This window comes from Bacillus sp. FSL R7-0685 (genome assembly GCF_038002425.1).
Classification (GTDB): Bacteria; Bacillota; Bacilli; order Bacillales; family Bacillaceae; genus Bacillus; species Bacillus subtilis.
Genome location: NZ_JBBOCN010000001.1, coordinates 2,752,471 through 2,810,141, shown reverse-complemented (window position 1 = coordinate 2,810,141; position 57,671 = coordinate 2,752,471). Strand labels below are relative to the sequence as shown.

General features: G+C 45.5%; 57 protein-coding genes, 1 pseudogene, 1 riboswitch and 1 other annotated feature (1 of these 60 running past the window's edge). Of the genes and pseudogenes, 48 read left to right on the top strand and 10 right to left on the bottom strand.

Annotation, left to right across the window (positions count from 1 at the left end; all coding sequences use genetic code 11):
* Nucleotides 1–102: 102 nt before the first annotated feature.
* Complete coding sequence (gene thrS / locus MKY50_RS14725) at nucleotides 103–2,034, top strand: threonine--tRNA ligase (protein ID WP_014480529.1); 1,932 nt, start codon at nucleotides 103–105, stop codon at nucleotides 2,032–2,034.
* 39 nt (nucleotides 2,035–2,073) lie between these two features.
* On the opposite strand, the gene MKY50_RS14720 is transcribed toward thrS, so the two are convergent.
* Nucleotides 2,074–2,856, bottom strand: coding sequence for an HAD family hydrolase (locus MKY50_RS14720; RefSeq protein ID WP_015251491.1), 783 nt, complete (start codon nucleotides 2,854–2,856; stop codon nucleotides 2,074–2,076).
* A gap of 166 nt (nucleotides 2,857–3,022) precedes the next feature.
* Between MKY50_RS14720 and lytS the strand changes: the two genes are divergently transcribed.
* The 4 genes from lytS (at nucleotide 3,023) to lrgB (ending at nucleotide 6,798) form a co-directional block, all read left to right on the top strand.
* Nucleotides 3,023–4,804, top strand: coding sequence for a two-component system sensor histidine kinase LytS (lytS, locus tag MKY50_RS14715; RefSeq protein ID WP_341116874.1), 1,782 nt, complete (start codon nucleotides 3,023–3,025; stop codon nucleotides 4,802–4,804).
* Nucleotides 4,782–5,507: a two-component system response regulator LytT gene (gene lytT, locus MKY50_RS14710; RefSeq protein WP_326132397.1), complete on the top strand. Its 726-nt coding sequence runs from the start codon at nucleotides 4,782–4,784 to the stop codon at nucleotides 5,505–5,507. The genes lytS and lytT overlap by 23 nt, the downstream gene beginning before the upstream one ends.
* A 133-nt stretch (nucleotides 5,508–5,640) precedes the next feature.
* Nucleotides 5,641–6,081 (top strand): antiholin-like murein hydrolase modulator LrgA, encoded by a 441-nt coding sequence (gene lrgA / locus MKY50_RS14705; protein ID WP_014477620.1) that lies wholly within the window; start codon nucleotides 5,641–5,643, stop codon nucleotides 6,079–6,081.
* Nucleotides 6,082–6,102: 21 nt separating this feature from the next.
* Entirely contained in the window at nucleotides 6,103–6,798 is a 696-nt protein-coding gene (gene lrgB, locus MKY50_RS14700) for an antiholin-like protein LrgB (RefSeq protein ID WP_003229482.1), read from the top strand.
* A 31-nt stretch (nucleotides 6,799–6,829) separates the two neighbouring features.
* Here the strand turns inward: lrgB and MKY50_RS14695 are convergent, their stop codons facing one another.
* Complete coding sequence (locus MKY50_RS14695) at nucleotides 6,830–7,492, bottom strand: hypothetical protein (protein WP_048654953.1); 663 nt, start codon at nucleotides 7,490–7,492, stop codon at nucleotides 6,830–6,832.
* Nucleotides 7,493–7,748: 256 nt separating this feature from the next.
* Nucleotides 7,749–7,879, top strand: a sequence feature (ribosomal protein L20 leader region).
* A 58-nt stretch (nucleotides 7,880–7,937) separates the two neighbouring features.
* Between MKY50_RS14695 and infC the strand changes: the two genes are divergently transcribed.
* Genes infC through MKY50_RS14675 form a run of 4 tightly spaced genes read left to right on the top strand, consistent with a single transcriptional unit; the run spans nucleotide 7,938 to nucleotide 9,389 of the window.
* Nucleotides 7,938–8,459: a translation initiation factor IF-3 gene (gene infC / locus MKY50_RS14690; RefSeq protein WP_010886591.1), complete on the top strand. Its 522-nt coding sequence runs from the start codon at nucleotides 7,938–7,940 to the stop codon at nucleotides 8,457–8,459.
* Between the two features lie 12 nt (nucleotides 8,460–8,471).
* On the top strand, nucleotides 8,472–8,672 hold the full coding sequence (rpmI, locus tag MKY50_RS14685; protein WP_003222418.1) for a 50S ribosomal protein L35: 201 nt from the start codon (nucleotides 8,472–8,474) through the stop codon (nucleotides 8,670–8,672).
* Between the two features lie 31 nt (nucleotides 8,673–8,703).
* Nucleotides 8,704–9,063 carry a 50S ribosomal protein L20 gene (rplT, locus tag MKY50_RS14680; RefSeq protein ID WP_003222420.1) on the top strand — a complete coding sequence of 120 codons (360 nt, stop codon included), beginning with the start codon at nucleotides 8,704–8,706 and terminating at the stop codon, nucleotides 9,061–9,063.
* Nucleotides 9,064–9,119: 56 nt separating this feature from the next.
* A complete protein-coding gene (locus MKY50_RS14675) occupies nucleotides 9,120–9,389 on the top strand; it encodes a DUF1294 domain-containing protein (protein ID WP_003229490.1) in 270 nt (89 codons plus the stop codon).
* Between the two features lie 15 nt (nucleotides 9,390–9,404).
* On the opposite strand, the gene ysdB is transcribed toward MKY50_RS14675, so the two are convergent.
* Nucleotides 9,405–9,797: a sigma W pathway protein YsdB gene (gene ysdB, locus MKY50_RS14670; protein ID WP_003229493.1), complete on the bottom strand. Its 393-nt coding sequence runs from the start codon at nucleotides 9,795–9,797 to the stop codon at nucleotides 9,405–9,407.
* A gap of 183 nt (nucleotides 9,798–9,980) precedes the next feature.
* Between ysdB and MKY50_RS14665 the strand changes: the two genes are divergently transcribed.
* The 14 genes and pseudogenes from MKY50_RS14665 to MKY50_RS14600 all read left to right on the top strand — a co-directional run bounded on the left by MKY50_RS14665 (nucleotide 9,981) and on the right by MKY50_RS14600 (nucleotide 25,320).
* A complete protein-coding gene (locus MKY50_RS14665; protein ID WP_003229495.1) occupies nucleotides 9,981–11,066 on the top strand; it encodes a M42 family metallopeptidase in 1,086 nt (361 codons plus the stop codon).
* A 197-nt stretch (nucleotides 11,067–11,263) separates the two neighbouring features.
* The gene (gene abnA / locus MKY50_RS14660) at nucleotides 11,264–12,235 is read left to right on the top strand and encodes an arabinan endo-1,5-alpha-L-arabinosidase AbnA (RefSeq protein WP_015251497.1); all 972 of its coding nucleotides are present in this window, start codon (nucleotides 11,264–11,266) and stop codon (nucleotides 12,233–12,235) included.
* A gap of 177 nt (nucleotides 12,236–12,412) precedes the next feature.
* Nucleotides 12,413–13,903, top strand: coding sequence for an L-arabinose isomerase (gene araA, locus MKY50_RS14655; RefSeq protein WP_113712820.1), 1,491 nt, complete (start codon nucleotides 12,413–12,415; stop codon nucleotides 13,901–13,903).
* 13 nt (nucleotides 13,904–13,916) lie between these two features.
* On the top strand, nucleotides 13,917–15,599 hold the full coding sequence (gene araB / locus MKY50_RS14650) for a ribulokinase (RefSeq protein ID WP_160216248.1): 1,683 nt from the start codon (nucleotides 13,917–13,919) through the stop codon (nucleotides 15,597–15,599).
* A gap of 16 nt (nucleotides 15,600–15,615) precedes the next feature.
* Nucleotides 15,616–16,305, top strand: a complete 690-nt coding sequence (gene araD / locus MKY50_RS14645; RefSeq protein ID WP_003229501.1) for an L-ribulose-5-phosphate 4-epimerase — start codon at nucleotides 15,616–15,618, stop codon at nucleotides 16,303–16,305.
* Nucleotides 16,283–17,101, top strand: coding sequence for a sugar-phosphatase AraL (araL, locus tag MKY50_RS14640; protein ID WP_015251501.1), 819 nt, complete (start codon nucleotides 16,283–16,285; stop codon nucleotides 17,099–17,101). The genes araD and araL overlap by 23 nt, the downstream gene beginning before the upstream one ends.
* Nucleotides 17,098–18,282, top strand: a complete 1,185-nt coding sequence (gene egsA / locus MKY50_RS14635; protein WP_160221731.1) for a sn-glycerol-1-phosphate dehydrogenase — start codon at nucleotides 17,098–17,100, stop codon at nucleotides 18,280–18,282. The genes araL and egsA overlap by 4 nt, the downstream gene beginning before the upstream one ends.
* A gap of 30 nt (nucleotides 18,283–18,312) precedes the next feature.
* Nucleotides 18,313–19,614, top strand: coding sequence for an ABC transporter substrate-binding protein (locus tag MKY50_RS14630; protein WP_015714490.1), 1,302 nt, complete (start codon nucleotides 18,313–18,315; stop codon nucleotides 19,612–19,614).
* Nucleotides 19,615–19,649: 35 nt separating this feature from the next.
* Entirely contained in the window at nucleotides 19,650–20,591 is a 942-nt protein-coding gene (locus MKY50_RS14625; protein ID WP_003229507.1) for a carbohydrate ABC transporter permease, read from the top strand.
* The gene (araQ, locus tag MKY50_RS14620) at nucleotides 20,592–21,437 is read left to right on the top strand and encodes an arabinose ABC transporter permease AraQ (RefSeq protein ID WP_041520483.1); all 846 of its coding nucleotides are present in this window, start codon (nucleotides 20,592–20,594) and stop codon (nucleotides 21,435–21,437) included.
* A gap of 18 nt (nucleotides 21,438–21,455) precedes the next feature.
* Nucleotides 21,456–22,958: an alpha-L-arabinofuranosidase AbfA gene (abfA, locus tag MKY50_RS14615; protein ID WP_153256344.1), complete on the top strand. Its 1,503-nt coding sequence runs from the start codon at nucleotides 21,456–21,458 to the stop codon at nucleotides 22,956–22,958.
* A gap of 150 nt (nucleotides 22,959–23,108) precedes the next feature.
* Nucleotides 23,109–24,905 carry a carbon starvation protein CstA gene (gene cstA, locus MKY50_RS14610; RefSeq protein WP_088326698.1) on the top strand — a complete coding sequence of 599 codons (1,797 nt, stop codon included), beginning with the start codon at nucleotides 23,109–23,111 and terminating at the stop codon, nucleotides 24,903–24,905.
* Nucleotides 24,848–25,034 (top strand): annotated as a pseudogene (locus MKY50_RS14605) (hypothetical protein). The gene cstA and the pseudogene MKY50_RS14605 overlap by 58 nt, the downstream one beginning before the upstream one ends.
* A complete protein-coding gene (locus MKY50_RS14600) occupies nucleotides 24,952–25,320 on the top strand; it encodes a VOC family protein (RefSeq protein WP_341116873.1) in 369 nt (122 codons plus the stop codon). Before MKY50_RS14605 ends, MKY50_RS14600 begins: the two are co-directional and overlap by 83 nt.
* Before the next feature lie 38 nt (nucleotides 25,321–25,358).
* Here MKY50_RS14600 and MKY50_RS14595 read toward each other — a convergent pair whose 3' ends face one another.
* The 4 genes from MKY50_RS14595 to sspI form a co-directional block, all read right to left on the bottom strand.
* The gene (locus MKY50_RS14595) at nucleotides 25,359–26,693 is read right to left on the bottom strand and encodes a (Fe-S)-binding protein (RefSeq protein WP_167408344.1); all 1,335 of its coding nucleotides are present in this window, start codon (nucleotides 26,691–26,693) and stop codon (nucleotides 25,359–25,361) included.
* Nucleotides 26,690–28,102 (bottom strand): glycolate oxidase subunit GlcD, encoded by a 1,413-nt coding sequence (glcD, locus tag MKY50_RS14590; RefSeq protein WP_144531090.1) that lies wholly within the window; start codon nucleotides 28,100–28,102, stop codon nucleotides 26,690–26,692. The genes MKY50_RS14595 and glcD overlap by 4 nt, the downstream gene beginning before the upstream one ends.
* 102 nt (nucleotides 28,103–28,204) lie before the next feature.
* Entirely contained in the window at nucleotides 28,205–29,311 is a 1,107-nt protein-coding gene (locus tag MKY50_RS14585) for a CdaR family transcriptional regulator (RefSeq protein ID WP_004398908.1), read from the bottom strand.
* Between the two features lie 68 nt (nucleotides 29,312–29,379).
* The gene (gene sspI / locus MKY50_RS14580) at nucleotides 29,380–29,595 is read right to left on the bottom strand and encodes a small acid-soluble spore protein SspI (RefSeq protein ID WP_003229525.1); all 216 of its coding nucleotides are present in this window, start codon (nucleotides 29,593–29,595) and stop codon (nucleotides 29,380–29,382) included.
* A gap of 118 nt (nucleotides 29,596–29,713) precedes the next feature.
* On the opposite strand from sspI, the gene MKY50_RS14575 reads away from it, so the two are divergent.
* Nucleotides 29,714–30,460 carry a TrmH family RNA methyltransferase gene (locus MKY50_RS14575; protein WP_003246182.1) on the top strand — a complete coding sequence of 249 codons (747 nt, stop codon included), beginning with the start codon at nucleotides 29,714–29,716 and terminating at the stop codon, nucleotides 30,458–30,460.
* A gap of 66 nt (nucleotides 30,461–30,526) precedes the next feature.
* Here the strand turns inward: MKY50_RS14575 and MKY50_RS14570 are convergent, their stop codons facing one another.
* Nucleotides 30,527–30,733 (bottom strand): hypothetical protein, encoded by a 207-nt coding sequence (locus MKY50_RS14570; protein ID WP_004398812.1) that lies wholly within the window; start codon nucleotides 30,731–30,733, stop codon nucleotides 30,527–30,529.
* An 81-nt stretch (nucleotides 30,734–30,814) separates the two neighbouring features.
* On the opposite strand from MKY50_RS14570, the gene pheS reads away from it, so the two are divergent.
* Together pheS and pheT are read left to right on the top strand one after the other, a co-directional pair.
* The gene (pheS, locus tag MKY50_RS14565; RefSeq protein ID WP_003229529.1) at nucleotides 30,815–31,849 is read left to right on the top strand and encodes a phenylalanine--tRNA ligase subunit alpha; all 1,035 of its coding nucleotides are present in this window, start codon (nucleotides 30,815–30,817) and stop codon (nucleotides 31,847–31,849) included.
* 15 nt (nucleotides 31,850–31,864) lie between these two features.
* The gene (gene pheT / locus MKY50_RS14560) at nucleotides 31,865–34,279 is read left to right on the top strand and encodes a phenylalanine--tRNA ligase subunit beta (RefSeq protein WP_033882916.1); all 2,415 of its coding nucleotides are present in this window, start codon (nucleotides 31,865–31,867) and stop codon (nucleotides 34,277–34,279) included.
* A gap of 35 nt (nucleotides 34,280–34,314) precedes the next feature.
* Here pheT and rnhC read toward each other — a convergent pair whose 3' ends face one another.
* Nucleotides 34,315–35,253 (bottom strand): ribonuclease HIII, encoded by a 939-nt coding sequence (gene rnhC, locus MKY50_RS14555; protein ID WP_015251512.1) that lies wholly within the window; start codon nucleotides 35,251–35,253, stop codon nucleotides 34,315–34,317.
* Nucleotides 35,254–35,386: 133 nt separating this feature from the next.
* Between rnhC and zapA the strand changes: the two genes are divergently transcribed.
* From zapA to MKY50_RS14480, 15 genes are all read left to right on the top strand, one after another.
* Nucleotides 35,387–35,644, top strand: a complete 258-nt coding sequence (gene zapA, locus MKY50_RS14550; RefSeq protein WP_003229534.1) for a cell division protein ZapA — start codon at nucleotides 35,387–35,389, stop codon at nucleotides 35,642–35,644.
* Nucleotides 35,645–35,650: 6 nt separating this feature from the next.
* The gene (locus MKY50_RS14545; protein WP_003229537.1) at nucleotides 35,651–36,184 is read left to right on the top strand and encodes a CvpA family protein; all 534 of its coding nucleotides are present in this window, start codon (nucleotides 35,651–35,653) and stop codon (nucleotides 36,182–36,184) included.
* A gap of 73 nt (nucleotides 36,185–36,257) precedes the next feature.
* On the top strand, nucleotides 36,258–37,970 hold the full coding sequence (gene polX, locus MKY50_RS14540) for a DNA polymerase/3'-5' exonuclease PolX (RefSeq protein ID WP_015384310.1): 1,713 nt from the start codon (nucleotides 36,258–36,260) through the stop codon (nucleotides 37,968–37,970).
* 20 nt (nucleotides 37,971–37,990) lie between these two features.
* Nucleotides 37,991–40,348 (top strand): endonuclease MutS2, encoded by a 2,358-nt coding sequence (locus MKY50_RS14535; RefSeq protein ID WP_021480271.1) that lies wholly within the window; start codon nucleotides 37,991–37,993, stop codon nucleotides 40,346–40,348.
* 14 nt (nucleotides 40,349–40,362) lie between these two features.
* Complete coding sequence (locus MKY50_RS14530; protein WP_003237674.1) at nucleotides 40,363–40,767, top strand: DUF350 domain-containing protein; 405 nt, start codon at nucleotides 40,363–40,365, stop codon at nucleotides 40,765–40,767.
* Nucleotides 40,768–40,956: 189 nt separating this feature from the next.
* The gene (gene lcfA / locus MKY50_RS14525) at nucleotides 40,957–42,639 is read left to right on the top strand and encodes a long-chain-fatty-acid--CoA ligase LcfA (RefSeq protein ID WP_080529640.1); all 1,683 of its coding nucleotides are present in this window, start codon (nucleotides 40,957–40,959) and stop codon (nucleotides 42,637–42,639) included.
* Between the two features lie 104 nt (nucleotides 42,640–42,743).
* Entirely contained in the window at nucleotides 42,744–43,328 is a 585-nt protein-coding gene (fadR, locus tag MKY50_RS14520; protein ID WP_014477593.1) for a fatty acid metabolism transcriptional regulator FadR, read from the top strand.
* A 14-nt stretch (nucleotides 43,329–43,342) separates the two neighbouring features.
* The gene (locus MKY50_RS14515) at nucleotides 43,343–44,119 is read left to right on the top strand and encodes an enoyl-CoA hydratase (RefSeq protein WP_128993259.1); all 777 of its coding nucleotides are present in this window, start codon (nucleotides 43,343–43,345) and stop codon (nucleotides 44,117–44,119) included.
* A 14-nt stretch (nucleotides 44,120–44,133) separates the two neighbouring features.
* Nucleotides 44,134–44,907, top strand: coding sequence for an electron transfer flavoprotein subunit beta (etfB, locus tag MKY50_RS14510; RefSeq protein WP_014480500.1), 774 nt, complete (start codon nucleotides 44,134–44,136; stop codon nucleotides 44,905–44,907).
* 35 nt (nucleotides 44,908–44,942) lie between these two features.
* A complete protein-coding gene (gene etfA / locus MKY50_RS14505; RefSeq protein ID WP_341116872.1) occupies nucleotides 44,943–45,920 on the top strand; it encodes an electron transfer flavoprotein subunit alpha in 978 nt (325 codons plus the stop codon).
* Nucleotides 45,921–46,134: 214 nt separating this feature from the next.
* The gene (gene abfB / locus MKY50_RS14500) at nucleotides 46,135–47,622 is read left to right on the top strand and encodes an alpha-L-arabinofuranosidase AbfB (protein ID WP_015251517.1); all 1,488 of its coding nucleotides are present in this window, start codon (nucleotides 46,135–46,137) and stop codon (nucleotides 47,620–47,622) included.
* Nucleotides 47,609–47,800, top strand: coding sequence for a hypothetical protein (locus tag MKY50_RS14495; RefSeq protein WP_003229558.1), 192 nt, complete (start codon nucleotides 47,609–47,611; stop codon nucleotides 47,798–47,800). The genes abfB and MKY50_RS14495 overlap by 14 nt, the downstream gene beginning before the upstream one ends.
* A gap of 144 nt (nucleotides 47,801–47,944) precedes the next feature.
* Nucleotides 47,945–48,259, top strand: a complete 315-nt coding sequence (trxA, locus tag MKY50_RS14490; protein WP_003222500.1) for a thioredoxin — start codon at nucleotides 47,945–47,947, stop codon at nucleotides 48,257–48,259.
* Nucleotides 48,260–48,394: 135 nt separating this feature from the next.
* Nucleotides 48,395–50,167, top strand: coding sequence for an excinuclease ABC subunit UvrC (uvrC, locus tag MKY50_RS14485; protein WP_003229562.1), 1,773 nt, complete (start codon nucleotides 48,395–48,397; stop codon nucleotides 50,165–50,167).
* Nucleotides 50,168–50,231: 64 nt separating this feature from the next.
* A riboswitch (Lysine riboswitch) is annotated at nucleotides 50,232–50,411 on the top strand.
* A 125-nt stretch (nucleotides 50,412–50,536) separates the two neighbouring features.
* The gene (locus MKY50_RS14480) at nucleotides 50,537–51,763 is read left to right on the top strand and encodes an aspartate kinase (RefSeq protein ID WP_341116870.1); all 1,227 of its coding nucleotides are present in this window, start codon (nucleotides 50,537–50,539) and stop codon (nucleotides 51,761–51,763) included.
* A gap of 43 nt (nucleotides 51,764–51,806) precedes the next feature.
* Here MKY50_RS14480 and MKY50_RS14475 read toward each other — a convergent pair whose 3' ends face one another.
* On the bottom strand, nucleotides 51,807–52,253 hold the full coding sequence (locus MKY50_RS14475) for a YslB family protein (protein WP_029318203.1): 447 nt from the start codon (nucleotides 52,251–52,253) through the stop codon (nucleotides 51,807–51,809).
* Between the two features lie 292 nt (nucleotides 52,254–52,545).
* Here MKY50_RS14475 and sdhC point away from each other — a divergent pair, with 292 nt between their 5' ends.
* The 7 genes from sdhC to racE form a co-directional block, all read left to right on the top strand.
* Nucleotides 52,546–53,154, top strand: a complete 609-nt coding sequence (gene sdhC / locus MKY50_RS14470) for a succinate dehydrogenase cytochrome B558 (RefSeq protein ID WP_003222512.1) — start codon at nucleotides 52,546–52,548, stop codon at nucleotides 53,152–53,154.
* 33 nt (nucleotides 53,155–53,187) lie between these two features.
* Nucleotides 53,188–54,948: a succinate dehydrogenase flavoprotein subunit gene (sdhA, locus tag MKY50_RS14465; protein WP_003229567.1), complete on the top strand. Its 1,761-nt coding sequence runs from the start codon at nucleotides 53,188–53,190 to the stop codon at nucleotides 54,946–54,948.
* Nucleotides 54,949–54,950: 2 nt separating this feature from the next.
* On the top strand, nucleotides 54,951–55,712 hold the full coding sequence (sdhB, locus tag MKY50_RS14460; RefSeq protein WP_003229569.1) for a succinate dehydrogenase iron-sulfur subunit: 762 nt from the start codon (nucleotides 54,951–54,953) through the stop codon (nucleotides 55,710–55,712).
* Between the two features lie 60 nt (nucleotides 55,713–55,772).
* Nucleotides 55,773–56,216, top strand: a complete 444-nt coding sequence (locus MKY50_RS14455) for an acyl-CoA thioesterase (RefSeq protein WP_004398491.1) — start codon at nucleotides 55,773–55,775, stop codon at nucleotides 56,214–56,216.
* Nucleotides 56,217–56,331: 115 nt separating this feature from the next.
* The gene (gene gerE / locus MKY50_RS14450; RefSeq protein WP_003184172.1) at nucleotides 56,332–56,556 is read left to right on the top strand and encodes a spore germination transcription factor GerE; all 225 of its coding nucleotides are present in this window, start codon (nucleotides 56,332–56,334) and stop codon (nucleotides 56,554–56,556) included.
* Nucleotides 56,557–56,798: 242 nt separating this feature from the next.
* The gene (locus MKY50_RS14445) at nucleotides 56,799–57,239 is read left to right on the top strand and encodes a MarR family winged helix-turn-helix transcriptional regulator (RefSeq protein WP_003229573.1); all 441 of its coding nucleotides are present in this window, start codon (nucleotides 56,799–56,801) and stop codon (nucleotides 57,237–57,239) included.
* A gap of 7 nt (nucleotides 57,240–57,246) precedes the next feature.
* Nucleotides 57,247–57,671: the 5' portion of a glutamate racemase gene (gene racE, locus MKY50_RS14440; RefSeq protein ID WP_015251521.1), read on the top strand. 394 nt of this gene lie beyond the right edge of the window; only the first 425 of its 819 coding nucleotides appear in the window; it begins with the start codon at nucleotides 57,247–57,249; the stop codon falls past the right edge of the window.

The following is a 57,671-nucleotide window of genomic DNA, read 5'->3' as shown; positions in this document are numbered from 1 at the left end:
TTGGCTTTGCGGAAAAAAGGGTGGAACCACGATTCCGTTTATTCAACCTCGTCCCTTTCATAGGGGGCGGGGTTTTTATATGCAAAAAAAGGAGTGACAAAGATGTCAGATATGGTAAAAATCACATTTCCTGATGGAGCAGTCAAGGAGTTTGCGAAAGGAACAACAACAGAAGATATCGCGGCATCCATCAGTCCGGGATTAAAGAAAAAATCATTAGCCGGAAAACTGAACGGAAAAGAAATTGATTTGAGAACGCCGATCAATGAAGACGGTACAGTGGAAATCATTACAGAAGGCTCAGAAGAAGGTCTTCAAATTATGCGCCACAGTACGGCTCACTTGCTGGCTCAAGCGATTAAACGCATCTACAAGGATGTTAAATTCGGCGTCGGTCCGGTTATCGAAAACGGTTTTTACTACGATGTAGAAATGGACGAAGCGATTACACCGGAGGATCTGCCGAAAATCGAGAAAGAAATGAAAAAAATCGTTAATGCGAACCTTCCGATCGTTCGAAAAGAAGTCAGCCGTGAAGAAGCGAAAGCCCGTTTTGCGGAAATCGGCGACGACCTGAAGCTTGAACTATTGGATGCGATTCCTGAAGGAGAAACCGTTTCGATCTATGAGCAAGGCGAATTCTTTGACCTGTGCCGCGGCGTCCATGTTCCTTCAACCGGAAAAATCAAAGAGTTTAAGCTGTTAAGCCTTGCAGGCGCATACTGGCGCGGCGACAGCAAAAACCAAATGCTTCAGCGCGTATATGGTACAGCTTTCTTCAAAAAAGCTGATCTTGAAGAGCATCTTCGTATGCTAGAAGAAGCGAAAGAACGCGATCACAGAAAGCTCGGCAAAGAATTAAAGCTGTTCGCGAACTCTCAAAAAGTCGGACAAGGCCTGCCGCTTTGGCTGCCAAAAGGCGCGACAATCCGCCGCGTCATCGAGCGCTACATTGTTGATAAAGAAATCAGCCTCGGCTATGAGCACGTATACACACCTGTGCTAGGCAGCAAAGAGCTGTATGAAACATCAGGGCATTGGGATCATTATCAGGAAGGCATGTTCCCTCCGATGGAAATGGACAATGAAACACTTGTATTGCGTCCGATGAACTGCCCGCACCATATGATGATTTACAAACAAGACATTCACAGTTACCGCGAGCTTCCGATTCGTATTGCAGAGCTTGGAACGATGCACCGCTATGAAATGTCAGGTGCGCTGTCAGGGCTTCAACGGGTACGCGGAATGACGTTAAATGATGCACACATCTTTGTGCGCCCGGATCAAATTAAGGATGAGTTTATCCGCACAGTCCGTTTAATCCAGGATGTATATGAAGACTTCGGTTTAAGTGATTACACATTCCGTTTGTCTTACCGCGATCCGGAAGATACAGAGAAATATTTTGATGACGATGAAATGTGGAACAAAGCGCAATCCATGCTGAAAGAGGCAATGGACGAAATCGGCCACGACTATTACGAAGCAGAAGGTGAAGCGGCATTCTACGGCCCTAAACTTGATGTTCAGGTGAAAACTGCGATCGGAAAAGAAGAAACACTGTCTACGGTACAGCTTGATTTCTTATTGCCGGAACGTTTCGACCTGACATACATCGGTGAGGACGGCAAGCAGCACCGTCCGGTTGTCATTCACAGAGGTGTCGTTTCAACAATGGAACGCTTTGTTGCCTTCTTAATCGAAGAACACAAAGGCGCGCTGCCGACATGGCTTGCACCGGTTCAGTTCCAAGTCATCCCGGTTTCTCCGGCTGTGCATTTAGACTACGCGAAAAAAGTGCAGGAACGCCTGCAGCGTGAAGGCCTGCGTGTTGAAGTCGACAGCCGCGATGAAAAAATCGGCTACAAAATCCGTGAAGCGCAAATGCAAAAAATCCCGTACATGCTGGTGGTCGGTGACCAAGAAGCAGAAAACGGAGCGGTAAACGTGCGTAAATACGGAGAACAGAACTCTGAAACCATTTCACTTGATGAGTTTGTGAAAAAGGCAGTAGCTGAGGCGAAAAAATAAAATAAAAAAGCATGATCTCATTGAAGAGATCATGCTTTTTTATTTCTCTAATATAGGAAACAAATCATGAAGGCTGCTGATGATGTAATCAGGCGTTACGTCAGTTTCGTTTTTCTTATCCGTCCGGTTGATCCAAACGGTTTTGATTCCGGCTCTTGAAGCGCCTAAAATATCAGTATTCAAATTATCGCCGACCATGATGGCATCGTCTTTTTCAATATTCATCAGCTTAAGGCAGTGTTCAAAAATTGAAACATCCGGCTTGCCCTTGCCGAATGCGCCCGAGATGACGATTTCATTGAAGTAAGGAGCGAGCTCAGGCACGCCGGCAAGCTTCTCCTTTTGCAGACTCGGATCGCCATTTGTCAAAAGCAATAATTCATACTTGCCTTTTAATTGATCGAGTACAGCAAAAGTTTCATCATATACAAACGGGCGCTTTCTGCGCTCTGCCGCAAAAAACTCTCCCAAGTATTCGCCATATGCAGGATCATCGATCCCAAGCGCTTTCAGTCCGTTTGTCCATGCATTTCTTCTGTACTCCGGCACAATCTTGTTCAGCTTTTGAAAGCCTTCACTGATTGGCTCTGAGAAATTGGACCACAGTCCTTCAAACGGGTTAATGCCGATCATCACTGTATATGGATACGTCTCATATGACATGTACAATTCTCTCGCCGCTTCGCGAACAGCTGCTTCGAATTCCTCAGGGGCAAGGCCATATTTTTTCTCCGCCTGTAAGCAAGTTTCTGCAAATGTTGTTCTGACGCTTTTCTCGTCCCAAAGTAGTGTATCATCTAAATCAAAAAATACGGCTTTCATGATCTTCTCCTCTGCTTCAGATTCAAATCTTTCTGCCAAAAGGCTCATGTTTTATTTTACAATAGATAAAAGCCTTGTGAAATATGTTTTCAGACGATTTTAAAAAAACAGTCAGCCGTAAAACGAAAACATGCTAGAATGAAAACGGAAAGAACAGGTGACATGAATGATTCATTTAATGATTATGATGCTGGAGAGAGTGGGGATTATTGTTATATTAGGGTTCATTCTCGCCCATACGAAACTTTTCAGACAAGCTCTTCAGAATCAGGACGGCTATAAAGGAAAAGCGATTTTAATTTCTATTTTTTCTCTTTTCAGCATCATCAGCAATTATACAGGCATCGAAATTCAAAGAAATATGATTGTAAACAATGACTGGGTGTTTACGATAGATCCATCGGGCTCTATCGCGAATACCCGTATTTTGGGCGTGGAAATCGGGGGCCTTCTCGGAGGTCCTTTTGTAGGGGCTGGGATCGGCATACTTGCGGGCCTGCATCGTTTTTCACTCGGTGGCAGCACGGCCTTAAGCTGTGCCGTCTCATCTATTTTAGCGGGTGTTCTTGCAGGCTTGATCGGCAGGTATTTTACGAAGCGATATCGAATGCCGACACCGCGCATCGCCGCTCTTGTGGGAATCGGCATGGAGTCACTGCAAATGATCATTATTTTGCTGATGGCAAAGCCGTTCAGTGACGCTTGGGAGCTTGTCAGCATGATCGGAATTCCGATGATACTCATCAATGGAACAGGCAGTTTTATTTTTCTGTCTATTATTCAAGCGATCATTCGCAAGGAAGAACAGGCAAGGGCTCTCGAAACGCATCGAGTGCTGACGATTGCTGATCAGACACTTCCATTTTTTCGCCAAGGATTAAATGAGAACTCCTGTAAAAGTGTAGCGGCTATTATCCATAAGCTGACAGGAACAGATGCGGTGTCTCTCACTGACAAAGAAAAGATCCTTGCGCATGTCGGTGCGGGAATGGATCACCACATCCCATCGAAAAGCTTGATCACCGGCCTGTCCAAAAAGGTGATTAAAACAGGGCATATTATGAAGGCGATTTCGCAGGAAGAGATTGAATGCACGCATGCTGAATGCCCTTTGCACGCTGCAATTGTCCTGCCGCTGACATCTAACGGCAATACAATCGGCACCTTAAAAATGTACTTTAAAAGCCCGGCAGGCCTGAGTCAGGTAGAGGAGGAACTTGCCGAGGGGCTGGCCATGCTGTTTTCGACACAGCTTGAGCTTGGGGAAGCAGAGCTGCAAAGCAAACTTCTCAAGGATGCTGAAATTAAAGCGCTTCAAGCACAGGTGAATCCGCATTTTTTATTTAATGCGATCAACACGATTTCTGCGCTATGCCGTACAGATGTTGAAAAAACCCGTAAGCTCCTATTGCAGCTCAGTGTTTATTTTCGTTCAAACCTTCAAGGAGCGAGACAGCTGCTGATTCCGCTCTCAAAGGAGCTGAACCATCTTAACGCCTATTTGTCATTAGAACAGGCGCGTTTTCCCGGGAAATATAAAATTGAGCTTAATATCGACAGCAGACTGGAGCAGATTGAAATCCCTCCGTTTGTTTTGCAGGTGCTTGTCGAGAACGCGCTTCGGCACGCGTTTCCGAAAAAACAAGACATATGCAAGGTTACAGTCTGTGTCTTATCTGATAACGCATCCGTCTATATGAAGGTGGCGGATAACGGACGCGGAATTCCGCCGGACGTCTTGCCGGAACTGGGGGAGAAACCGTTTCCGTCTAAGGAGGGAACCGGTACAGCGCTTTATAACCTAAATCAGCGGCTGATCGGTTTATTCGGACAGCAGGCTGCACTGCATATCAGCAGTGAGGTTCATAAAGGGACAGAGGTTTCCTTTCAAGTGCCAATGCAACAGATGAAAGAGGGAGAAGAACATGCTCAGGGTGTTAATAGTTGATGATGAGATGCTGGCAAGGGATGAACTGGCTTACTTGCTTAAGCGGACCAATGAGGAAATGGTAATCAATGAAGCGGAAAATATCGAATCCGCTTTTGACCAAATGATGGACCAAAAACCTGATTTGCTGTTTTTAGACGTTGATTTATCCGGAGAAAACGGTTTTGATATCGCAAAGCGATTGAAGAAAATGAAGCATCCTCCTGCTGTTGTGTTTGCGACAGCGTATGACCAGTATGCGCTCAAAGCGTTTGAGGTGGACGCTCTTGATTATTTAACCAAGCCTTTCGATGAAGAAAGAATTCAGCAAACGCTGAAAAAATATAAAAAAGTCAATCGGGATATTGTAGAAACAGAGCAAAACAGCCATGCCGGCCAGCACAAGCTCGCGCTATCTGTGGGGGAATCGATTGTGATTGTGGATACGAAGGACATTATCTATACCGGAACAGAAGATGGTCATGTCAATGTAAAAACCTTCGATCATTCTTATACGGTCAGCGATACACTCGTTGTGATTGAGAAAAAGCTGCCGGATTCTGATTTTATCCGCGTCCATCGGAGCTTTGTCGTGAATACCGAATATATTAAAGAAATTCAGCCGTGGTTTAATTCAACGTATAATCTGATCATGAAAGACGGATCGAAAATACCGGTCAGCCGGACATATGCGAAGGAATTGAAAAAGCTGCTCCATATTTGATGGGCGGCTTTTTGCATTTCAGCCATTTGATTCTGCAACTCAGACCCGCTATACGGCATGTTATCTTGTAAGCGCTTTATAACAGAGAATTCTTATTTATAATGAGGGTACCAAAGAGAAAGAGGTGAAGAAAATGAGTGCTAAAAAAGTGTACGGGTTTTTAACACAAGCATTTATTTTTGCCGTCATTATGCTGGTTTCAAATATGATTGCCGCTATTGTCCCAATACCTATCCCGGCATCGGTTGTAGGGTTGGTCTTATTATTTCTCCTATTATGTTTGAAAGTCATTAAACTGGAACAAGTGGAGACGCTCGGAACGTCTTTAACCTCTCTGATCGGATTTTTATTTGTTCCATCAGGTATATCTGTTATGAATTCGCTTGGTGTGATGCAGCAATACGGCCTGCAAATTGTTCTTGTCATTCTGCTCGCAACGATTATTTTGCTGGGGGCTACGGGATTGTTTTCTCAGCTGATTCTGTCGCTGAGCGGAAAACGCAAAACCGCAGCGGACATGAAAACAAAAACAGTGCAAAGCCCGCAGAACAATAACGAACTCGTTCACCATTAAGGGAAACAGGAGGTTCTTCACATGGAAAGCACAATGAGTCCTTATTTTGGGATTGTCGTATCACTTGCTGCATTCGGCATCGGCACCTTTTTATTTAAGAAAACGAAAGGCTTCTTCCTTTTCACTCCTTTGTTTGTTGCCATGGTGCTGGGGATCGCATTTTTAAAAATCGGCGGTTTTTCCTACGCGGATTATAATAACGGGGGAGAGATCATTAAGTTTTTCCTTGAACCGGCAACGATCGCATTTGCAATTCCTTTGTACAAACAAAGAGATAAGCTTAAAAAGTACTGGTGGCAAATCATGGCCTCCATTATTGCCGGCTCTATCTGCTCTGTCACGATTGTTTATCTGCTCGCTAAAGGCATTCATCTCGATTCGGCCGTAATGAAAAGCATGCTTCCGCAGGCGGCTACAACGGCAATTGCGCTTCCTTTATCAAAAGGCATCGGGGGCATCAGCGACATCACAGCCTTTGCGGTCATCTTTAACGCTGTCATCGTATATGCGCTCGGAGCATTGTTCTTGAAGGTGTTTAAAGTGAAAAATCCGATTTCTAAAGGATTGGCTCTTGGAACATCCGGACATGCACTTGGTGTAGCGGTCGGGATTGAGATGGGAGAAGTTGAAGCTGCGATGGCAAGTATTGCTGTTGTCGTAGTAGGAGTGGTAACGGTTCTGGTCATCCCTGTGTTCGTGCAGCTGATCGGAGGATAAGCCAAGGCTGAATGCCTTGGCTTTTTTTATTTTATGGTGCGTCTTCGGGATCAATATACCCTTGTTTAATGCCCCATTCTACTTGATCGTCATGCCACTTTTTTCGTTCTTCATAACCATAACCATCGTCATCAGGAAGCTCTGAAGCTGGCTGTTGAATGGTTTTATCTGTCTGACTCGAGGAAGATGGTGGATTTTTACTATTAGATGAGGGTGCCTCGGTCTGCTGCCGTTGTGCCTGTGATTGCCGCTTTTTCTCAGCGTTCGCTTTCTGCTCTTTTTGGATTGCTGCCTGCCGCTGTCTTTCAAGTTCAGCTTGTCTTTTTGCTTCCGCTAATCGCTGATTCTCCGCCGCCTGCTGCTCTGCTAATCGCTGTCTCTCTGCTTTTTCCTCCTGCTGTTTCTTTCGTTTCGCCTCCCGCTCTTTTTCAAGCTTTTTCTCTGCGGCGATTTGTCTTTGCTTTTCAGCTTCTTCTTTTGCCTTCCGCTTTCCTAACTCAGTAGCAAGTGGACTCTCGAACTTCATGTCCAATGAAACGGGTTTTAGTTTTTTTAGCTCTTTCTCCAGCCCCTTTTGAGGAAATGCTGCAGTTGTCTTAACAGTTTCGACTTTTGATTCGGAAGATGTGCTGATATTCGAGCAACCGGTTAATATCAATGTGAAAAATAAAGCAAGCTGTATCAGTTTGTTCATGTGTCAGGCTCCCTTCTGCTTCTTATATCGGTCAAAGATTAACTTTGTTTTACATTTCTTCCTGTCGGTGGTTTTGTTGTAAATTGCGAAATAAGGGGGGAATTGTTGGTTCTTTGCATCTTGGTGAGGCTGAAAGATTTTCTTTTTCTCTCTTGCGCTCATAGAAAACCCATGTTACAATGTAAAAGTTGTTCCGGATAAGTCGTCCTTGACTAAAGATCCGGTATTGTGTAGAATAGTTATTGAATTGAATATAAATCACAAGCAGAAGCACCCGCTTCTCACCTGATTGACACATGCATGTAGTTGGCAGGTTGACCGTACATTTTTATTGATACAGATGTTCGTAGTGTGGGTGTTTTATAATGCCCACACTTTTTGTTTGCCTGCAAAATGCATTCAAAATGAGTTGTGAATCAATTCGAAGAAACTATGGAGGTGGCTCATTATTAGCAAAGATCAATTGGTTAATGAGGGTATCCGTGCACGTGAGGTCCGTTTAATCGGACAAAATGGCGACCAGCTTGGAATCAAGTCCCGTCAGGAAGCACTTGAAATCGCCGGCCGCGCAAATCTTGACCTTGTGTTAGTTGCAGCGAATGCAAAACCGCCTGTCTGCCGAATCATGGACTACGGTAAGTTCCGATTTGAGCAGCAGAAAAAGGAAAAAGAAGCACGCAAGAATCAAAAAATCATTAACTTAAAAGAAGTTCGGTTAAGTCCGACAATCGATGAGCATGACTTTAACACGAAATTGCGCAATGCGATTAAATTCCTTGAAAAAGGCGATAAAGTGAAAGCTTCTATCCGCTTTAAAGGACGCGCAATCACTCATAAAGAAATCGGTCAGCGTGTATTAGACCGTTTCTCCGAAGCATGTGCTGAGGTTGCGACAGTCGAAACAAAACCAAAAATGGACGGCCGCAGCATGTTCTTAATGCTCGCACCGAAAAACGAAAAGCAATAAGGAGGAAATCCCATGCCAAAAATGAAAACTCACCGCGGATCTGCTAAACGTTTTAAAAAGACAGGTTCTGGGAAGTTAAAACGTTCTCACGCGTACACAAGTCACTTATTCGCCAACAAATCTCAAAAGCAAAAGCGTAAGCTTCGCAAGAGTGCTGTTGTAAGCGCAGGAGACTTCAAACGTATCAAACAAATGCTTGCTAACATCAAGTAATCGGATAAGGAACAATTAGGAGGGAAATTCAATGCCAAGAGTAAAAGGCGGAACTGTTACACGTAAGCGTCGTAAAAAGGTTCTTAAATTAGCAAAAGGTTATTTCGGTTCAAAACATACATTATACAAAGTAGCTAACCAGCAGGTCATGAAATCTGGAAACTATGCTTTCCGTGACCGTCGTCAGAAAAAACGTGATTTCCGTAAACTTTGGATCACTCGTATCAACGCAGCTGCTCGCATGAACGGCCTTTCTTACAGCCGTTTAATGCACGGTCTTAAGCTTTCTGGTATCGAAGTAAACCGTAAAATGCTTGCTGATCTTGCTGTAAACGATCTTACTGCATTCAATCAGCTTGCTGATGCTGCTAAAGCTCAATTAAACAAGTAATCATATAGAGCCGCTCTCCAGCAGAGCGGCTTTTTCTATATAAAGGATGAGGCAACATGATTATTGCTGCTTATTTGGTGTTGATTAATCTGTGCGGTTTTTGGGTGATGGGCATTGACAAACGCAAAGCGCAGCAGCACAAGTGGAGAATTTCTGAAGACCGGCTGTGGCTGATAGCCATCGTGTTTGGAGCGCTCGGTGTCTGGCTTGGCATGCAAACCTTCAGACATAAAACGAAACACGCTTCTTTTAAGTACGGAGTACCGCTTCTTCTGGTAATAGAAGCGATTCTCATCGCTATTTACTACAGCCCGTTTGATTTATAAAAAGCAGAAAAGCGTTTAACGCTCTTCTGCTTTTTTTGCGAGTTTAATGGGCTGGTCCCAGTCAATCTTACAATTTGGATATCGTTCCAGCACTTTTTCTTCAATGTTCTCAAAATCTTTTGCAGAGAAATGTTTCAGCTTCTCAGGAGATTCTGTCCAGACAAAGATCGTGTGAATAAACAGCGGATGATCCTTGGAAGGAATATGCTTTTCTCCCTCAAAAAGCACGCCTTTATACGTCAGCTGAAAATTCTTCCGGGTATTGTTTTGTTCATCAATAATATAAAAATGTTCTTTTGATTGGGCCAGCTTAAGCCTTCTCTTAGGATTCGCGACATATTTGACCACGGCATAAATACAATAAGCAAAAAGTGCAAGCAAAATAATCCTTAGAACCATGACAAACATTGTGTGAAGGCACCTCCCTTATGGTGATGATCTGATGTAATACGAAAAGCATAGAAAAAGGTTTCACTTTTTCTAAAAGAAAGCTGTAAAAACATATACCCGATTTTCAAGTGAAATAGTCGTATGGTTAGCGCCATGTTTTGTATAATAAGAATGCAGGACTGATGAAGGAGGGTTTGGAACATGGCAAAATTAGATGAAACATTGACCATGCTGAAAGATTTAACAGATGCAAAAGGCATACCGGGCAATGAAAGAGAAGTAAGGCAAGTGATGAAATCATACATAGAACCATTTGCTGATGAGGTGACAACAGATCGCCTGGGCAGTTTAATTGCCAAAAAAACTGGTGCAGAAAACGGCCCGAAAATTATGATCGCCGGACATTTGGATGAAGTCGGCTTTATGGTGACACAAATCACAGATAAAGGCTTTATCCGTTTTCAAACCGTTGGCGGCTGGTGGGCTCAGGTTATGCTTGCCCAGCGCGTCACCATTGTCACAAAAAAAGGAGAAATCACAGGGGTTATCGGATCTAAGCCGCCTCATATTTTGTCTCCTGAAGCAAGAAAAAAATCAGTGGAAATAAAAGACATGTTTATTGATATTGGAGCTTCAAGCCGGGAAGAAGCCTTGGAGTGGGGTGTACTTCCGGGAGATATGATCGTTCCGCATTTTGAATTTACGGTCATGAACAATGAAAAATTCCTACTCGCAAAGGCCTGGGACAACCGCATCGGCTGTGCGATTGCTATTGATGTGTTAAGAAACTTACAAAACACAGATCATCCAAATATAGTGTATGGCGTCGGAACCGTGCAGGAGGAAGTCGGGCTGAGGGGAGCGAAAACGGCTGCACACACCATTCAGCCTGATATTGCGTTTGGTGTTGATGTAGGGATAGCAGGAGACACGCCTGGCATTTCCGAGAAGGAAGCGCAGAGCAAAATGGGCAAAGGCCCGCAGATTATCGTTTACGATGCATCCATGGTCTCTCACAAAGGTTTGCGCGATGCAGTTGTAGCCACTGCGGAGGAAGCCGGCATTCCGTACCAATTTGATGCCATTGCCGGCGGCGGAACTGATTCGGGTGCCATCCATTTGACGGCAAATGGCGTTCCTGCGCTGTCCATTACCATTGCAACCCGCTACATTCATACGCACGCGGCCATGCTGCATCGTGATGATTATGAAAACGCGGTAAAGTTAATTACAGAAGTCATTAAGAAGTTAGACCGAAAAACGGTTGACGAAATTACGTACCAATAAAGATACGGAAGAATCCGCCTATTGAGGTGGATTCTATTTTTTTGTCTGTACAAATTACAGCATAGTGACTACAATAAAGGGGATACCGAAAATTTCCTGAACATGACGATATACGATACGCAGCTCGATTTGACAGGAAGGGAGGATAAACAATCTAATTTGTAAGCGCTTTCTAATATAAAGGAGGTTAAACAAAATTGAAAAAGAAAAAAACATGGAAACGCTTCTTACACTTTTCGAGTGCAGCTCTGGCTGCAGGTTTGATATTCACTTCTGCTGCTCCCGCAGAGGCAGCGTTTTGGGGTGCATCCAATGAGCTGCTTCATGACCCGACTATGATTAAAGAGGGGAGCTCATGGTATGCGCTTGGAACAGGGCTTACTGAAGAACGGGGACTGCGGGTTTTGAAGTCTTCAGACGCTAAAAATTGGACCGTACAAAAATCCATTTTCACTACACCGCTATCGTGGTGGTCCAATTATGTGCCGAATTATGGCCAAAACCAGTGGGCGCCGGACATCCAATACTATAACGGCAAGTACTGGCTATATTATTCCGTTTCTTCTTTTGGAAGCAATACATCTGCCATTGGCCTGGCATCTTCAACAAGCATCAGTTCGGGGAGCTGGAAGGACGAGGGCTTGGTGATTCGTTCGACAAGCTCAAATAATTATAACGCCATTGACCCGGAGCTGACATTCGACAAGGATGGCAATCCGTGGCTTGCATTCGGCTCGTTTTGGAGCGGCATTAAGCTGACTAAGCTCGATAAGAGTACGATGAAGCCTACAGGCTCGCTCTATTCGATTGCAGCTAGACCGAATAATGGAGGTGCCTTAGAAGCTCCTACTCTTACGTATCAAAATGGATATTACTATTTAATGGTTTCATTTGATAAATGCTGTGACGGGGTAAACAGTACGTACAAAATTGCTTACGGAAGATCCAAAAACATTACAGGCCCTTATCTTGATAAAAGCGGAAAAAGCATGCTTGAAGGCGGAGGCACTATTTTGGATTCGGGCAATGACCAATGGAAAGGACCTGGAGGCCAGGATATTGTGAACGGAAACATTCTTGTTCGCCATGCCTATGATGCCAATGACAACGGCATTCCAAAGCTTCTCATCAATGATTTGAATTGGAGCTCGGGCTGGCCGTCCTATTGAATCAAAAAGCCGGGCTCTGCCTCCGGCTTTTTTTAAAAGAAAAGATTGACAGTATAATAGTCAATTACTATAATAAAATTGTTCGTACAAATATTTATTTATAGGTTTATTTTCTATCATTAGTACGTATCTTTTGTATTTGAAAGCGTTTTATTTTATGAGAAAGGGGCAGTTTACATGCTTCAGACAAAGGATTATGAATTCTGGTTTGTGACAGGAAGCCAGCACCTATACGGGGAAGAGACGCTGGAACTCGTAGATCAGCATGCTAAAAGCATTTGTGAGGGGCTCAGCGGGGTTTCTTCCAGATATAAAATCACTCATAAGCCCGTCGTCACTTCACCGGAAACCATTAGAGAGCTGTTAAGAGAAGCGGAGTACAGTAAGACATGTGCTGGCATCATTACATGGATGCACACATTTTCCCCTGCAAAAATGTGGATAGAAGGCCTTTCCTCTTATCAAAAACCGCTTATGCATTTGCATACCCAATATAATCGCGATATCCCGTGGGGTACGATTGACATGGATTTTATGAACAGCAACCAATCCGCGCATGGCGATCGAGAGTACGGTTACATCAACTCGAGAATGGGGCTTAGCCGAAAAGTCATTGCCGGCTATTGGGATGATGAAGAAGTGAAAAAAGAAATGTCCCAGTGGATGGATACGGCGGCTGCATTAAATGAAAGCAGACATATTAAGGTTGCCAGATTTGGAGATAACATGCGTCATGTCGCGGTAACGGACGGAGACAAGGTGGGGGCGCATATTCAATTTGGCTGGCAGGTTGACGGATATGGCATCGGGGATCTCGTTGAAGTGATGGATCGCATTACGGACGACGAGGTTGACACGCTTTATGCCGAGTATGACAGACTATATGTGATCAGTGAGGAAACAAAACGTGACGAAGCAAAGGTAGCGTCCATTAAAGAACAGGCGAAAATTGAACTTGGCTTAACCGCTTTTCTTGAGCAAGGCGGATACACAGCGTTTACGACATCGTTTGAAGTGCTGCACGGAATGAAACAGCTGCCGGGACTTGCCGTTCAGCGCCTGATGGAGAAAGGCTATGGGTTTGCCGGTGAAGGAGATTGGAAGACAGCGGCCCTTGTACGGATGATGAAAATCATGGCTAAAGGAAAAAGAACTTCCTTCATGGAAGATTACACGTACCATTTTGAACCGGGAAATGAAATGATTCTGGGCTCTCACATGCTTGAAGTGTGTCCGACTGTCGCTTTGGATCAGCCGAAAATCGAGGTTCATCCGCTTTCGATTGGCGGCAAAGAGGACCCTGCGCGTTTTGTATTTAACGGCATCAGCGGTTCTGCCATTCAAGCTAGCATTGTTGATATTGGCGGGCGTTTCCGCCTTGTGCTGAATGAAGTCACCGGCCAGGAAATTGAAAAAGACATGCCGAATTTACCGGTTGCCCGTGTTCTCTGGAAGCCGGAGCCGTCATTGAAAACAGCAGCGGAGGCATGGATTTTAGCCGGCGGTGCACACCATACCTGCCTGTCTTATGAACTGACAGCGGAGCAAATGCTTGATTGGGCGGAAATGGCGGGGATCGAAAGTGTTCTCATTTCCCGTGATACGACAATTCATAAACTGAAACACGAGTTAAAATGGAACGAGGCGCTTTACCGGCTTCAAAAGTAGAGGGGGATGTCACATGGCTTACACAATAGGGGTTGATTTTGGAACTTTATCAGGAAGAGCGGTGCTCGTTCATGTCCAAACAGGGGAGGAACTTGCAGCTGCTGTAAAAGAATACAGGCATGCTGTCATTGATACCGTCCTTCCAAAAACGGGTCAAAAGCTGCCGCGTGACTGGGCGCTGCAGCACCCTGCTGATTACCTCGAAGTCTTGGAAACAACCATTCCGTCTTTACTCGAACAGACGGGCGTTGACCCGAAAGACATTATCGGGATTGGAATTGATTTCACGGCATGTACGATCCTTCCTATTGACAGCAGCGGGCAGCCGTTATGCATGCTGCCTGAATATGAAGAGGAGCCGCACAGCTATGTGAAGCTCTGGAAGCATCATGCGGCCCAAAAACATGCTGATCGGCTCAATCAAATCGCGGAAGAAGAAGGAGAGGCTTTTTTACAGCGGTACGGAGGAAAAATTTCATCAGAATGGATGATTCCAAAGGTCATGCAAATTGCCGAGGAAGCGCCTCACATTTATGAAGCGGCTGACCGGATCATCGAGGCTGCAGACTGGATCGTGTACCAGCTGTGCGGCTCGCTCAAGCGAAGCAATTGTACCGCAGGGTATAAAGCGATGTGGAGTGAAAAAGCGGGGTATCCGTCAGATAATTTCTTTGAGAAATTAAATCCTTCAATGAAAACGATTACAAAGGACAAATTGTCAGGTTCTATTCATTCAGTAGGAGAAAAAGCCGGCAGTCTGACTGAAAAAATGGCAAAGCTGACAGGGCTTCTCCCGGGAACGGCTGTTGCGGTTGCCAATGTGGACGCTCATGTTTCGGTACCGGCGGTCGGCATTACAGAGCCAGGGAAAATGCTGATGATTATGGGAACCTCGACGTGCCATGTTCTACTTGGTGAAGAGGTGCATATCGTTCCAGGAATGTGCGGCGTTGTGGACAACGGAATTCTCCCGGGCTATGCGGGATATGAAGCCGGGCAGTCCTGTGTCGGCGATCATTTTGACTGGTTTGTGAAAACATGTGTCCCGCCAGCTTATCAAGAGGAAGCAAAGGAAAAAAACATTGGCGTTCATGAGCTGCTGAGTGAGAAAGCAAACCATCAAGCGCCTGGTGAAAGCGGCTTGCTTGCTTTAGATTGGTGGAATGGAAACCGTTCAACTCTTGTTGATGCAGATTTAACAGGGATGCTGCTTGGCATGACACTGCTGACGAAGCCTGAAGAGATTTATAGAGCGTTAGTTGAAGCGACAGCTTACGGAACCCGGATGATTATCGAAACATTCAAAGAAAGCGGTGTTCCGATTGAGGAACTGTTCGCAGCCGGCGGAATAGCTGAGAAAAACCCGTTTGTCATGCAGATTTATGCGGATGTGACAAACATGGACATTAAAATCTCTGGTTCACCGCAAGCCCCAGCCTTAGGATCTGCCATTTTCGGCGCGCTTGCAGCAGGCAAAGAAAAAGGCGGCTACGATGATATCAAAAAGGCAGCGGCGAACATGGGAAAACTGAAAGATATAACTTATACGCCAAATGCCGAAAACGCCGCGGTTTATGAAAAATTGTACGCTGAATATAAAGAGCTGGTTCATTATTTCGGAAAAGAAAACCATGTCATGAAGCGTCTGAAAACGATCAAAAATCTTCAATTTTCATCTGCCGCCAAAAAGAATTGATAAAGGGTGATGGAGCATGCTTGAAACATTAAAAAAAGAAGTGCTGGCTGCCAACCTGAAGCTTCAAGAGCATCAGCTGGTAACCTTTACGTGGGGAAATGTCAGCGGCATTGACCGTGAAAAAGAAAGAATTGTCATCAAACCTAGCGGAGTCGAATACAGCGACCTGACAGCCGATGACTTGGTTGTTTTGAACCTTGATGGAGAGGTCGTCGAAGGCTCGCTTAAACCTTCTTCAGATACACCTACCCATGTTTATCTATATAAAGCCTTTCCGAATATCGGGGGAATTGTCCATACCCATTCTCAATGGGCGACAAGCTGGGCGCAATCGGGCAGAGACATCCCTCCGTTAGGCACGACCCATGCTGATTATTTTGACAGTGCGATTCCATGTACTCGAGAAATGTACGATGAAGAAATCATTCATGACTACGAACTGAATACAGGAAAAGTCATAGCGGAAACCTTTCAGCATCATAATTACGAACAGGTGCCGGGTGTGCTCGTGAATAATCACGGACCGTTCTGCTGGGGCACTGACGCCTTAAATGCCATTCATAACGCAGTTGTATTAGAAACGGTTGCCGAAATGGCCTATCACTCCATTATGCTGAACAAGGATGTAACCCCAATCAATACAGTCCTGCATGAAAAGCATTTTTATCGAAAACACGGAGCAAATGCGTATTATGGCCAGTCATGATACGCCTGTGTCACCGGCTGGCATTCTGATTGACTTGGACGGTACTGTATTCAGAGGAAATGAGTTGATCGAAGGAGCAAGAGAAGCGATCAAAACGCTTAGGAGAATGGGAAAGAAAATCGTCTTTTTAAGCAACCGGGGGAATATCTCCCGTGCCATGTGCAGAAAAAAACTTCTTGGCGCAGGGATTGAAACGGACGTAAACGACATTGTTCTGTCATCAAGCGTGACAGCGGCTTTTCTGAAAAAACATTATCGTTTTTCAAAGGTATGGGTGCTTGGGGAGCAAGGCTTGGTTGACGAGCTGAGGCTGGCCGGTGTGCAGAACGCGAGCGAACCGAAGGAAGCGGATTGGCTCGTGATCTCCCTTCATGAAACGCTCACGTACGACGATTTAAATCAAGCCTTTCAAGCGGCTGCCGGCGGCGCTCGTATTATCGCTACAAACAAAGACCGCTCTTTTCCGAACGAAGACGGAAATGCCATTGATGTGGCTGGAATGATTGGGGCGATAGAGGCTTCCGCACAAGCGAAGACTGAACTTGTTGTCGGAAAACCGTCATGGCTGATGGCGGAGGCTGCCTGTACAGCAATGGGGCTGTCCGCACATGAATGCATGATTATAGGAGACAGCATTGAATCTGACATTGCGATGGGGAAGCTTTATGGCATGAAAAGCGCCTTAGTGCTAACTGGTTCTGCGAAACAGGGTGAACAGCGTTTGTACACGCCGGATTATGTGCTGGATTCTATTAAGGATGTAACCAAATTGGCTGAGGAGGGGATTCTGATATGAATCGTATCGCAGCTGACGTTCAGCGTGCTTTTGAAAACGCCGGAGAAAAGACGTTACCTATAAAAGTTGAAGAAATTGTTCTCGGTAAACAAGCAGCTGATTCGCTTTTGGATTATGTAAAACGAAAAAACAATAAACATATTGTCCTTGTCTGCGACGCGAATACACACCGCATTGCAGGAATTGATCTGGAAAATCAGTTGAATCAAGCAGGATTTCAGGCCGAGTGCCTGATCATTCCAGAAAATGAAGCTGGAGATGTGACAGCTGATGAACGATCGCTCATTCATGTGCTGATCCATACGAAACAAACAACGGATGTCATGATCGCAGTCGGTTCGGGCACGATTCATGATATCGTCCGCTTTGCAGCGTTTCAAAGAGATTTGCCGTTTATTTCTTATCCGACTGCTCCATCTGTAGACGGTTTTACATCAGCAGGGGCGCCGATTATTTTATACGGTACGAAAACAACCATTCAAACGAAGGCCCCATCTGCGCTGTTCGCTGATCTGGATCTATTAAAAGCGGCACCGCAGTCAATGGTGGCGGCTGGATTTGGTGACATGCTCGGTAAAATAACGTCTTTAGCAGATTGGGAAATATCCCGGAATCTTGCCGGTGAGCCTTATTCGCCTGCAGGAGCTAAGATTGTTCAGGAGGCGCTTGCTGCCTGCATTGAACACACAGAAGACATTGCGATGAAAACGGAAACAGGCATACGGGTTTTGATGGAGTCTTTACTTGTATCGGGGCTTGTCATGCTGGCATTAGATCATTCCCGCCCGGCATCAGGCGGAGAGCATCATATTTCACATTGGATTGAGATGGAATTAATGGAGAAAAAACGGCCACAGATTCTTCATGGGGCAAAGGTGGGCTGTGCAGCTGTTTTATTAACTGACACATACAGAAAGCTCGCTCAGGATGACGGGCTGAACGAATTTTCACCGAGTCGGCGGCAAGCCATCCAATCGGCTTATCAAACTCTCCCGGAAGGAGAAGTGCTGGCTGATTGGCTGAGATCAGCCGGAGGCCCTGCGTATTTTGACGAAATCGGTGTCGGGCAGGATTCCGTCAAGAATGCCTTCAGACATGCGCACACCTTAAGAGACCGCTGCACCGGATTAAGAATCATTAATGAAAACAAAACGCTGATCAACCATGGTCTATATGAATAGCCCGCACCTCGAATGGAAGGGGTAACGCAGATGAAAAAAATGACTGTCTGTTTTCTTGTGCTCATGATGCTGCTGACATTAGTCATTGCCGGGTGTTCAGCAGAAAGATCATCCGGGAAGTCGGGTGAAACCGAGCTGACCTTTTGGACATTTAACGGGCTTCATGAGCAGTTCTATGTGGAAATGGTGAAGGAATGGAACAAAAAATATCCTGACCGCAAAATTAAGCTGAATACGGTCGTTTATCCATATGGACAAATGCACGATAACTTATCTATCTCCCTAATAGCGGGAGAAGGCGTTCCTGATATTGCAGATGTCGAATTGGCCCGTTTTTCAAACTTTTTGAAGGGCTCTGACATACCGCTTGCCGACTTGACTCCGCTGATTGAAAAGGATCGCGATAAATTCGTTGAGGCGCGGCTGACATTGTACAGCAAAAACGGAAAGCTTTACGGACTCGATACACATGTAGGGACAACGGTCATGTTTTATAACATGGATGTGATGAAAAAAGCCGGCGTCAATCCTGACGATATTAAAACATGGGATGATTACCATAAAGCCGGACAGAAAGTGCGCAAAGTGACCGGGAAGCCGATGGGAACGGTGGAAACAAATGATTCCGCAACGTTCTTATCTATGATTTCACAGCAAAACTCAGGCTATTTTGATAAAAACGGCAAGCTGATCCTCAATAATGACACCAACGTAAAAACACTTCAATATTTAAAAGACATGATCAATGATAAAACGATGATTCCTGCGCCGGGCGGCGGGCATCACAGTGAAGAATACTACGGCTTTATGAACCAAGGAGGAGCTGCTTCAGTTCTCATGCCGATTTGGTATATGGGAAGATTTATCGATTATATGCCTGATCTGAAAGGGAAGATTGCCATCAGACCGCTCCCGGCATGGAAAGAGGGGGGCGACCGCTCGGCAGGTTTGGGCGGTACGGCAACTGTTGTACCGAAGCAATCCAAGCATGTTGAGTTAGCAAAAGAGTTTTTGGCCTTTGCGAAGGGCTCTGAAGAAGGAAATAAAAAACTCTGGAGCGTACTCGGCTTTGACCCGCTTCGCTGGGATGTTTGGAGCTCCAAGGAATTGAAAGAGAAAAACAAATACACGGATTACTTCCAAAACGGAACAGGCATTTTTTCTGTGCTGCTCGATATCAAGGATGAAATCAATCCAATTTATTTACATGAGGATTTTGCCAAGGCTTCAGACCTTGTCAACAGAAGCGTATTGTTCGACGCGCTTAAATCTCAGCAAAAAACGCCTAAACAAGCCTTGGACAGAGCGGCAGGTGAACTGAAACAGAAATAGAATCCCATTCAAAAAGTGAAAGCGGGGAGGTTCTCATGAAACCTGTGAAAACGGGAACGGTTCATCCCGTTCCTTCAGCTGCGAAACAATCAGGCTGGCGAGATCTGTTTTATTCAAAAAAAGCGGCGCCCTATCTGTTTACAGCGCCATTCGTTTTATCCTTTCTCGTATTTTTTCTATACCCCATCATTAGTGTCTTCATCATGAGCTTCCAAAGAATTTTGCCGGGAGAGGTGTCCTTTGTCGGATTGTCTAATTATACAGCGCTAAACAACCCGACGTTCTATACCGCCCTTTGGAATACGCTGGAATACACCTTTTGGACGCTGATCGTGCTGATTCCTGTTCCATTGCTTCTGGCCATATTCCTGAATTCAAAGCTGGTCAAATTTAGAAATATATTTAAATCAGCATTATTTATCCCGGCATTGACCTCCACCATTGTCGCGGGGATCATTTTTCGGCTGATCTTCGGAGAAATGGAAACGTCTCTGGCCAATTCCATCCTACTCAAACTCGGCTTTTCACCTCAGAACTGGATGAACAATGAACATACCGGCATGTTTTTGATGGTGCTGCTTGCTTCATGGAGATGGATGGGAATCAACATCCTTTACTTTTTAGCTGGTTTGCAAAATGTGCCGAAAGAGCTGTACGAAGCCGCTGATATAGACGGCGCGAATACAATGAAAAAATTTCTGCACATCACGCTGCCGTTTCTCAAGCCTGTAACCGTATATGTGCTGACCATCAGCATCATCGGCGGCTTCAGGATGTTTGAGGAAAGCTACGTCCTTTGGCAGAATAATTCCCCGGGTAATATTGGTCTGACGCTTGTCGGATATTTGTATCAGCAGGGGCTTGCCTACAACGAAATGGGGTATGGAGCGGCCATCGGCATCGTGCTTTTGATTGTGATCCTTGTTGTCAGCCTGATTTCATTAAAGCTGTCAGGCTCGTTTAAGGGGGAGGGATAAATGTTGCGGCACAGTCCTCAGTACAGCGTTTATAGAATTGCGCTAACCCTATTTTTTATTATGCTGAGCCTATTGTATCTTTTTCCGATTTTCTGTTTGCTTTTAGGATCCTTAAAGCCCTCATCTGAGCTTTTGCGTGTGGGGCTCAATCTCGACATTGATCCTAAAGTAATGAGTCTTGATAATTATACATTTCTGTTTAATGGCGGCAGCATTTATTTCAAATGGTTTTTTAACAGTCTTGTACTCGGACTTTTTACGACCGTGCTCACTCTGTTTTTTTCTTCGATGATCGGGTACGGGCTTGCGGTTTATGATTTTAAGGGCAGAAATATCATCTTTGTTCTTGTGCTGATTATTATGATGGTTCCGCTGGAAGTGATGATGCTTCCTCTGTTTAAGCTTACGGTCGGACTGCACTTGATCGATTCATATACAGGTGTCATATTGCCGTTTATCGTTTCACCTGTTGCCGTTTTCTTTTTCAGGCAATATGCTCTTGGCCTTCCAAGAGATCTGCTGGACTCTGCAAGGATGGACGGCTGTACGGAATTCGGCATCTTTTTCAGGATTATGGCACCGCTGATGAAACCGGCTTTCGGCGCGATGATTATCCTTCAGTCCTTAAACAGCTGGAACAACTTCTTATGGCCGCTGATTGTGCTTCGGTCGAAAGAAATGTTTACGCTTCCAATAGGGCTGTCCAGCTTGCTGAGCCCTTATGGCAACAACTATGACATGCTTATATCCGGCTCAGTATTTGCGATTTTGCCGGTGATTATCATTTTCTTGTTTTTCCAAAAGTACTTTATCTCCGGCCTGACGGTAGGGGGAGTCAAAGGTTAATGAAGGAGGAAACGTGTGATGAAAAAAGCGCGAATGATTGTAGACAAAGAATATAAAATCGGTGAAGTAGATAAACGGATTTATGGCTCGTTTATCGAACATATGGGTCGTGCGGTATATGAAGGCATATACGAGCCTGATCACCCTGAAGCGGATGAAGATGGATTTAGAAAAGATGTCCAGTCGCTGATCAAAGAATTACAGGTTCCCATCATCCGCTATCCGGGCGGAAACTTTTTATCCGGATACAACTGGGAGGACGGTGTCGGACCAGTCGAAAACCGCCCGAGACGGCTTGACTTGGCATGGCAAACGACAGAAACCAATGAAGTGGGAACAAATGAATTTTTATCTTGGGCAAAAAAGGTGAACACTGAGGTCAATATGGCCGTCAACCTTGGCACAAGAGGCATAGATGCCGCCCGTAATCTCGTTGAATATTGCAACCATCCGAAAGGCTCTTACTGGAGTGATTTAAGAAGATCGCATGGCTATGAACAGCCGTATGGCATCAAAACATGGTGCTTAGGAAACGAAATGGATGGACCATGGCAGATCGGCCACAAAACAGCTGATGAATACGGACGGCTTGCCGCAGAGACAGCAAAGGTCATGAAGTGGGTTGACCCATCAATTGAACTCGTTGCCTGCGGCAGCTCAAACAGCGGTATGCCGACCTTTATCGATTGGGAAGCGAAGGTGCTTGAGCATACGTATGAGCATGTCGACTATATCTCTCTTCACACTTACTACGGAAACCGGGATAACAATCTGCCAAACTACTTGGCACGTTCTATGGATTTGGATCATTTTATCAAATCAGTCGCTGCGACCTGTGACTATGTAAAAGCAAAAACACGCAGCAAGAAAACAATCAATCTTTCTCTGGATGAATGGAACGTCTGGTACCACTCAAATGAGGCTGATAAAAAAGTCGAGCCGTGGATCACTGCGCGTCCGATTTTAGAGGATATTTACAATTTTGAAGATGCCTTATTAGTCGGCTCTCTGCTCATTACGATGCTGCAGCACGCAGACCGTGTGAAAATTGCGTGTCTTGCACAGCTTGTCAATGTCATCGCGCCGATCATGACGGAAAAAGGCGGAGAAGCATGGAGACAGCCGATTTTCTATCCATACATGCATGCTTCTGTTTACGGAAGGGGCGAGTCACTGAAACCGCTTATTTCTTCTCCGAAGTACGACTGTTCTGATTTCACTGATGTGCCATATGTTGATGTTGCTGTTGTGTACTCTGAAGAGGAAGAAACCCTCACTATTTTTGCGGTAAACAAGGCTGAGGATCAGATGGAGACGGAGATTTCGCTCAGAGGCTTTGAATCTTACCAAATCGCAGAGCACATCGTACTTGAGCATCAGGATATCAAAGCGACAAACCAGCATAACAGAAAAAATGTCGTTCCGCATTCCAACGGATCATCGTCTGTCAGCGAAAATGGCTTAACTGCTCATTTCACGCCGCTTTCCTGGAATGTGATCCGCCTGAAAAAACAGTCATAAGAGAAGCAAAGCCGGAGATTTCTCTCCGGCTTGTCTTTCAACTGCCACGAGCCGGCCCGTTCAAGCCGGCTTTTTGTATAGGAAAAAATGACCGCTTTTCACCATGAAATTATGATATATTTATGAAAAACAGCAAAGGGGATGGGGAAAATGAATGCGGTTACAATTGTGATAGCGTCAATGTGTATTTTGGCTATTGCCTATCGTTTATACGGAACATTTATGATGGTGAAGGTTCTCAAAGTAAATGATGACAAGCCGACACCTGCTCACGTGCTTGAGGATGGGAAAGACTATGTGCCTACAAATAAATGGGTCTCGTTCGGCCACCATTTTGCCGCGATCGCAGCGGCCGGACCGCTGGTCGGACCAATTCTGGCGGCGCAGTTTGGCTATTTGCCGGGATTATTGTGGCTGTTAATCGGGGCGGTAATTGGGGGAGCCGTCCATGATATTGTGGTGTTGTTTGCATCGATGCGCAAAAACGGAAAATCGCTGTCGGAAGTGGCAAAGGATGAGCTTGGCCCTGTTGCAGGATTTTGTACAGGACTGTCCATGCTGTTTATCATCACGATCACAATGGCGGGCCTGTCGATGGTTGTCTTGCATGCGCTTGAACGTAATCCATGGGGAACATTTGCGGTAGGGATTACGATTCCGATTGCGATGGGTGTGGGCTTATTTTATAAGAAAACGGGAAATTTAAAGCTCGCTTCAACGGTCGGCTTTCTCTTTTTAATGGCAGGAGTCTTTATTGGTCCATGGGTACAGACTACCGCGCTCGGTGACTTTTTAACGCTAGATACGAAAACGCTTGCAATCGCGCTTCCTGTTTACGCGTTTTTTGCGGCTGCGCTTCCCGTTTGGCTGCTTCTTGCTCCGCGTGATTATTTAAGCAGCTTTATGAAAATCGGTGTTTTTATCGCTTTGATTGTTGGTGTGTTTGTCGTCAATCCGTCCATTCCGTTCCCTGCGTTTACAGAATTCGTAAAAGGCGGCGGGCCGGTGCTGGCAGGACCTGTCTGGCCGTTCATCTCAATAACCATCGCCTGCGGGGCGATCTCTGGGTTCCATGCCTTTGTCGGTTCAGGAACGACACCGAAAATGCTGAATAAATGGAGTGATATGAAGCCGGTTGCGTTTGGCGCAATGCTTGTTGAGTGTCTTGTCGGCATCATGGCGCTGATTGCAGCGACCGCTTTACAGCCTGCTGATTACTTTGCGATTAACAGCACGCCTGAGGTTTTCCGTACGCTTGGCATGAATGTCGTACATTTGCCTGAATTGAGCAGGGAAATCGGTTTGGACTTAGAAGGAAGAACAGGGGGAGCCGTCACGCTTGCGGTGGGGATGACTTATATTTTTACCGGAATGCCGTTTTTCAGCCATTTGGCCTCATACTTTTTCCAATTTGTCATTATGTTTGAAGCGGTCTTTATTTTAACAGCGATTGACGCCGGCACACGTGTCGCCCGTTATTTGATTCAGGACTTCTTCGGGGAGGTGTATAAGCCGCTGAAGAAAACAGACTGGATTCCGGGATCTGTATTTGCCAGCGCGCTTGCCTGTTTGATGTGGGGGTACTTGCTGTATTCAGGAGATATCGGTTCCATTTGGGCGCTGTTCGGCGTTTCTAATCAGCTGATGGCTTCAGTGGGGCTGATTATCGGAGCGACGATCGTGCTGAAAATCGCCGATAAACGCCGGTACATTCTGACCTGTCTTATCCCGCTTGCCTATTTATATGTCACTGTCAATTATGCGGGCTATTGGATGGTGCGCAATGTGTATCTCAATCCTGAAGCAGCAGGATATAGTGTATTGAATGGCGTATTATCTATCATCATGCTGGTGTTAGGCTTCATCATTATTGTGGCGGCTGTGAAAAAATGGGCGCAGATGTGGAAAGATCCGAGCTTAAGGATGGAAGCATCTATACCGGGCTAGAAGGACTATTGAAAATGCTGAGGGGGGGTTGGCAATGAATCTATCAATGAAATATCTTATTCTATATGTATCGGACAGCAAGCGGGCTATTCATTTTTACCGGGATATTTTAGGACTGCCGATTCGTGATGAACACGGCACGTATGTCGAATTTGATACAGGGTCTACGATATTGGCGTTTAATACGCGGGAAAGCGCCAGAGACATCACGGCGCTGGACATTCCGGATACATCTGCTTCAAACACATTTGAAATCGGGTTTGTTACTGAAAATGTAGAAGCGGTCATCAAAAGGATGAGAGAACAAGGCGTATCGATTATCGGGGAGCCGAAAGTGAAACCATGGGGGCAGACGGTCGCCTATATCGCTGATCCGGATGGACATTATATCGAAATTTGCAGTCCGATGGAATAACGCACAAAAGCCCAAAACAATGTCTGTTTTGGGCTTTCTCATGATGTTTTGTGCCCGGCTGCTTCCAATAGCAAATCAGCCAGGTGAACGGCTCTGACTTTACCGCTTAGTCCTTCGCGTTCAATGCCGAGCTTCATCTGCAGCAGGCAGCCGGGATTTGCTGTTACAATGAGGATCGCTTCGGTTGCTTTGACGGCAGTCATTTTGCTGTCCAGTATTTTCATAGACATTTCAGCTTCGACGATGTTGTAAATTCCCGCTGACCCGCAGCAGCTGTCTGCTTTCTCCATTTCTTTGAATTCCGCCCCTTTGATGCTTTTAAGAAGCTGGCGGGGCTCGAGTGACGTATGCATCACATTTCTTAGATGACATGAATCTTGGTAGGTAACGACCTGAGGCGTCTCGAGTGCTAGATCCATTTGATGGAAATCGAGTTCAACCAAAACAGAAGAAAAATCCTTCAGCTTTTGAACAAACGCAGCAGCCCGTTCCGACCATTCCGGGTCATCCTTCAGCAAATGATCATATTCAGTGAGAAAGGCTCCGCATCCTCCTGCGTTTGTAATGACAGCATCAACGTCTAACGCTTCAAAAGCAGCGATATTTTGTTTCGCGAGCTCTTTCCCTGTGTTTTTTTCACCGCTGTGTCCATGAAGCGCCCCGCAGCAAGCCTGTTCAGGAGGAATGACAATGTCGCAGCCTGCCAGCTGTAAAAGCTTCAATGTGGCGTTATTGGTCGGTAAAAACATTGTATCCATTAAGCAGCCCGAAAAAAAGGCGACCCGTTTTTTCATGGGGCCAATGGACGGCAGGAAACGCGGCCGATGTTTCATGTCTTTGCTTTTTGGAACATCAGGAAGAACAGCTTCCATCGTCCGCAAATGCTCAGGCAGGACCCGAAGCATACCGGTTTTACGCACAGCGGTTTGCAGTCCTGACCGCTGATACAAACCGATAAGGCTTACAGCTGAGCGCATGCGGTTTTGATGCGGAAACAGCTCGTGAAAAGCCGTCTTTCGCATGACACGTTCACCAAGCGAGTGTTTTTTATTTTGGTGGATAATATCTCTGGCTTCTTCAAGCAGCTGCCCGTATTTCACGCCAGACGGGCATACAGGCTCACAGGCACGGCAGCCGAGGCAAAGTGACAGCGACCGTTCGACATCTTCATCCGGTTCAATCATACCGTCGGCTACGGCTTTCATTAAGGCGATGCGCCCACGCGGAGAGTGTGTTTCCTGAAATCCCGATTCGATATAGGTCGGACAGGAAGGAAGACAGAAGCCGCAGCGCATACAATTTAATAACTCTCCTTCATCCATACGCTCTTTAAATTCATTTTGGATCTGTTTCATTTCTTTTTCTGTTGTCATCTTTCCGCCACCACACGTTTTCTGGCATCTTTCGCAAACATTTTGCCGGGATTTAATATGTTCCGGGGGTCAAATGCCGCTTTCAACGCTTTCATCGCATCAATGCCTTCTTTTTTCAGCTTCATTTCCAAGTAAGGCGCTTTCATTTCCCCGACTCCGTGCTCTCCGGTTATCGTCCCGCCAAGTTCAATCGCTTTCTCAAAAATCTCGGCAAAAGCCTGTTCGACACGTTCCATTTCATCCTTATTTCTTATGTCTGTCGTGCATGTCGGGTGAAGGTTCCCGTCTCCCGCATGACCAAAGGTGCAGATGGAAATATCATATTTAGCAGCAATATCATTAATCGCTTTAACCATATTGGCTATTTCTGAGCGAGGAACGGTCGCATCCTCTAAAATCGTCGTCGGTTTGAGGCGGGCTAGGGCAGAAAGTGCAGAACGCCGGGCTTCAGTCAGGGCAAACGCTTCCTCCTCTGTTTGTGCGGTCTGAACGGAAACGGCGTCGCCTTTTTTGCAGATCGCCTCAATCTTTTCCATATCCCGTTCAACAGTTTCAAATGGCCCGTCTTGTTCAATTAACAGAACTGCTTTTGCGCTTGTCGGAAGTCCGATTTTGGCATAATCCTCAATCACCAATAGTGTAGGCTGATCGAGAAATTCAAGCGTAGCGGGTATAATTTTTGCGGCAATAATGTCCGATACCGTTTGAGCAGCGGCATCGATGTTTTCATAAAGGGCAAGCAGCGTCTTCTTTGTTTCTGGCTTTGGAACGAGCTTGACGATTGCCTCTGTCACAATGCCGAGTGTTCCTTCTGAGCCGACAAAAAGACGTGTGAGATCGTATCCGGCCACATCCTTTGCGAGTTTTCCGCCGGTGCGGATGATGTCACCATTTGCGAGCACAACCTCCAGTCCAATAACATAGTCGCGGGTGACGCCGTATTTTAATCCGCGGAGCCCGCCGGAATTTTCATTGATGTTTCCGCCCATGGTTGATATTTTCATAGAACTCGGGTCAGGCGGATAAAATAAACCTTTGCTTTCAACCGCGCGGATCATATCCAGCGTAATGACGCCCGGCTGAACTGTGGCAGTTAAATTTTCTTCATCAATTTCAAGAATCTGGTTCATGTGCTTAAAGAGAAGCACAAGTCCGCCTTCAGTCGGGCACGTGCCGCCGCACAGGTTTGTCCCTGATCCTCTTGGAACGATCGGCACTCGATGTTCGCTGCAAATTGTTAAAATGCGTGATATTTCATCAGTATTCCTCGGAGCAATCACGGCATCAGGCATAGACTGATACTGAGGCGTCGCATCATATGAATAGACGAGACGGCCGGCATTCGAGTCATCAAAGTTTTCTGGTCCGGAGACCTGAATCAGCTGCTCCTTTACATCCTTGGTGATCATTTCACCCATCCCCCTGTCAAAAAACGCTTTCAATCTATTGTAAAAGAAAAAAAGCAAAGCCTTCCATGGAGAAACATACAAAAAATGAAACTGAAACTCTCTCTATTTTGTATCTTGATCTAAAAAATAGAGGGCGACGTACATCGTGACGACGTCCTCGGTACGGTCAAAACGTAATCCCGTCAGCTGTTCAGCCTTAGCCAGACGATAACGCAATGTATTGATGTGTATATGCATGTCTTCAGCGGTTTGTTTCAAAGACAAATCGTGATGAAAGAAAGTCCGTATCGTATTCATAAGTTCCTGATGCTCTAGCGCCTTTCCTAATACTCTTTGCGGAAATTCGTTTCGGGTTCCCGGGCTGATCTCCGTCAGACACATATCAAGCTTCAGATCCTCTTCAAATATGGGCGTTTTTCGCTTAAGGCTGACAGCCAGCGCTTTTTCCGCTTGCTCGTATGAATCTGTCAGGCTGGAGCTTGCGACAGCCCTTCCGGCGCCAGCTGCTGTATATTGGCTGCTTGCGGTATTGGCAAACGAACAAATGTGAAGGATTTTCCGTAAAAGCCGATCCCTTTGTTCATGCTGCGGCACTTCATGATTAATCAAAATCCGTTCATTTCCCCACCTGATGAACAAATCCGCAGGGTACGAGGATTTCCAGCTGCGTGCCATTTGTTCAATATCATGAGGTGACCACTCATACCCCTGAATAAGAATCATTTGGCGCCGGGAAGAAAGGTCAACACCAAGAAGCTGAGCTTTCTCAAGAAAACTGGGAGACCACTCCTTTAATTGCAGCCAATCGATCATAAAGGACTCCAGCATTCTCTCACGCCACTGGGATTGCTCTAAGTGCCGCGATTCCTTAATGAACAGTTCTGTCATTTTTCGAAGCAGTTCTCCGAATGGCTGAATCTCTGCAGGCTCACCTGTCAGCCCGAAGACGGCAATCACATCATGGTCAAAAAATACAGGGAGGTTTATGCCTGCTTTCACTCCTTTTAACCTTGTTTCATCTTCTTTTGTAATAATCACGCTGCGTCTTTCTTTTGCGCAGATAAGCGCTCCCTCATGAAATTGTCCGACACGCTCATCGTTTGTGCCTGCCATAATAAGACCGTCCGTGTTTACAATAATGACTTCACGTTCGTACATTTTTTTAACTTCAGCAATAATTTTTTTCGCTAATAACGGCTGTAAAAACATGGCGTTCCCCCTCATCATGTTTTTATTATATAAGAAAAAAACCGGGCGCTGTCACCCGGTTTCATGTCTTATTCGGCGGGTTTTAATCCGCCTTCAAGCGTTTTCAGCATTTCGTTTTTCTCACTTTCGGATGCGTGCTGCCAAATGACTTCGAATAAAACGCCGAGCCCTGGAAGCATTTTTTCTTCACCGCTTTGAATCGCATCTACGATTGTATGCTCAAGCTGCTCCTGATTATTGCCGGTGACATTGGCAATGACGGCATGACGTAAATTAAGATCCATGTAAAACGCTCCTTTTTCTAAAATGTAATACGTATATTCTAACCCTGCACCTGGTTTATTATGTGCTGTTCTTGCGATATAATAACATCATGTTAAAAAAAGGAGCGCCACATAGACAGTGAAACAAATAGAATCGGCAAAAAACCAAAAAGTGAAGGATTGGAAAAAGCTTCACACAAAAAAAGAACGAACAAAAACAAATACATTTCTGATAGAGGGAGAACACCTCGTTGAAGAGGCGTTGAAAAGCCCGGGCATTGTGAAAGAAATCCTTGTAAAGGATGAAACGAGGATTCCTTCAGATCTTGAGACTGGTATCCAGTGCTATATGCTGAGTGAAGATGCGTTTTCAGCTGTGACTGAAACCGAAACGCCGCAGCAGATTGCCGCTGTGTGCCATATGCCTGAAGAAAAGCTGGCAACGGCACGCAAGGTGCTGCTGATTGACGCTGTTCAAGATCCGGGAAACCTTGGCACAATGATTCGAACGGCTGATGCGGCCGGTTTGGATGCGGTTGTACTCGGTGACGGCACGGCGGACGCCTTTAACGGAAAAACACTGCGATCTGCTCAAGGATCTCACTTCCATATTCCTGTTGTGAGAAGAAACCTGCCTTCATATGTGGACGAATTGAAGGCAGAGGGCGTAAAAGTATACGGCACGGCGCTGCAAAACGGAGCGCCTTACCAGGAGATTCCTCAGTCTGAATCCTTTGCGCTCATTGTAGGAAATGAAGGTGCAGGGGTGGATGCTGCATTGCTGGAAAAAACGGATTTGAACCTGTACGTGCCGCTTTACGGACAGGCTGAATCACTAAACGTTGCGGTTGCGGCTGCCATCCTCGTGTATCACTTGCGAGGATAGTGTTGCGCCAAGCGTTGGATTTCTCTATAATAGAACATAATATTTCAAAAACCGTGACAGAGGACCTCAATTTCTGATCAACTGCTTTCCAGGGAGAAAATGCCGCTGACTGAGAGCATTTTTAACGCAGCCGGAAATTGGCTTCACCTCTTGAGTTGTCGCCGGGACCGCGTACACTGCGCGTAAAGGTGAACCGGAATCTGATTCCGTTATGTCAATGAAGCTGACGACAGCATCAGTCTGTCTGAAATAAGGGTGGTACCGCGGCCACAACTCGTCCCTTGTACAAGGGACGGGTTTTTTTTATTTTCCAAAGACATATGACGGTTTGTTTACATAAAAGGAGGATGCAAAATGGAAGAAAAGCTAAAACAGCTGGAACAAGAAGCTTTAGAACAAGTAGAAGCGGCAAGCTCATTGAAGGTTGTCAATGATATTCGGGTGCAATATCTCGGAAAAAAAGGGCCGATTACAGAAGTGCTGCGCGGAATGGGCAAGCTTTCTGCTGAGGAACGTCCAAAAATGGGGGCGCTCGCGAACGAAGTAAGGGAGCGTATTGCCAATGCGATTGCTGACAAAAACGAGAAGCTTGAAGAAGAGGAAATGAAACAGAAGCTTGCAGGACAGACAATTGACGTCACGCTGCCGGGGAACCCTGTTGCAGTCGGCGGCCGCCATCCGCTCACTGTTGTCATTGAAGAAATTGAAGATTTATTTATCGGTATGGGCTACACAGTCGAGGAAGGGCCAGAGGTTGAAACGGATTACTACAACTTCGAATCGCTCAATCTTCCGAAAGAACACCCTGCGCGCGATATGCAGGACAGCTTTTACATCACAGAGGAAACTTTGATGAGAACGCAAACTTCTCCTGTCCAAACACGGACGATGGAAAAGCATAAAGGCAAAGGTCCCGTTAAAATCATTTGCCCGGGTAAAGTATATCGCCGTGATAACGATGATGCGACGCACTCTCACCAATTTATGCAAATTGAAGGGCTTGTCGTTGACAAAAACATCAGCATGAGTGATTTAAAAGGAACGCTTGAACTCGTTGCGAAAAAAATGTTCGGGCAAGACCGTGAAATCAGACTCCGCCCAAGCTTCTTCCCGTTTACTGAGCCTTCAGTAGAAGTGGATGTGACATGCTTTAAATGCGGTGGAAACGGCTGCTCAGTATGTAAAGGAACAGGCTGGATTGAAATCCTCGGTGCCGGAATGGTTCACCCGAACGTGCTTAAAATGGCTGGCTTTGATCCGAAGGAATATCAGGGCTTCGCATTCGGAATGGGTGTTGAGCGCATCGCGATGCTGAAATACGGCATTGATGATATCCGCCACTTCTATACAAACGATGTCAGATTTATTTCGCAGTTTAAACAGGCGTAAGAGGAGGATGCAAGGATGTTTGTTTCTTATAAATGGTTAGAGGATTATGTTGATTTAAAAGGCATGGACCCGGCTGTTCTTGCTGAAAAAATTACAAGAGCCGGTATTGAGGTTGAAGGAATTGAATACAAAGGAGAAGGCATCAAAGGCGTTGTCATCGGCCATGTGCTGGAGCGCGAGCAGCACCCGAATGCTGATAAGCTGAATAAGTGCCTTGTGGATATCGGAGCTGAAGCCCCTGTACAAATCATTTGCGGCGCGCCGAATGTGGATAAGGGACAAAAAGTCGCAGTTGCAACAGTCGGAGCGGTGCTGCCGGGCAATTTCAAAATCAAAAAAGCCAAGCTTCGCGGTGAAGAATCAAATGGCATGATCTGTTCCTTACAGGAGCTTGGTATCGAAAGCAAACTTGTGGCGAAGGAGTATGCAGAAGGCATTTTCGTATTCCCTAATGACGCTGAAACAGGAAGCGATGCCTTAGCGGCTTTACAGCTTGACGATGCGATTCTTGAGCTGGGTTTAACGCCAAACCGCGCGGATGCCATGAACATGCTTGGTGTTGCTTACGAGGTTGCCGCGATTTTAGACACTGAGGTAAAGCTTCCGCAAACGGATTACCCGGCTGCTTCAGAACAAGCGTCTGATTACATTTCAGTCAAAATTGAAGATCAAGAAGCGAACCCGCTGTACACTGCAAAAATCATTAAAAATGTCACGATTGCTCCGTCACCGCTTTGGATGCAGACAAAGCTGATGAATGCAGGCATTCGTCCGCACAACAACGTCGTTGACATCACAAATTTTGTCCTGTTGGAATACGGACAGCCGCTTCATGCGTTTGATTATGACAGATTTGGCTCTAAGGAAGTCGTAGTAAGAAAAGCAGCTGAGAATGAAATGATCGTAACTCTTGATGATCAAGAACGTAAGCTGTCCGCCGATCACCTTGTCATTACAAACGGAACGAAAGCGCAGGCCGTTGCGGGTGTCATGGGAGGAGCAGAGTCAGAGGTTCAGGAAGATACGAAAACGATTTTGCTTGAGGCTGCGTATTTCAATGGGCAGACGGTTCGCAAGGCTTCCAAAGACCTTGGTTTGAGAAGTGAATCAAGCGTAAGATTTGAAAAAGGAATTGATCCGGCGCGCGTACGTCTTGCAGCAGAACGGGCTGCGCAGCTGATCCATCTGTATGCCGGCGGTGAGGTGCTTGCTGGAACAGTTGAGGAAGATCACCTGACAATCGAAGCAAATAACATTCACGTATCTGCTGACAAAGTGAGCAGCGTTCTAGGCCTGACGATCAGTAAAGAAGAACTGATCAGCATTTATAAACGTCTCGGTTTTACGGTCGGTGAAGCGGGTGAACTTCTCGTTGTGACTGTCCCATCACGCCGCGGCGACATTACAATAGAAGAGGATTTAATCGAAGAAGCGGCAAGACTGTACGGCTACGATAACATTCCGTCTACGCTTCCTGAGACAGCGGGGACTACAGGCGGATTAACGGCATATCAGGCAAAACGCCGTAAAGTCAGACGCTTCCTTGAAGGCGCAGGCTTATCACAAGCCATCACTTACTCACTGACAAACGAGAAGAAAGCGGCAGCGTTTGCGATTGAAAAATCACTGAATACTGTGCTTGCGCTTCCAATGAGTGAAGAAAGAAGCATTCTCAGACACAGTCTTGTTCCGAATCTGCTTGATTCTGTTTCTTACAACCTTGCGAGGCAGACTGACTCAGTTGCACTGTACGAAGTTGGCTCCGTTTTCCTGACGAAGGAAGAGGACACAAAACCTGTTGAAACAGAACGCGTAGCAGGAGCTGTTACCGGATTATGGCGCAAACAGCTATGGCAGGGAGAAAAGAAACCAGTTGATTTCTTTGTTGTCAAAGGAATTGTGGAAGGGCTGTTAGACAAACTCAACGTCCTAGAAAGCATTGAATTTGTACAGTCTGAACGCAAACAGCTGCATCCGGGCAGAACAGCGAACATTTTATTGAATGGTTCTCTGATCGGCTTCATCGGCCAAGTCCATCCTTCATTGGAAAAAGAACTGGATATAAAGGAAACATACGTATTTGAGCTCGATCTTCATGCGTTGCTCGCAGCAGAAACAGCACCTCTTGTTTACACGGCGATTCCGAAATATCCGTCTGTGACACGTGATATTGCTCTTGTAACAGATAAAACCGTCACAAGCGGACAGCTCGAGAGCGTCATTAAAGAGGCCGGGGGCAAGCTTCTGAAAGAGGTAACCGTATTTGACGTATACGAAGGAGAGCATATGGAGGAAGGCAAGAAGTCAGTCGCTTTCTCACTCCAGTATGTCAATCCTGAACAAACACTGACTGAAGAAGAAGTGACAAAGGCGCACAGCAAAGTGCTGAAAGCGTTAGAAGACACATATCAAGCTGTTTTAAGAGGCTGATAAAAAAGCTTGCAGAGAAATCTGCAAGCTTTTTTCTATGAGCGTTTTTTATCAGCAAGGCGCTGCGCTTTTTGCGTATTGGCGAAATGGAGTTTTGTAAAGGTTCTGAGTGCAGATGCCCCTTTTTTGAGGATCAGCTTGGCGGCCGCTTCATCAACGTGCGGACCGGCTCCTTTCGGAAGTGTCATTCCTGCCTCGCGTGACAGTTTATCCATTTCCATTAAAAATGAATATCTTGCAATGATTGAAGCAGCGGCGACAGCCAGGTGAATACCTTCAGCTTTTGTGCTAAAATAGGTCCGCTCCTTCACAATGTCTCTGCCCTTTAAATGATTGAAGTAGACGCCTGGCTCAGCGAATTGGTCAATCAAAATGGCCTCAGGCTTTATTCCATCCATTTTCCTTAATAAATGGGTGATCGCCTGATTGTGCAGCAATGCTTTCATTTTCCCTTGGCTCATGCCTTTTTCCTGCATGCTGTTATACTTTTCATTTTTTAAAACCAGCAGGCTATATGGAATAGTTTTGATCAGGTTTCGGGCAATCTCGATGATTTGCGGATCTTTTAAATCTTTAGAATCCTTAACACCGAGTTCCTTCATTAAAGGAAGCATGGTTTTGTCGACGTACGCGCATACAACCGTCATTGGGCCAAAGTAATCTCCGGTTCCGACTTCGTCAGAACCGATAACAGACATTCCGGCGATATCTGCCGGAGGGGCATAGCGGGGATCAGCCGGCTTTTTGGCCATTTTCTTCTTTTCCGGCTCTGCTGTTCCCCAGCGCGCGGATTCTGCCGCTGCGTTTTTGCCTTGAAACAAGACCTTGCCGGATTGATATGCTGTAATGGTACAGCCGGGCGGTTTCGCCTGAAAAACGGCTCCCTGCGGAACAGAGGCTGTAAGCGAACCGCTGTATGTCATTTTCATTTGGTCAATAGCAGACAACGATACTTTTATCACTGAATGGGACACGTAATAATCTCCTTTTTTTACACTTTTCGCTGTATATACCAGTGTATCATAACAGCGGGAGGCTCGTCTTTCCATTCATTTAATAAACGTGTTATGATAAGAACTAGGATTCTCGCGGAATGGAGGAGAAACGTTGTCTGACGGCAAAAAAACAAAAACAACCGTTGACATTTACGGCCAGCACTTCACGATTGTCGGTGAAGAAAGCAGAGCCCATATGAGGTATGTCGCCGGAATTGTTGATGATAAAATGAGAGAAATCAATGAAAAAAATCCATACCTTGATATAAATAAACTTGCAGTGCTGACAGCGGTAAATGTGGTGCACGATTATGTCAAATTACAAGAGAAATGTGAAAAACTGGAGCGTCAGCTTAAAGAAAAGGATTGAACAACTATGCTAGATATCATCATCTTAATCTTGCTCCTGATGGGGACTTTACTGGGGTTAAAACGCGGTTTTATCCTGCAGTTTATCCGCTTGACGAGCTTTATTTTATCAATTGCCTTTGCGGCTTTATTCTATAAAAACGTGGCACCGCATTTACATTGGATTCCCGCACCCGATTTTTCAGCGGGACAGCCGGCTCTTTCTTTTTTTACGGGGAATTTGGAAGCAGCGTACTATAATGCGATTGCGTTTATCGTTTTATTTATCATTGCTAAAATCTTACTGAGAATCATCGGCTCGTTCCTGAGTATTGTAGCCGGCATTCCGGTGATTAAACAAATCAACCAGATGCTGGGAGCCGTTCTCGGTTTTCTAGAAGTCTATTTATTTACATTTGTGCTGCTGTATGTCGCATCCGTTCTGCCGGTAGACGCGTTGCAGCAAATGATGGGGCAATCGTCTCTCGCAAATGTGATCATTAACCATACACCGTACTTGTCAGGGCTTTTACAAGAGCTGTGGACACAGTACGGGGCATAAAAAAACTTCTCTTGTCCGGAGAAGTTTTTTTCAAGTATGATGGAAACATATGTGAACGTCTGGGGGTTATGATATGCATAAAAAAGATATTATCCGGCTGCTTGAAACCATTGCAGTCTATATGGAACTCAAAGGGGACAACCCGTTTAAAGTATCCGCCTTCCGAAAAGCGGCGGCAGCTCTGGAACAGGACGACCGAAGCTTATCAGAAATGGACGATATGATGTCGCTGTCCGGCATTGGAAAAGGAACGTACAGCGTCATTAAAGAGTATATAGATGAAGGAAAGTCAAGCACGCTCGAATCGCTTCAGAAAGAAGTGCCGGAAGGACTCGTGCCTTTATTGAAGCTGCCGGGGCTCGGCGGCAAAAAAATCGCAAAGCTGTATAAAGAGCTCGGCGTACACGATGCAGAATCTCTGAAGGAAGCCTGTGAGCAGCAAAAGGTCCAGGGTCTTGCGGGCTTCGGCAAAAAATCGGAAGAAAAAATATTACAGGCGCTCGGGGAAGCCGGAAAACAGCCTGAACGGTTCCCGATCGGCTACGCCCTCCGGATCGCGCGGGAAATTGAGGAGCATCTTTCTCAATTTACGCATATCATCAAATTTTCTCGTGCCGGAAGTCTCCGCAGAGCGCGGGAAACGGTGAAGGATCTGGATTATATCATTGCTACAGATCATCCGGCTGAAGTAAGAGAGCAGCTTCTTGAGCTGCCAAACATCAAAAGCGTGATCGCAAGCGGAGATACGAAGGTGTCCGTCATCCTTTCCTTTGAATATGAAACAAGCGTCGATTTCCGTCTTGTGACGGAAGAGCAGTTTCCGACAACCCTCCATCATTTTACGGGATCAAAGGATCACAATATTAAGATGCGCCAAATCGCCAAAGAACGCGGCGAGCGGATCAGTGAATACGGCGTTGAGACAGTTGAAACCGGAGAGATCAAAACATTTCCGAGTGAACGTGAATTTTATGCGCACTTCGGCCTGCCGCTGATTCCGCCGGAAATTCGTGAAAGCGGACAGGAAGTGGAAACCTACAGCGACAGCATTGAACTGATAGAGCCCGGGCAAATCAAAGGTGATCTCCACATGCACTCAACGTGGAGCGATGGCGCATTTTCGATCAGAGAGATGGCTGAAGCCTGCATCAAAAAAGGCTATCAATACATGGCGATCACCGATCACTCACAATATTTAAAGGTCGCCAACGGGCTTACTGCAGAAAGACTTAAGCAGCAGGCAAAAGAAATTGACGCGCTGAATGCAGAGTTTGAAAACTTCCGTATTTTGAAAGGCGTTGAGATGGATATCCTGCCTGACGGTACGCTCGATTATGATGACGATGTGCTTGCGGAAATGGATATCGTTATTGCATCGATTCATTCCAGTTTTAATCAGCCGGAACACGTGATTATGAAACGGCTTGAGACGGCACTGACAAACAAGCATGTTGACATTATCGCACACCCGACCGGGCGCCTTATCGGCAGACGGGCCGGTTACGAAATCGATATTGATCAGCTGATTGAGCTTGCGAGGAAAACAAATACGGCGCTTGAACTCAACGCCAACCCTGCGCGCCTTGATCTGCGCACAGAGCATTTAATGAAAGCAAACGAACAAGGGGTTACATTGGTGATTAATACTGATGCCCATAATATTGAGATGTTAGACGATATGAAAACTGGCGTTACTGCCGCGCGCAAAGGATGGACGGAAACGAAAAACGTTCTGAATGCCCGGTCGCTTAAAGACGTAGAGGCATTTCTGAAGCGCAACGATTAAGTAAGGAGGCTCACACAATCGTGCAGCAAAAAGTATTATCAGCTCTTGAATTTCATAAAGTGAAAGAACAGGTTATTGGGCATGCCGCTTCATCGCTCGGAAAAGAAATGCTTCTCGAGCTTAAGCCTTCTGCTTCTATAGACGAAATCAAAAAACAGCTGGATGAAGTAGACGAAGCTTCTGACATTATCCGGCTGAGAGGGCAAGCGCCATTTGGCGGCCTTGTAGATATCAGAGGAGCGTTAAGACGGGCGGAAATCGGCAGCGTTCTCAGTCCTTCTGAATTTACTGAAATCTCAGGCCTGCTTTATGCAGTTAAACAAATGAAACATTTTATCACCCAAATGGCTGAAGACGGTGTCGACATTCCGCTGATCCATCAGCATGCTGAACAGCTTATCACGCTGTCCGATTTAGAGCGGGACATTAATTCCTGCATTGATGATCACGGAGAAGTGCTTGATCATGCATCGGAAACATTAAGAGGAATCCGCACACAGCTCAGAACACTCGAATCAAGAGTCAGAGACCGGTTAGAGTCGATGCTGCGTTCCTCTTCCGCTTCGAAAATGCTGTCTGATACGATTGTTACGATTCGGAATGACCGCTTTGTGATCCCGGTCAAACAGGAGTACAGATCCAGCTATGGAGGAATTGTGCACGACACCTCATCCTCTGGTGCGACACTATTCATTGAACCGCAGGCGATTGTAGATATGAACAATTCCCTTCAGCAGGCGAAAGTGAAAGAAAAGCAAGAAATTGAACGGATTTTGCGTGTGCTGACAGAGAAAACGGCAGAGTATACAGAGGAGCTATTTCTAGATTTGCAAGTGCTGCAGACGCTTGACTTTATTTTTGCAAAAGCTAGATATGCAAAAGCGGTTAAAGCGACAAAACCGATTATGAACGACACCGGCTTTATCCGTTTGAAAAAAGCCCGCCATCCATTGCTTCCGCCTGATCAGGTTGTTGCCAATGACATCGAGCTTGGCCGCGATTTTTCAACCATTGTCATCACAGGGCCAAACACCGGGGGGAAAACAGTCACCCTTAAAACGTTAGGCCTGCTAACCTTAATGGCGCAGTCAGGTCTTCATATCCCGGCAGATGAAGGGTCAGAAGCGGCAGTATTTGAGCACGTATTCGCTGATATCGGTGATGAACAGTCGATTGAGCAAAGTTTAAGTACGTTCTCATCCCATATGGTGAATATTGTCGGCATTTTAGAACAGGTCAATGAAAACAGCCTTGTGCTTTTCGATGAACTTGGTGCAGGGACAGATCCGCAGGAGGGGGCGGCCCTCGCCATGAGCATCTTGGATGACGTGCATCGCACCAATGCACGAGTGTTAGCTACGACGCATTATCCGGAATTGAAGGCGTACGGCTATAACAGAGAAGGCGTCATGAATGCCAGCGTTGAATTTGACATCGAAACGCTGTCACCGACCTATAAACTTTTAATTGGTGTGCCGGGTCGAAGCAATGCTTTCGAAATTTCAAAACGCCTCGGGCTCCCGGACCATATCATCGGGCAGGCGAAGTCAGAAATGACGGCCGAGCATAACGAAGTCGATACGATGATTGCGTCGCTGGAACAAAGCAAAAAACGTGCGGAAGAAGAGCTTTCTGAGACAGAATCAATCAGAAAAGAAGCGGAAAAACTGCATAAAGAGCTGCAGCAGCAAATCATCGAGCTTAACAGCAAAAAAGACAAAATGCTTGAAGAGGCAGAACAGCAGGCTGCTGAAAAAGTAAAAGCGGCAATGAAAGAAGCCGAGGACATTATTCATGAATTGCGCTCCATAAAAGAAGAACACAAATCCTTCAAGGATCACGAGCTGATTAACGCGAAGAAACGGTTAGAAGGCGCTATGCCGGCTTTTGAAAAGTCCAAGAAACCGGAGAAGCCGAAAGCGCAAAAACGCGACTTTAAGCCTGGCGACGAGGTGAAAGTCCTCACTTTCGGGCAAAAAGGAACATTGCTCGAAAAAACAGGCGGCAATGAATGGAATGTCCAAATCGGTATTTTAAAGATGAAAGTAAAAGAAAAAGATCTGGAGTTTATCAAATCAGCTCCGGAGCCAAAAAAAGAAAAAATCATTACAGCGGTCAAGGGAAAGGACTATCACGTATCGCTTGAACTTGATCTCCGCGGCGAACGCTATGAAAATGCCCTAAGCCGGGTTGAAAAATACTTGGATGATGCGGTGTTAGCCGGATATCCAAGAGTGTCAATCATCCACGGAAAAGGAACCGGCGCTTTAAGAAAAGGCGTACAGGATCTTCTGAAAAACCACCGCAGCGTCAAAAGTTCCCGTTTCGGTGAAGCAGGTGAGGGAGGATCAGGCGTTACGGTTGTTGAACTAAAATAAAAGGGAGTATGGCCATGAGTGATTTTTGGGAAAACGAGCTTGTGGAAATCGCGGCATATTACAGTGTCGCGGTTCTCTGCCTCGTCCTCTTTTTGACTGTGTTTGAGCTGGTGACGGCTTATAAAAACTGGGAAGAGATTCAAAAAGGAAATCTTGCGGTGGCAATGGCGACCGGCGGAAAAATTTTGGGGATCGCAAACGTATTTCAGCATTCCATCTCTCAGCATAATTCGCTGCTGCAAATGATCGGCTGGGGCGTTTACGGGTTTGTTATGCTTCTGATCAGCTACTTTATTTTTGAGTTTTTGACTCCGCGGTTTAAAATTGATCAGGAAATCGAAAATGATAACCGGGCTGTCGGCTTTATTTCATTTGTCATTTCTGTCGGGCTTTCATTTGTGGTGGCAGCCGGAATATAAGGGGACGGAGAATAAATGGAAAAGCTTGCAAAAGTACTGCTCGCCGCGGCGGGAATCTTTTTGTTAATTGGTCTTATATATCTGTTCATATTATGAGAAAAAGAAAGATTTACCTTTCTTTTTCTTTTTTTTGCCGTCCATCTGCTATAATGATAAGGTGGAACTCTAAAATCGAAAGGGGGAGGTTTTATGCAGTCTCAAAAGCCGTGGCTTGCCGAGTATCCCAACGATATCCCGCATGAGCTCCCGTTGCCGAATAAAACCCTGCAATCCATCCTGACAGACTCCGCCGCACGATTCCCTGATAAAACCGCAATATCGTTTTATGGAAAAAAACTCACCTTTCATGACATTCTGACGGATGCTCTTAAACTTGCAGCTTTTTTGCAGTGCAATGGCCTGCAAAAAGGAGACAGAGTGGCTGTTATGCTGCCCAATTGCCCGCAAACAGTGATTTCTTATTATGGCGTCTTGTTTGCCGGTGGCATCGTGGTGCAGACGAATCCGCTTTATACCGAGCATGAGCTTGAATACCAGCTTAGAGATGCTCAGGTAAGTGTAATCATCACCTTAGATTTGCTTTTTCCGAAGGCAATAAAAATGAAAACGTTATCAATAGTTGACCAGATTTTGATAACCAGCGTAAAAGACTATTTGCCTTTTCCGAAAAATATTCTTTACCCGCTGACGCAAAAACAAAAAGTGCATATCGACTTTGACAAAACAGCTAACATTCACACGTTCGCTTCCAGTATGAAGCAGGAAAAAACTGAACTCCTGACAATCCCGAAGATCGATCCTGAGCATGATATCGCTGTCCTCCAGTATACCGGAGGAACAACCGGAGCTCCAAAAGGGGTCATGCTCACGCACCAAAATATTTTGGCAAATACTGAAATGTGCGCCGCTTGGATGTATGACGTGAAAGAAGGCGCTGAAAAAGTGCTGGGCATCGTTCCATTTTTTCATGTCTACGGACTGACGGCAGTCATGAACTATTCGATTAAACTAGGCTTCGAAATGATTCTTCTTCCTAAGTTTGATCCGCTCGAAACACTGAAAATCATCGACAAACACAAACCGACGCTCTTTCCTGGCGCACCGACAATTTACATTGGCCTTTTGCATCACCCTGAATTGCAGCATTATGATCTGTCATCCATTAAAAGCTGTCTTAGCGGATCAGCCGCGCTCCCCGTGGAGGTAAAGCAGAAATTTGAAAAGGTGACTGGCGGAAAGCTTGTGGAAGGCTATGGTTTGTCTGAGGCATCCCCAGTGACGCACGCCAACTTTATCTGGGGAAAAAACAAGCCGGGCAGTATCGGCTGTCCTTGGCCGAGTACGGACGCTGCGATCTATTCTGAAGAGACGGGTGAGCTTGCTGCTCCGTATGAGCATGGAGAAATCATTGTAAAAGGTCCGCAAGTCATGAAAGGATACTGGAATAAACCAGAGGAAACCGCCGCAGTGCTGAGAGATGGCTGGCTGTTCACCGGGGACATGGGCTATATGGATGAAGAAGGCTTTTTCTATATTGCTGACAGGAAGAAGGATATCATCATTGCCGGCGGTTACAATATTTACCCGCGTGAGGTAGAAGAAGCGCTTTATGAACATGAAGCCATCCAGGAAATAGTTGTCGCAGGCGTTCCCGATTCCTACAGAGGAGAAACAGTAAAAGCATTTGTCGTATTAAAGAAAGGCGCAAAAGCCGATGCAGAAGAACTGGACGCTTTTGCGAGATCACGTCTAGCTCCCTATAAGGTGCCCAAAGCCTATGAGTTCAGAAAGGAGTTGCCGAAAACGGCGGTGGGAAAAATTTTAAGAAGGCGTTTACTTGAAGAAGAAACCGAAAATCATCATATCAAATAAAAAAAGAGAACGCCTATGAATAAACTTGACAAACCTGAAAATCCTTCTTATCATGAAATTATGAATGAATAGTCATTCATTTCTATAGGAAGGAACGATGAACATTGAAGCAAAAACGGCCAAAGTATATGCAGATTATTGATGCAGCAGTAGAAGTCATTGCAGAAAACGGCTACCACCAGTCACAGGTATCCAAAATTGCCAAACAAGCCGGGGTAGCGGACGGCACCATCTATCTCTATTTTAAAAACAAAGAAGATATTTTAATTTCTCTTTTCAAAGAAAAAATGGGTCAATTTATTGAGCGGATGGAAGAGGACATTAAAGAAAAAGCAACAGCGAAAGAGAAATTGGCGCTTGTGATTTCAAAGCATTTTTCCCTTTTAGCGGGTGACCATAATCTCGCAATTGTCACGCAGCTTGAGCTCCGCCAATCCAACTTGGAGCTGCGCCAAAAAATCAACGAAATATTAAAAGGCTACTTAAATATTTTGGATGGCATTTTGACGGAAGGCATACAATCAGGCGAATTAAAAGAAGGCCTCGACGTCCGCCTCGCCCGGCAGATGATTTTTGGAACGATTGACGAAACCGTGACAACATGGGTGATGAATGACCAAAAGTACGATCTTGCTGCGCTTTCAGACAGCGTTTTAGAATTATTGGTGTCCGGAATTCATAATAAGTAAAGGAGTTCTGTCCTATGAATGCAATATCACTGGCAGTTGATCAATTTGTGGCAGTTTTGACGATTCACAATCCGCCGGCAAATGCGCTTTCCAGCCGGATATTAGAAGAGCTGTCTTCCTGTCTTGATCAATGTGAGACAGATGCAGGCGTACGAAGCATTATCATTCACGGCGAGGGAAGATTTTTCTCAGCCGGCGCTGATATTAAAGAATTTACATCGCTTAAAGGCAATGAGGATTCCTCATTGCTCGCTGAGCGCGGCCAGCAGTTAATGGAGAGAATCGAAAGCTTTCCAAAACCGATTATCGCAGCGATTCACGGCGCTGCTCTCGGAGGCGGGCTGGAGCTTGCGATGGCCTGTCATATCAGAATCGCAGCAGAAGATGCTAAGCTGGGGCTCCCGGAGCTTAATCTCGGTATCATTCCGGGTTTTGCGGGGACACAGCGCCTTCCGAAATATGTCGGTACAGCCAAAGCACTGGAGCTCATCGGATCAGGAGAACCGATATCCGGAAAAGAAGCGCTTGATCTCGGACTTGTCTCAATTGGAGCGAAAGATGAGGCAGAAGTGATTGAAAAAGCAAAAGCACTTGCCGCTAAGTTTGCAGAGAAAAGCCCGCAAACGCTGGCATCTTTGCTTGAACTTCTTTATTCCAACAAGGTGTATTCCTATGAAGGCAGCTTAAAGCTTGAAGCAAAGCGATTTGGGGAAGCATTTGAGTCAGAGGACGCCAAGGAAGGCATCCAGGCATTTCTCGAAAAAAGAAAGCCTCAGTTCAAAGGCGAATAAAAGGGGATATGATCATGAATCTATTTGTACTGATGAAACGAACGTTTGACACAGAAGAAAAAATCGTCATTGAAACAGGAAAGATTCAGGATGACGGAGCGGAATGGATCATTAATCCATATGATGAGTACGCGATAGAAGAAGCCATCCAGCTGAAGGAAAAGCATGGCGGCACGATCACCGCTGTCACGGTCGGCGGTGAAGAAGCGGAGAAAGAATTGCGTACGGCGCTTGCCATGGGTTGTGACCAAGCTGTTTTAATCAACATAGAAGATGATCTTGAAGAACCCGACCAATATTCCATTTCTCAAGTTTTATACCACTATATGAAGGATCAGGAGTTTGATTTGATTCTCGGCGGAAATGTTGCCATTGACGGAGGATCAGGACAAGTGGCGCCTCGGCTTGCCGAGCTACTGGACATTCCGTGTATCACTACGATCACCAAACTCGAAATCAACGGCACTGATGCAGAAGCAGAAAGGGACGTCGAAGGGGATGTTGAAAAAATCAAAACGACGCTCCCATTGCTTGTCACAGCTCAGCAGGGCTTAAACGAGCCGCGCTATCCATCGCTTCCGGGAATTATGAAGGCTAAGAAAAAGCCGCTTGAAGAGCTTGAACTTGATGATCTTGACCTGGACGAAGAGGATGCCGAACCAAAGCTGAAAACCATTGAACGTTTTCTGCCGCCGAAAAAAGAAGCCGGGAAGCTTCTCCAAGGTGAGCCTGCTGAACAGGCAAAAGAGCTTGTTTCATTGCTCCGCAGCGAAGCTAAAGTCATTTAAAGCTTGGACATTCAAAGAAACAGGGGGATGTTAGAATGGGAAAAAAAGTGATCGTGCTTGGAGAAATACGCGATGGGGAATTGCGGAATGTCACCTTTGAAGCAATAGCTGCAGGACGAACCATTTCAGGAGATGGGGAAGTCATCGGTGTTCTCATCGGTGAAAATGTACAAAGCATTGCACAAGAGCTTATTCATTACGGAGCAGATAAAGTTCTTACCGCTGAGGACCCGAAGCTGAAAACATACACGGCAGACGGGTACAGCCAGGTCATGAGAGGTGTTATCGAGCAAGAAAATCCTGATTCAGTCATCTTCGGGCATACGGCAATGGGCAAGGATCTTTCACCGAAGCTTGCTGCCCGGCTGCAAACAGGCTTAATTTCTGATGCTATAGATGTAAGCGTTACCGGAGGGAATGTTGTGTTCACACGGCCGATTTACTCGGGGAAAGCTTTTGAACGCGTCATTTCAACCGATCCGATGATCTTTGCAACAATTCGCCCCAATAACATTCAAGCTTCAGAAAAAGACACCAGCAGATCGGGGAGCATCGAAAGCATTGATGTTTCTCTTACTGACCTCCGCACTGTTATCCAAGAGGTCGTGAAAAAAACAGCTGACGGCGTTGATCTCTCCGAAGCAAAAATTATCGTTGCGGGCGGCCGAGGAGTCAAAAGCAAGGAGGGATTTCAGCCTCTGCAGGAGCTTGCAGAGGTGCTAGGGGCCGCAGTCGGGGCTTCTCGCGGGGCATGTGACGCTGATTATTGCGATTACGCTCTTCAAATCGGGCAGACGGGGAAAGTCGTCACTCCGGATTTGTACATTGCATGCGGCATTTCCGGTGCCATCCAGCATTTGGCCGGCATGTCAAACAGCAAGGTGATCGTCGCCATCAATAAAGATCCCGAAGCCGATATCTTTAACATAGCGGATTACGGCATCGTCGGTGATTTATTTGAAGTTGTCCCGTTATTAACTGAGGAATTCAAACAGTTGAATATACACTCATAAAGGAAATCCCGGACTTTAAAAGTCCGGGTTTTTATATTTGTAAATACATACGTACAAATATAAATGAGATAGAAAATGTCGTTGACATGTACGAACATATATAATATGGTTACTTTAAAAGCGCTTACATTCATGCTGACTCCTCAGGCAAAAGACAGATCACATATTTGACTGTGGTGCTTTTCATATCCGTATGAAAGGAATGATCAGAGGCATGTCTGAACATCAAGCAGTGATTCAAACAGATATCGTAAAAGGAACCATTAACAAAAATATATACGGTCATTTTGCTGAGCATTTAGGAAGAGGGATTTATGAGGGGATCTGGGTCGGAACGGACTCAGACATCCCCAATATCAACGGGATACGAAAGGACGTGCTGGAGGCGCTCAAACAGCTGCACATTCCTGTCCTCAGGTGGCCGGGCGGGTGTTTTGCGGACGAATACCATTGGGCAAACGGTGTCGGTGACCGTAAGACAATGCTGAACACTCACTGGGGCGGTACAATTGAATCAAATGAATTCGGAACGCATGAATTTATGATGCTTTGCGAGCTGCTTGAATGTGAGCCATATATTTGCGGCAATGTCGGAAGCGGAACCGTTCAGGAAATGGCGGAGTGGATTGAGTATATGACATTTGAAGAAGGCACGCCGATGTCAGACTGGAGAAAACAAAATGGAAGAGAAGAGCCTTGGAATCTGAAATATTTCGGCGTGGGTAATGAAAATTGGGGCTGCGGCGGCAACATGCATCCCGAATACTACGCAGATCTGTACCGGCGTTTTCAGACTTATGTCCGCAATTACAGCGGGAATGAAATTTATAAAATTGCAGGCGGAGCAAATGTGGATGATTTTAATTGGACGGACGTGCTTATGAAAAAAGCCGCTGGCCTGATGGACGGGTTGAGTCTTCATTATTACACGATTCCGGGGGATTTCTGGAAGGGCAAAGGATCAGCCACAGAATTCACGGAAGATGAGTGGTTTATTACGATGAAAAAAGCCAAATACATCGATGAATTGATTCAAAAACACGGCACGATCATGGACCGGTACGATCCGGAGCAGCGGGTCGGGCTGATTATTGATGAATGGGGCACTTGGTTTGATCCCGAGCCAGGCACGAATCCCGGTTTCTTATATCAGCAAAACACCATTCGTGATGCACTGGTGGCGGCTTCTCATTTCCACATTTTCCATCAGCATTGCCGCCGGGTGCAAATGGCCAACATCGCCCAAACAGTAAACGTTCTACAAGCGATGATTTTGACTGAGGGCGAGCGGATGCTTTTGACACCGACGTACCATGTATTCAATATGTTTAAGGTGCACCAGGACGCTTCTCTTTTAGCAACAGAGACAATGTCTGCCGACTATGAATGGAAGGGTGAAACGCTTCCGCAAATCAGCATTTCAGCGTCGAAACAAGCTGAAGGTGATATCAATATCACTATTTGCAACATCGATCACCAAAACAAAGCGGAGGCGGAAATCGAGCTGAGAGGCCTACACAAGGCAGCGGACCATTCCGGAGTCATTCTTACGGCAGAAAAAATGAATGCGCATAACACGTTTGACGATCCTCATCATGTCAAACCGGAATCCTTCAGACAATACACGCTCAGCAAAAACAAACTGAAAGTAAAACTCCCGCCAATGTCAGTCGTCTTACTTACGCTGCGTGCTGATTCTTAATCGCGCAAGAGCGCCGGAGCTTCATGCCGGCGCTCTTTTTCAGGTTTTAAAACAGCTCCGGCAGGGCATGGTAAAGTACATGACAGTGAAGAGGAGATGTGATCTTATGCTTCGTACCATTTTAATGATTATTGGGGCAATTGTAGTGATCGGGGCCATTATCAGATTTGTGTTTTAAAAAAAGAGCATATCCCATTCAACCATATAAAAATGAGTAAACCGGCTGTGATCAGGAAAAAATAATTTGTAAGCATTAAAATAGCGTGAACGAATGGGAGATGCTATACTAAAAATCATCATTTCACATTGGAGGAATTCAATAATGGCTATCGTAAAAGCAACTGATCAATCTTTCTCAGCTGAAACAAGCGAAGGCGTCGTACTGGCAGACTTCTGGGCTCCTTGGTGCGGACCTTGTAAAATGATTGCACCTGTTCTTGAAGAATTGGATCAAGAAATGGGAGACAAACTGAAAATCGTAAAAATCGATGTAGACGAAAACCAAGAAACTGCCGGAAAATACGGCGTTATGAGCATCCCGACTCTTCTTGTGTTAAAAGACGGCGAAGTAGTTGAAACTTCAGTCGGCTTCAAACCAAAAGAAGCGCTTCAAGAGCTTGTAAACAAACATCTTTAATTTTCCGCTGCTTACATGCCAGAGCGATTCCGATTGAGGGATCGCTTTTTTTATTCGCCAATTGTGAACCATAGAGAAAAACAAACGTTCGTGTTAAACTGGAAATAAAGGATTAAACATAAGGAAGGGTAACATATGAACAAACAACTGAAAGAAAAACTCGCCCTCCTTCCTGATCAACCGGGTTGTTATCTCATGAAGGACCGGCAGCAGACTGTGATCTACGTAGGGAAAGCAAAAGTGCTGAAAAACAGAGTGCGCTCCTACTTCACCGGTTCTCACGACGCGAAAACCCAAAGGCTTGTGACGGAAATCGAGGATTTTGAATATATCGTGACGTCCTCCAATCTTGAAGCGCTTATTTTAGAAATGAATCTGATCAAAAAGCATGATCCGAAATACAACGTCATGCTCAAAGACGACAAAACCTATCCTTTCATAAAACTCACCCATGAACGCCACCCAAGGCTGATTGTCACACGCAATGTCAAAAAAGACAAAGGGCGCTATTTCGGGCCGTATCCGAATGTACAGGCAGCAAGGGAAACAAAAAAACTGCTCGACCGTCTGTATCCTCTCAGAAAATGCTCCAAGCTCCCGGACAGAGTGTGCCTTTACTATCATCTGGGCCAATGCCTCGCTCCGTGTGTAAAGGATATTTCCGAAGAGACGAACAGAGAGCTGGTTGAAAGCATTACACGTTTCTTAAGGGGCGGCTATAATGAGGTCAAAAAAGAGCTTGAAGAGAAAATGCATGAAGCTGCTGAGAATCTTGAGTTTGAACGAGCAAAAGAGCTTCGTGACCAAATGGCCCATATTGAATCAACGATGGAAAAACAAAAAATGACGATGAACGATCTAGTCGACCGTGATGTGTTCGCGTACGCGTACGATAAGGGCTGGATGTGCGTGCAGGTCTTTTTCATCCGCCAAGGAAAGCTCATTGAACGCGATGTCAGCATGTTCCCGCTTTATCAGGAAGCAGATGAAGAGTTCCTCACGTTCATCGGGCAGTTCTATTCAAAAAACAACCACTTCCTTCCGAAGGAGATTTTAGTTCCGGACAGCGTAGATCAATCCATGATCGAGCAGCTGCTGGAAACAAACGTTCACCAGCCGAAGAAAGGCCCGAAAAAAGAACTGCTCATGCTTGCCCATAAAAATGCGAAAATCGCATTGAAAGAAAAATTCTCTTTAATCGAACGCGACGAGGAGCGTTCAATCGGGGCTGTGCAGAAACTAGGTGAGGCATTAAATATTTATACGCCGCACAGAATTGAAGCGTTTGACAACTCAAACATACAGGGGACAAACCCGGTTTCCGCGATGATTGTGTTTATCGATGGCAAACCATACAAAAAGGAATACCGCAAATATAAAATCAAAACTGTTACAGGGCCGGATGATTACGGTTCTATGAGAGAGGTTGTCAGAAGACGCTATACGAGAGTGCTTCGTGAGAATCTGCCGCTGCCCGATCTGATTATCATTGACGGAGGAAAAGGGCAGATCAACGCAGCAAGGGATGTCATTGAAAATGAACTCGGCTTGGATATCCCGATCGCCGGTCTAGCGAAAGATGAAAAACACAGAACCTCAAATTTACTGATCGGTGATCCGCTGGAGGTGGTGTATCTGGAACGAAACAGCCAGGAATTTTACCTCCTGCAGCGCATTCAGGACGAGGTGCACCGTTTTGCAATCAGTTTTCACAGGCAAATCCGCGGAAAAAGCGCGTTTCAATCCGTTTTGGACGACATCCCGGGTATCGGAGAGAAAAGAAAGAAAATGCTGTTAAAGCATTTCGGTTCCGTTAAAAAAATGAAGGAAGCAAGCCTTGAGGACATCAAAAAAGCCGGTGTTCCCACAGCGGCGGCTCAGCTCCTTTACGACAAATTGCAAAAATAATGTTGTCCTTTTAAATAAGATCTGATAAAATGTGAACTAATTTCATAGTTAGATCGTGTTATATGGTGAAGATAGAGGTGCGAACTTCAAGAGTATGCCTTTGGAGAAAGATGGATTCTGTGAAAAAGGCTGAAAGGGGAGCGTCGCCGAAGCAAATAAAACCCCATCGGTATTATTTGCTGGCCGTGCATTGAATAAATGTAAGGCTGTCAAGAAATCATTTTCTTGGAGGGCTATCTCGTTGTTCATAATCATTTATGATGATTAATTGATAAGCAATGAGAGTATTCCTCTCATTGCTTTTTTTATTGTGGACAAAGCGCTCTTTCTCCTCACCCGCACGAACCAAAATGTAAAGGGTGGTAATACATGGGTCTTATTGTACAAAAATTCGGAGGCACTTCCGTTGGCTCAGTCGAAAACATTCAAAATGCGGCAAACCGCGCAATTGCAGAAAAACAGAAAGGCCATCAAGTCGTTGTCGTCGTTTCAGCAATGGGAAAATCCACTGACGAATTGGTCAGCCTTGCAAAAGCTATTTCTGACCAGCCGAGCAAACGCGAAATGGATATGCTGCTGGCGACAGGCGAGCAGGTCACGATTTCACTCCTTTCAATGGCATTGCAGGAAAAAGGCTATGACGCTGTGTCTTATACTGGCTGGCAGGCGGGAATCCGTACGGAGGCCATTCACGGAAACGCCAGAATTACAGATATCGACACTTCGGTTTTAGCAGACCAGCTTGAAAAAGGAAAAATTGTCATTGTTGCAGGATTCCAAGGCATGACAGAGGATTGTGAAATTACGACATTGGGCCGGGGCGGTTCAGATACAACAGCAGTTGCTTTGGCTGCCGCTTTAAAAGCTGATAAATGTGACATATACACAGACGTGCCAGGCGTGTTTACAACCGATCCGCGCTATGTGAAATCAGCGAGAAAACTTGAGGGCATCTCATACGATGAAATGCTTGAGCTTGCCAATTTAGGCGCCGGTGTTCTTCATCCGAGAGCAGTTGAGTTCGCGAAAAATTACCAAGTGCCGTTAGAAGTGCGTTCAAGTACAGAAACCGAAGCGGGAACATTAATTGAGGAGGAATCATCCATGGAACAGAATTTAATTGTCAGAGGCATTGCATTTGAAGATCAAATCACAAGAGTAACCATTTACGGGCTGACTAGCGGCCTGACAACTTTGTCTACTATTTTTACAACACTTGCCAAAAGAAACATAAACGTGGATATCATTATCCAAACGCAGGCCGAGGACAAGACTGGAATTTCCTTCTCTGTCAAAACAGAAGATGCAGACCAAACCGTTGCGGTGCTTGAAGAGTATAAAGACGCGCTGGAATTTGAGAAAATCGAGACAGAAAGCAAATTGGCTAAAGTATCTATTGTTGGATCCGGCATGGTCTCAAATCCTGGTGTAGCGGCTGAAATGTTTGCTGTACTGGCGCAAAAAAATATTTTAATCAAAATGGTCAGCACATCTGAAATCAAAGTGTCAACAGTCGTAAGCGAAAATGACATGGTGAAAGCAGTCGAGTCGCTTCACGATGCATTTGAGCTTTCAAAACACCCTTCAGCTGTGTAATGACAATCAAAAAGGCGGGACTATGCAGTCACCGCCTTTTTGATTACACTGGGTCTTTCATATCCCATTTCACAGTCAGAACCACTTTATCGGCTCTCTTTTTCACTTGTTCATATGATTCGGCAATCTGATCATTCATCAATTGAATTTGTTCAGCGATAAAACCAGCCTCCAGCTGAAAGCAAGGTTCTTTCTGATGTTTAAGCCGGTTGGAAATAATCGGCCCTTCAAGTTCAAATTCAAGCTCCTGTTTTTTAGCGTTTACGTTGGTGAGGGTTCCCCAGCCCGCTTCTTCAAAGAAGGCCGGAAATTCCTCCCATGATTCAAGAGGAAACTTACGGGCGAGATGTTTTCCTGCCCAATACATCATGGAAGAGTAATCTTGGCCAAGCATATCTGGGAGAACGATCTCTCGTATTAGTTCGTAGGCATAGGCGTTCATTTCAATTTCTTTTAGGTTGTCAATAGATGCTTCAAATTTAGACTTCATATCTGTCTCCCCTCTCTCCTGCGTATATTATAGCTCAAACAGGGGGGAGGATTACAGAATGATCCTGTAATTCTTATGAAAAATTAAGCAAGAAATATATATTGATAAAATAAAATTTTTCAATCAACTAATCAATTCGGAAAATTATAATTTATGTACGCGTTTTCTTGACGCCCTTTTGAGGGAGGAGTAAAATGAAATTGTCAATAAATCTTAATAAAGTGCTTACAATTGAAAGAAGTGGGGGAAGAGATTTAGCACATTTCGCACTTATCAAACAGGGGGTAAAGTAATGTCTGGGAACAGAGAGTTTTATTTTCGAAGATTGCATTCCTTGCTTGGCGTCATACCGGTCGGCATCTTTCTTATTCAGCATTTAGTCGTCAACCAGTTTGCCGCAAGGGGCGCTGAAGCATTCAATAGCGCTGCTCATTTTATGGATAGCCTGCCTTTCAGGTATGCCTTGGAAATTTTTATTATCTTCTTACCATTAATTTATCATGCAGTTTATGGTGTGTACATAGCGTTTACTGCGAAAAATAACGCAGGCCAATACAGCTACATGAGAAACTGGCTATTCGTCCTGCAGCGTGTAACCGGTATCATCACCCTCATTTTTGTCAGCTGGCACGTGTGGGAAACCCGCATTGCCGCACAAATGGGCGCTGAGGTCAATTTCGACATGATGGCGAATATTTTGAGCTCTCCGGCTATGCTTGGTTTTTACATTGTCGGTGTTTTATCAACAATTTTCCACTTCTCGAACGGTTTATGGTCTTTCGCTGTTACTTGGGGCATCACGGTAACGCCTCGTTCTCAAAGAATTTCGACATACGTTACGCTGATTATTTTTGTTGCACTGTCATACGTAGGCTTAAAAGCGATTTTTGCATTTGTTTAAGAGTACTAGATTACTAGAGGGAGAGGGGCTATCATGAGTCAATCAAGCATTATCGTAGTCGGCGGGGGTCTTGCCGGCCTCATGGCGACAATTAAAGCAGCGGAATCAGGAATGGCGGTTAAGTTGTTTTCCATCGTTCCTGTCAAACGTTCTCATTCGGTTTGTGCGCAAGGCGGCATAAACGGAGCGGTCAATACAAAAGGGGAAGGTGACTCTCCGTGGGAACATTTTGATGACACGGTATACGGGGGAGACTTTCTTGCCAACCAGCCGCCGGTCAAGGCGATGTGTGAAGCGGCGCCTTCAATCATCCACTTATTAGACCGGATGGGCGTCATGTTTAACCGGACGCCTGAAGGCCTGCTTGATTTCCGCCGATTCGGGGGTACACAGCACCACAGAACTGCTTATGCTGGTGCGACGACGGGACAGCAGCTGCTTTACGCACTGGACGAGCAAGTGCGCAGATACGAAGTTGCGGGTCTGGTCACAAAATACGAAGGCTGGGAATTCCTTGGCGCTGTTTTAGATGATGACAGAACCTGCCGTGGAATTGTTGCACAAAACCTGACAAACATGCAAATTGAATCCTTCCGTTCAGACGCTGTCATTATGGCGACGGGCGGACCGGGAATCATCTTTGGAAAATCAACGAACTCCATGATTAATACAGGATCTGCTGCGTCAATCGTTTATCAGCAGGGAGCGTATTATGCAAACGGAGAATTCATTCAAATCCACCCGACAGCCATACCGGGCGATGACAAATTAAGACTGATGAGTGAATCAGCGCGTGGTGAAGGCGGGCGCGTGTGGACATATAAAGACGGCAAACCATGGTATTTCCTGGAGGAAAAATATCCGGCATACGGAAACCTGGTGCCGCGTGATATTGCGACACGCGAAATATTTGATGTGTGTGTGAACCAGAAGCTTGGCATTAACGGTGAAAACATGGTATATCTCGATCTGTCTCATAAAGATCCGAAAGAGCTTGATATTAAGCTTGGAGGCATCATTGAGATTTATGAGAAATTCATGGGAGACGACCCGCGTAAGCTCCCAATGAAAATCTTCCCGGCGGTCCATTATTCTATGGGCGGTTTATGGGTGGATTACGATCAAATGACAAATATCCCTGGACTGTTTGCGGCTGGGGAATGTGATTATTCTATGCACGGCGGCAACCGCTTGGGAGCGAACTCCCTGCTGTCTGCGATTTACGGAGGCATGGTGGCCGGTCCGAATGCGGTGAAATATGTAAACGGCTTAGAATCTTCAGCGGAAGACATGTCTTCATCTTTATTCGACGCTCACGTTAAGAAAGAAGAAGAAAAATGGGCTGATATTATGAGTATGGACGGAACCGAAAATGCCTATGTTCTTCACAAAGAGCTCGGTGAGTGGATGACGGCGAACGTAACGGTTGTCCGCCATAATGACAAGCTTTTGAAAACGGATGACAAAATTCAGGAGTTAATGGAGCGCTTCAAAAAGATCAACATCAATGACACGACAAAATGGAGCAACCAGGGAGCGATGTTCACACGCCAGTTCTCGAACATGCTTCAGCTTGCGAGGGTGATTACCCTTGGCGCATACAACCGTAATGAAAGCCGGGGCGCCCATTATAAACCGGATTATCCTGAACGTAATGATGATGAATGGCTCAAAACAACAATGGCTAAACATGTAAGCCCGTATGAAGCGCCGGAATTTGAGTATCAGGATGTCGATGTATCACTGATAACGCCTCGGAAACGGGATTACTCGAAGAAGAAGGTGGCGAAATAATCATGAGTGAACAAAAAACCATACGATTTATTATCACACGTCAAGATACAGCTGACAGCACGCCTTATGATGAAGAATTTGAGATTCCATACCGCCCGAATCTGAACGTCATTTCCGCTCTGATGGAAATCCGCCGGAATCCGGTTAATGTCAAAGGTGAGAAGACAACCCCTGTCACATGGGATATGAACTGTCTTGAGGAAGTATGCGGCGCATGTTCAATGGTTATAAACGGAAAACCCCGCCAGTCTTGTACGGCGCTTATTGACCAGCTTGAACAGCCAATCCGTTTAAAACCAATGAAAACATTCCCAGTCGTTCGTGATTTGCAGGTTGATCGCAGCAGAATGTTTGATTCATTGAAAAAAGTTAAAGCATGGATACCGATTGACGGTACGTACGATTTAGGACCGGGGCCGAGAATGCCAGAAAAACGCCGTCAATGGGCATATGAATTATCAAAATGCATGACATGCGGCGTCTGCCTCGAAGCTTGCCCGAATGTGAACAGCAAATCGAAGTTCATGGGGCCTGCACCGATGTCGCAAGTCCGCCTGTTTAACGCGCATCCGACAGGCGCCATGAATAAATCTGAACGATTAGAAGCATTAATGGATGAAGGCGGCCTTGCAGATTGCGGCAACTCGCAAAACTGTGTTCAATCCTGTCCGAAGGGGATTCCGCTTACCACTTCGATTGCAGCCTTGAATAGAGATACAAACTTACAAGCGTTCCGCAATTTCTTCGGAAGCGACAGAGTATAAGAAGAAAAAACCTCTTCCGCATGGGAGAGGTTTTTTTAAACAATAAGGAGATGAAAAAAGATGAAGCTTCCCGCTTATATTGATATGCCGTTTCAAGAATGGAAAACATCCTTTTCTTTTTTCAATAAGGTATCCGTAAGATTTTCCGAGACAGACATGTTTGGGCATATGAATAATGTAACCCCTTTTATATATTTTGAGGAGGTGCGGATTTCTTATTTTAAAAAGCTGAATATGATGAGTGAAAACAAACAGACCATGACAGTCGTGGCAAGCCAGCAATGCGATTATTTGCGCCAAGTCATGCCTTATGAAGAGTTGCGCATCTATGTGAAAACAAGCGCAGTCGGCAGTTCATCTCTTACCTTGCACTATCTCGGAGAGAACCTCGAAGGCGAACCCTGCTTCACCGGGGCAGTCGTGATGGTTCAAGTCTCAAAGGAAAGCGGCAAGGCTGTCAGCTGGACAGATGAGGAGAAAGAAACGCTCCTTCATACACGATAAACTAATTATCTTGTAAACGTCACCTCCTGCGCCCTTCTTACATATGATATCTCGACTATATCAAAACCCATTCGTTTCTGATTCGCTCTCACCTTAGCAAGGAGGGTTACAATACTTGAAGGAGAAAGAATTTCAATCGAAGCCGCTGCTAACGAAAAGAGAAAGAGAAGTGTTCGAATTGCTCGTTCAAGATAAGACAACAAAGGAGATTGCAAGCGAGCTATTTATCAGTGAGAAAACCGTTCGAAACCATATTTCAAATGCCATGCAGAAATTGGGTGTGAAAGGGCGTTCGCAAGCCGTTGTTGAGCTTCTTAGAATGGGTGAGCTAGAGCTTTAATCCTTGCCGGTATTCCTTCTTTTGGAAGGAGCCGGTTATTGCTGTTTGTTTGGAACATTCGAAACCATATTTGGAATGCTGTGAAAAACGTAGGCAAGCATAAATTAAATTTTATTTCTTGATGTTGTTTGACTAAAGTCCTCTATTTCTCTCCTGCGAGTCTTGCATTTTCTTCAAAAAAGAAGGAAAATAGACACGGAACGCTTTTGTGCGTAAGAGATCCTTGAGTGAGGGATGGACAAATGACATCAAAACCTTTGGAGCATGTTGCGGATATTGAAAAGTCACTCCGCCACATTGCCGCGATCATTAAGCAAAAAGGACGAGAAATCCTTAATCAATATGCGATTACGCCGCCGCAATTTGTCGGCTTGCAATGGCTTTATGAACTAGGAGATATGACAATCGGTGAATTATCGGGCAAAATGTATCTGGCATGCAGCACGACAACGGACTTAATCGACCGCATGCAAAAAAATGAGCTTGTTGAGCGGGTCAAGGACCCGGCGGACAGACGTGTCGTCCGGATACATCTGCTGCCTGAAGGAGAACGGATTATCCAAGAGGTCATTACAAAAAGACAGGAATATCTGCGTGATATGTTCGAATCGTTTACAGATGAAGAAATAGCCATCTTCGAAAAATCTTTGATGAAACTGCAGCATGAAATGAAGAGAAAATGAGGCGATTTTGTTGGAACAACCAATAGGAGTCATTGATTCCGGGGTTGGCGGTTTAACCGTTGCGAAGGAAATCATGAGACAGCTACCTAAAGAAAATATTATCTACGTCGGGGATACGAAACGGTGTCCTTATGGGCCGCGCCCTGAAGAAGAGGTGCTTCAATATACGTGGGAGCTGACGAATTATTTACTTGAAAACCACCACATCAAAATGCTCGTGATCGCCTGTAATACAGCAACAGCGATCGCATTGGATGACATCCAGCGAAGCGTCGGTATACCGGTGGTCGGAGTGATCCAGCCTGGTGCGAGAGCAGCGATAAAAGTGACGGATAATCAGCATATCGGTGTCATCGGCACAGAGAATACGATTAAGAGCAATGCATACGAAGAGGCGCTTTTGGCATTAAATCCTGATCTGAAGGTTGAAAA

Bases quoted from the DNA above. Each gene is read 5' to 3' on its own strand.
- sdhB (WP_003229569.1), top strand. From the start codon at position 54,951: ATGAGTGAACAAAAAACCATACGATTTATTATCACACGTCAAGATACA.
- lrgB (WP_003229482.1), top strand. From the start codon at position 6,103: ATGGAAAGCACAATGAGTCCTTATTTTGGGATTGTCGTATCACTTGCT.
- MKY50_RS14585 (WP_004398908.1), bottom strand. From the start codon at position 29,311: ATGTTTTTACAGCCGTTATTAGCGAAAAAAATTATTGCTGAAGTTAAA.
- abfB (WP_015251517.1), top strand. From the start codon at position 46,135: ATGTCTGAACATCAAGCAGTGATTCAAACAGATATCGTAAAAGGAACC.
- MKY50_RS14720 (WP_015251491.1), bottom strand. From the start codon at position 2,856: ATGAAAGCCGTATTTTTTGATTTAGATGATACACTACTTTGGGACGAG.
- etfB (WP_014480500.1), top strand. From the start codon at position 44,134: ATGAATCTATTTGTACTGATGAAACGAACGTTTGACACAGAAGAAAAA.
- cstA (WP_088326698.1), top strand. From the start codon at position 23,109: ATGAATGCGGTTACAATTGTGATAGCGTCAATGTGTATTTTGGCTATT.
- MKY50_RS14455 (WP_004398491.1), top strand. From the start codon at position 55,773: ATGAAGCTTCCCGCTTATATTGATATGCCGTTTCAAGAATGGAAAACA.
- MKY50_RS14445 (WP_003229573.1), top strand. From the start codon at position 56,799: ATGACATCAAAACCTTTGGAGCATGTTGCGGATATTGAAAAGTCACTC.
- pheT (WP_033882916.1), top strand. From the start codon at position 31,865: ATGTTTGTTTCTTATAAATGGTTAGAGGATTATGTTGATTTAAAAGGC.
- uvrC (WP_003229562.1), top strand. From the start codon at position 48,395: ATGAACAAACAACTGAAAGAAAAACTCGCCCTCCTTCCTGATCAACCG.
- MKY50_RS14630 (WP_015714490.1), top strand. From the start codon at position 18,313: ATGAAAAAAATGACTGTCTGTTTTCTTGTGCTCATGATGCTGCTGACA.
- lytT (WP_326132397.1), top strand. From the start codon at position 4,782: ATGCTCAGGGTGTTAATAGTTGATGATGAGATGCTGGCAAGGGATGAA.
- MKY50_RS14595 (WP_167408344.1), bottom strand. From the start codon at position 26,693: ATGACAACAGAAAAAGAAATGAAACAGATCCAAAATGAATTTAAAGAG.
- MKY50_RS14545 (WP_003229537.1), top strand. From the start codon at position 35,651: ATGCTAGATATCATCATCTTAATCTTGCTCCTGATGGGGACTTTACTG.
- rpmI (WP_003222418.1), top strand. From the start codon at position 8,472: ATGCCAAAAATGAAAACTCACCGCGGATCTGCTAAACGTTTTAAAAAG.
- thrS (WP_014480529.1), top strand. From the start codon at position 103: ATGTCAGATATGGTAAAAATCACATTTCCTGATGGAGCAGTCAAGGAG.
- rplT (WP_003222420.1), top strand. From the start codon at position 8,704: ATGCCAAGAGTAAAAGGCGGAACTGTTACACGTAAGCGTCGTAAAAAG.
- polX (WP_015384310.1), top strand. From the start codon at position 36,258: ATGCATAAAAAAGATATTATCCGGCTGCTTGAAACCATTGCAGTCTAT.
- MKY50_RS14625 (WP_003229507.1), top strand. From the start codon at position 19,650: ATGAAACCTGTGAAAACGGGAACGGTTCATCCCGTTCCTTCAGCTGCG.
- MKY50_RS14480 (WP_341116870.1), top strand. From the start codon at position 50,537: ATGGGTCTTATTGTACAAAAATTCGGAGGCACTTCCGTTGGCTCAGTC.
- MKY50_RS14600 (WP_341116873.1), top strand. From the start codon at position 24,952: ATGAAATATCTTATTCTATATGTATCGGACAGCAAGCGGGCTATTCAT.
- MKY50_RS14695 (WP_048654953.1), bottom strand. From the start codon at position 7,492: ATGAACAAACTGATACAGCTTGCTTTATTTTTCACATTGATATTAACC.
- MKY50_RS14530 (WP_003237674.1), top strand. From the start codon at position 40,363: ATGAGTGATTTTTGGGAAAACGAGCTTGTGGAAATCGCGGCATATTAC.
- abfA (WP_153256344.1), top strand. From the start codon at position 21,456: ATGAAAAAAGCGCGAATGATTGTAGACAAAGAATATAAAATCGGTGAA.
- araQ (WP_041520483.1), top strand. From the start codon at position 20,592: ATGTTGCGGCACAGTCCTCAGTACAGCGTTTATAGAATTGCGCTAACC.
- sdhA (WP_003229567.1), top strand. From the start codon at position 53,188: ATGAGTCAATCAAGCATTATCGTAGTCGGCGGGGGTCTTGCCGGCCTC.
- araA (WP_113712820.1), top strand. From the start codon at position 12,413: ATGCTTCAGACAAAGGATTATGAATTCTGGTTTGTGACAGGAAGCCAG.
- sdhC (WP_003222512.1), top strand. From the start codon at position 52,546: ATGTCTGGGAACAGAGAGTTTTATTTTCGAAGATTGCATTCCTTGCTT.
- pheS (WP_003229529.1), top strand. From the start codon at position 30,815: ATGGAAGAAAAGCTAAAACAGCTGGAACAAGAAGCTTTAGAACAAGTA.
- trxA (WP_003222500.1), top strand. From the start codon at position 47,945: ATGGCTATCGTAAAAGCAACTGATCAATCTTTCTCAGCTGAAACAAGC.
- lcfA (WP_080529640.1), top strand. From the start codon at position 40,957: ATGCAGTCTCAAAAGCCGTGGCTTGCCGAGTATCCCAACGATATCCCG.
- MKY50_RS14675 (WP_003229490.1), top strand. From the start codon at position 9,120: ATGATTATTGCTGCTTATTTGGTGTTGATTAATCTGTGCGGTTTTTGG.
- araD (WP_003229501.1), top strand. From the start codon at position 15,616: ATGCTTGAAACATTAAAAAAAGAAGTGCTGGCTGCCAACCTGAAGCTT.
- ysdB (WP_003229493.1), bottom strand. From the start codon at position 9,797: ATGTTTGTCATGGTTCTAAGGATTATTTTGCTTGCACTTTTTGCTTAT.
- lrgA (WP_014477620.1), top strand. From the start codon at position 5,641: ATGAGTGCTAAAAAAGTGTACGGGTTTTTAACACAAGCATTTATTTTT.
- egsA (WP_160221731.1), top strand. From the start codon at position 17,098: ATGAATCGTATCGCAGCTGACGTTCAGCGTGCTTTTGAAAACGCCGGA.
- araB (WP_160216248.1), top strand. From the start codon at position 13,917: ATGGCTTACACAATAGGGGTTGATTTTGGAACTTTATCAGGAAGAGCG.
- araL (WP_015251501.1), top strand. From the start codon at position 16,283: ATGCGTATTATGGCCAGTCATGATACGCCTGTGTCACCGGCTGGCATT.
- lytS (WP_341116874.1), top strand. From the start codon at position 3,023: ATGATTCATTTAATGATTATGATGCTGGAGAGAGTGGGGATTATTGTT.
- glcD (WP_144531090.1), bottom strand. From the start codon at position 28,102: ATGATCACCAAGGATGTAAAGGAGCAGCTGATTCAGGTCTCCGGACCA.
- MKY50_RS14475 (WP_029318203.1), bottom strand. From the start codon at position 52,253: ATGAAGTCTAAATTTGAAGCATCTATTGACAACCTAAAAGAAATTGAA.
- MKY50_RS14665 (WP_003229495.1), top strand. From the start codon at position 9,981: ATGGCAAAATTAGATGAAACATTGACCATGCTGAAAGATTTAACAGAT.
- etfA (WP_341116872.1), top strand. From the start codon at position 44,943: ATGGGAAAAAAAGTGATCGTGCTTGGAGAAATACGCGATGGGGAATTG.
- sspI (WP_003229525.1), bottom strand. From the start codon at position 29,595: ATGGATCTTAATTTACGTCATGCCGTCATTGCCAATGTCACCGGCAAT.
- MKY50_RS14515 (WP_128993259.1), top strand. From the start codon at position 43,343: ATGAATGCAATATCACTGGCAGTTGATCAATTTGTGGCAGTTTTGACG.